At 66.4% G+C, this 56679-nt stretch carries 53 protein-coding genes (1 of these 53 only partly in view); 27 read left to right on the top strand and 26 right to left on the bottom strand.

Annotated features, from left to right (window positions below; genetic code table 11):
* The 9 genes in view from KHO41_RS15220 to KHO41_RS15180 are tightly spaced (at most 47 nt apart) and all read right to left on the bottom strand, a layout consistent with a single transcriptional unit that may run on beyond the window.
* Nucleotides 1–114, bottom strand: the 5' portion of a protein-coding gene (locus tag KHO41_RS15220; protein ID WP_211954112.1) for a DODA-type extradiol aromatic ring-opening family dioxygenase. The gene continues 885 nt to the left of window position 1, outside the view; only the first 114 of its 999 coding nucleotides appear in the window; its start codon is at nt 112–114; its stop codon lies off the left edge, out of view.
* A gap of 14 nt (nt 115–128) precedes the next feature.
* A complete protein-coding gene (locus KHO41_RS15215; RefSeq protein ID WP_244873855.1) occupies nt 129–1355 on the bottom strand; it encodes a CaiB/BaiF CoA transferase family protein in 1227 nt (408 codons plus the stop codon).
* A gap of 18 nt (nt 1356–1373) precedes the next feature.
* On the bottom strand, nt 1374–1808 hold the full coding sequence (locus KHO41_RS15210) for a Zn-ribbon domain-containing OB-fold protein (protein WP_376989619.1): 435 nt from the start codon (nt 1806–1808) through the stop codon (nt 1374–1376).
* Between the two features lie 5 nt (nt 1809–1813).
* Nucleotides 1814–2977: a thiolase domain-containing protein gene (locus KHO41_RS15205; RefSeq protein ID WP_211954109.1), complete on the bottom strand. Its 1164-nt coding sequence runs from the start codon at nt 2975–2977 to the stop codon at nt 1814–1816.
* A 46-nt stretch (nt 2978–3023) separates the two neighbouring features.
* Nucleotides 3024–4010 carry a Bug family tripartite tricarboxylate transporter substrate binding protein gene (locus KHO41_RS15200; protein ID WP_211954108.1) on the bottom strand — a complete coding sequence of 329 codons (987 nt, stop codon included), beginning with the start codon at nt 4008–4010 and terminating at the stop codon, nt 3024–3026.
* Nucleotides 4011–4057: 47 nt separating this feature from the next.
* Entirely contained in the window at nt 4058–5185 is a 1128-nt protein-coding gene (locus KHO41_RS15195) for an acyl-CoA dehydrogenase family protein (protein WP_211954107.1), read from the bottom strand.
* A gap of 15 nt (nt 5186–5200) precedes the next feature.
* Nucleotides 5201–6388, bottom strand: coding sequence for an acyl-CoA dehydrogenase family protein (locus KHO41_RS15190; RefSeq protein ID WP_211954106.1), 1188 nt, complete (start codon nt 6386–6388; stop codon nt 5201–5203).
* Between the two features lie 14 nt (nt 6389–6402).
* Nucleotides 6403–8586 (bottom strand): acetate--CoA ligase family protein, encoded by a 2184-nt coding sequence (locus KHO41_RS15185; protein WP_211954105.1) that lies wholly within the window; start codon nt 8584–8586, stop codon nt 6403–6405.
* Entirely contained in the window at nt 8573–8935 is a 363-nt protein-coding gene (locus KHO41_RS15180) for a hypothetical protein (protein WP_211954104.1), read from the bottom strand. Before KHO41_RS15180 ends, KHO41_RS15185 begins: the two co-directional genes overlap by 14 nt.
* Nucleotides 8936–8990: 55 nt before the next feature.
* On the opposite strand from KHO41_RS15180, the gene KHO41_RS15175 reads away from it, so the two are divergent.
* The 9 genes from KHO41_RS15175 to KHO41_RS15135 all read left to right on the top strand — a co-directional run bounded on the left by KHO41_RS15175 (nt 8991) and on the right by KHO41_RS15135 (nt 17908).
* Nucleotides 8991–9716: a GntR family transcriptional regulator gene (locus KHO41_RS15175; protein WP_244873854.1), complete on the top strand. Its 726-nt coding sequence runs from the start codon at nt 8991–8993 to the stop codon at nt 9714–9716.
* Nucleotides 9717–9751: 35 nt separating this feature from the next.
* Complete coding sequence (locus KHO41_RS15170; RefSeq protein ID WP_211954103.1) at nt 9752–10153, top strand: RidA family protein; 402 nt, start codon at nt 9752–9754, stop codon at nt 10151–10153.
* Between the two features lie 5 nt (nt 10154–10158).
* Nucleotides 10159–11163 carry an amidohydrolase family protein gene (locus KHO41_RS15165; protein ID WP_211954102.1) on the top strand — a complete coding sequence of 335 codons (1005 nt, stop codon included), beginning with the start codon at nt 10159–10161 and terminating at the stop codon, nt 11161–11163.
* Between the two features lies 1 nt (nt 11164).
* Nucleotides 11165–12403, top strand: coding sequence for a Rieske 2Fe-2S domain-containing protein (locus tag KHO41_RS15160; protein WP_211954101.1), 1239 nt, complete (start codon nt 11165–11167; stop codon nt 12401–12403).
* 45 nt (nt 12404–12448) lie between these two features.
* Nucleotides 12449–13444 carry a tripartite tricarboxylate transporter substrate-binding protein gene (locus KHO41_RS15155; RefSeq protein ID WP_211954100.1) on the top strand — a complete coding sequence of 332 codons (996 nt, stop codon included), beginning with the start codon at nt 12449–12451 and terminating at the stop codon, nt 13442–13444.
* Between the two features lie 94 nt (nt 13445–13538).
* A complete protein-coding gene (locus tag KHO41_RS15150) occupies nt 13539–14507 on the top strand; it encodes a PDR/VanB family oxidoreductase (RefSeq protein WP_211954099.1) in 969 nt (322 codons plus the stop codon).
* A 41-nt stretch (nt 14508–14548) separates the two neighbouring features.
* The gene (locus tag KHO41_RS15145; RefSeq protein WP_211954098.1) at nt 14549–15346 is read left to right on the top strand and encodes a crotonase/enoyl-CoA hydratase family protein; all 798 of its coding nucleotides are present in this window, start codon (nt 14549–14551) and stop codon (nt 15344–15346) included.
* Between the two features lie 13 nt (nt 15347–15359).
* On the top strand, nt 15360–16700 hold the full coding sequence (locus tag KHO41_RS15140; RefSeq protein WP_211954097.1) for a 3-hydroxyacyl-CoA dehydrogenase: 1341 nt from the start codon (nt 15360–15362) through the stop codon (nt 16698–16700).
* A 134-nt stretch (nt 16701–16834) separates the two neighbouring features.
* Nucleotides 16835–17908, top strand: coding sequence for a porin (locus tag KHO41_RS15135; RefSeq protein WP_211954096.1), 1074 nt, complete (start codon nt 16835–16837; stop codon nt 17906–17908).
* A gap of 9 nt (nt 17909–17917) precedes the next feature.
* Here KHO41_RS15135 and KHO41_RS15130 read toward each other — a convergent pair whose 3' ends face one another.
* The 3 genes from KHO41_RS15130 to kbl form a co-directional block, all read right to left on the bottom strand.
* Nucleotides 17918–18682 (bottom strand): GntR family transcriptional regulator, encoded by a 765-nt coding sequence (locus tag KHO41_RS15130; protein WP_211954095.1) that lies wholly within the window; start codon nt 18680–18682, stop codon nt 17918–17920.
* Nucleotides 18683–18785: 103 nt separating this feature from the next.
* Entirely contained in the window at nt 18786–19733 is a 948-nt protein-coding gene (locus KHO41_RS15125) for an L-threonine 3-dehydrogenase (protein ID WP_211954094.1), read from the bottom strand.
* Nucleotides 19730–20932, bottom strand: a complete 1203-nt coding sequence (kbl, locus tag KHO41_RS15120) for a glycine C-acetyltransferase (RefSeq protein ID WP_211954093.1) — start codon at nt 20930–20932, stop codon at nt 19730–19732. The genes KHO41_RS15125 and kbl overlap by 4 nt, the downstream gene beginning before the upstream one ends.
* A gap of 88 nt (nt 20933–21020) precedes the next feature.
* Between kbl and KHO41_RS15115 the strand changes: the two genes are divergently transcribed.
* Together KHO41_RS15115 and KHO41_RS15110 are read left to right on the top strand one after the other, a co-directional pair.
* Nucleotides 21021–21617, top strand: a complete 597-nt coding sequence (locus KHO41_RS15115; protein ID WP_211954092.1) for a helix-turn-helix domain-containing protein — start codon at nt 21021–21023, stop codon at nt 21615–21617.
* Between the two features lie 213 nt (nt 21618–21830).
* Entirely contained in the window at nt 21831–22046 is a 216-nt protein-coding gene (locus KHO41_RS15110) for a hypothetical protein (protein ID WP_211954091.1), read from the top strand.
* A gap of 79 nt (nt 22047–22125) precedes the next feature.
* Here the strand turns inward: KHO41_RS15110 and KHO41_RS15105 are convergent, their stop codons facing one another.
* The gene (locus KHO41_RS15105) at nt 22126–22317 is read right to left on the bottom strand and encodes a hypothetical protein (RefSeq protein WP_211954090.1); all 192 of its coding nucleotides are present in this window, start codon (nt 22315–22317) and stop codon (nt 22126–22128) included.
* Nucleotides 22318–23046: 729 nt separating this feature from the next.
* On the opposite strand from KHO41_RS15105, the gene KHO41_RS15100 reads away from it, so the two are divergent.
* Both KHO41_RS15100 and KHO41_RS15095 read left to right on the top strand, forming a co-directional pair.
* Entirely contained in the window at nt 23047–24513 is a 1467-nt protein-coding gene (locus KHO41_RS15100) for an MFS transporter (RefSeq protein ID WP_211954200.1), read from the top strand.
* A 138-nt stretch (nt 24514–24651) separates the two neighbouring features.
* The gene (locus KHO41_RS15095; protein WP_211954089.1) at nt 24652–25572 is read left to right on the top strand and encodes a LysR family transcriptional regulator; all 921 of its coding nucleotides are present in this window, start codon (nt 24652–24654) and stop codon (nt 25570–25572) included.
* An 88-nt stretch (nt 25573–25660) separates the two neighbouring features.
* Here KHO41_RS15095 and KHO41_RS15090 read toward each other — a convergent pair whose 3' ends face one another.
* Nucleotides 25661–26095 carry a DoxX family protein gene (locus KHO41_RS15090; RefSeq protein WP_211954088.1) on the bottom strand — a complete coding sequence of 145 codons (435 nt, stop codon included), beginning with the start codon at nt 26093–26095 and terminating at the stop codon, nt 25661–25663.
* 435 nt (nt 26096–26530) lie between these two features.
* On the opposite strand from KHO41_RS15090, the gene KHO41_RS15085 reads away from it, so the two are divergent.
* The 5 genes from KHO41_RS15085 to KHO41_RS15065 all read left to right on the top strand — a co-directional run bounded on the left by KHO41_RS15085 (nt 26531) and on the right by KHO41_RS15065 (nt 31542).
* On the top strand, nt 26531–27217 hold the full coding sequence (locus KHO41_RS15085) for a hydrolase (RefSeq protein WP_211954087.1): 687 nt from the start codon (nt 26531–26533) through the stop codon (nt 27215–27217).
* Nucleotides 27218–27321: 104 nt separating this feature from the next.
* Complete coding sequence (locus tag KHO41_RS15080; RefSeq protein WP_211954086.1) at nt 27322–29190, top strand: amidohydrolase; 1869 nt, start codon at nt 27322–27324, stop codon at nt 29188–29190.
* A 58-nt stretch (nt 29191–29248) separates the two neighbouring features.
* Nucleotides 29249–29542: a XapX domain-containing protein gene (locus tag KHO41_RS15075; protein WP_211954199.1), complete on the top strand. Its 294-nt coding sequence runs from the start codon at nt 29249–29251 to the stop codon at nt 29540–29542.
* Nucleotides 29543–29624: 82 nt separating this feature from the next.
* On the top strand, nt 29625–30347 hold the full coding sequence (locus KHO41_RS15070) for a YoaK family protein (RefSeq protein ID WP_211954085.1): 723 nt from the start codon (nt 29625–29627) through the stop codon (nt 30345–30347).
* Between the two features lie 7 nt (nt 30348–30354).
* Nucleotides 30355–31542: a polysaccharide pyruvyl transferase family protein gene (locus KHO41_RS15065; protein WP_244873852.1), complete on the top strand. Its 1188-nt coding sequence runs from the start codon at nt 30355–30357 to the stop codon at nt 31540–31542.
* Nucleotides 31543–31545: 3 nt separating this feature from the next.
* Here the strand turns inward: KHO41_RS15065 and KHO41_RS15060 are convergent, their stop codons facing one another.
* The 9 genes from KHO41_RS15060 to KHO41_RS15020 form a co-directional block, all read right to left on the bottom strand.
* On the bottom strand, nt 31546–32457 hold the full coding sequence (locus KHO41_RS15060) for an adenylate/guanylate cyclase domain-containing protein (RefSeq protein WP_211954083.1): 912 nt from the start codon (nt 32455–32457) through the stop codon (nt 31546–31548).
* Between the two features lie 96 nt (nt 32458–32553).
* Nucleotides 32554–33216 carry a nucleotidyltransferase family protein gene (locus KHO41_RS15055; RefSeq protein ID WP_211954082.1) on the bottom strand — a complete coding sequence of 221 codons (663 nt, stop codon included), beginning with the start codon at nt 33214–33216 and terminating at the stop codon, nt 32554–32556.
* On the bottom strand, nt 33213–34268 hold the full coding sequence (locus KHO41_RS15050; RefSeq protein ID WP_211954081.1) for an XdhC family protein: 1056 nt from the start codon (nt 34266–34268) through the stop codon (nt 33213–33215). The genes KHO41_RS15055 and KHO41_RS15050 overlap by 4 nt, the downstream gene beginning before the upstream one ends.
* Complete coding sequence (locus KHO41_RS15045) at nt 34265–35467, bottom strand: vWA domain-containing protein (RefSeq protein ID WP_211954080.1); 1203 nt, start codon at nt 35465–35467, stop codon at nt 34265–34267. The genes KHO41_RS15050 and KHO41_RS15045 overlap by 4 nt, the downstream gene beginning before the upstream one ends.
* Entirely contained in the window at nt 35461–36354 is an 894-nt protein-coding gene (locus KHO41_RS15040) for an AAA family ATPase (protein WP_211954079.1), read from the bottom strand. Before KHO41_RS15040 ends, KHO41_RS15045 begins: the two co-directional genes overlap by 7 nt.
* A gap of 22 nt (nt 36355–36376) precedes the next feature.
* Nucleotides 36377–37009, bottom strand: a complete 633-nt coding sequence (locus KHO41_RS15035; RefSeq protein ID WP_211954078.1) for an SRPBCC family protein — start codon at nt 37007–37009, stop codon at nt 36377–36379.
* A 32-nt stretch (nt 37010–37041) separates the two neighbouring features.
* Nucleotides 37042–39456: an aerobic carbon-monoxide dehydrogenase large subunit gene (locus tag KHO41_RS15030; RefSeq protein WP_211954077.1), complete on the bottom strand. Its 2415-nt coding sequence runs from the start codon at nt 39454–39456 to the stop codon at nt 37042–37044.
* A gap of 40 nt (nt 39457–39496) precedes the next feature.
* A complete protein-coding gene (locus KHO41_RS15025) occupies nt 39497–40018 on the bottom strand; it encodes a (2Fe-2S)-binding protein (RefSeq protein ID WP_211954076.1) in 522 nt (173 codons plus the stop codon).
* A 31-nt stretch (nt 40019–40049) separates the two neighbouring features.
* Entirely contained in the window at nt 40050–40913 is an 864-nt protein-coding gene (locus KHO41_RS15020; RefSeq protein ID WP_211954075.1) for an FAD binding domain-containing protein, read from the bottom strand.
* A 320-nt stretch (nt 40914–41233) separates the two neighbouring features.
* On the opposite strand from KHO41_RS15020, the gene KHO41_RS15015 reads away from it, so the two are divergent.
* Nucleotides 41234–42022, top strand: coding sequence for a LytTR family DNA-binding domain-containing protein (locus KHO41_RS15015; RefSeq protein WP_244873851.1), 789 nt, complete (start codon nt 41234–41236; stop codon nt 42020–42022).
* 79 nt (nt 42023–42101) lie between these two features.
* On the opposite strand, the gene KHO41_RS15010 is transcribed toward KHO41_RS15015, so the two are convergent.
* Nucleotides 42102–42812, bottom strand: coding sequence for an SDR family NAD(P)-dependent oxidoreductase (locus tag KHO41_RS15010; RefSeq protein WP_211954074.1), 711 nt, complete (start codon nt 42810–42812; stop codon nt 42102–42104).
* 181 nt (nt 42813–42993) lie between these two features.
* Here KHO41_RS15010 and KHO41_RS15005 point away from each other — a divergent pair, with 181 nt between their 5' ends.
* Nucleotides 42994–43866 (top strand): EamA family transporter, encoded by an 873-nt coding sequence (locus KHO41_RS15005; RefSeq protein WP_211954073.1) that lies wholly within the window; start codon nt 42994–42996, stop codon nt 43864–43866.
* 151 nt (nt 43867–44017) lie between these two features.
* The gene (locus tag KHO41_RS15000; protein ID WP_211954072.1) at nt 44018–44995 is read left to right on the top strand and encodes a Bug family tripartite tricarboxylate transporter substrate binding protein; all 978 of its coding nucleotides are present in this window, start codon (nt 44018–44020) and stop codon (nt 44993–44995) included.
* Nucleotides 44996–45010: 15 nt separating this feature from the next.
* Here the strand turns inward: KHO41_RS15000 and KHO41_RS14995 are convergent, their stop codons facing one another.
* Entirely contained in the window at nt 45011–45616 is a 606-nt protein-coding gene (locus KHO41_RS14995) for a GNAT family N-acetyltransferase (RefSeq protein WP_376989621.1), read from the bottom strand.
* Between the two features lie 90 nt (nt 45617–45706).
* Here KHO41_RS14995 and KHO41_RS14990 point away from each other — a divergent pair, with 90 nt between their 5' ends.
* The 6 genes from KHO41_RS14990 (at nt 45707) to KHO41_RS14965 (ending at nt 54887) form a co-directional block, all read left to right on the top strand.
* Nucleotides 45707–46174: a winged helix-turn-helix transcriptional regulator gene (locus KHO41_RS14990; RefSeq protein WP_244873850.1), complete on the top strand. Its 468-nt coding sequence runs from the start codon at nt 45707–45709 to the stop codon at nt 46172–46174.
* A gap of 304 nt (nt 46175–46478) precedes the next feature.
* Complete coding sequence (locus KHO41_RS14985; protein WP_211954070.1) at nt 46479–47798, top strand: MFS transporter; 1320 nt, start codon at nt 46479–46481, stop codon at nt 47796–47798.
* A gap of 67 nt (nt 47799–47865) precedes the next feature.
* Entirely contained in the window at nt 47866–50427 is a 2562-nt protein-coding gene (gene nirB, locus KHO41_RS14980; RefSeq protein ID WP_211954069.1) for a nitrite reductase large subunit NirB, read from the top strand.
* 36 nt (nt 50428–50463) lie between these two features.
* Nucleotides 50464–50847, top strand: coding sequence for a nitrite reductase small subunit NirD (gene nirD / locus KHO41_RS14975; protein ID WP_011300975.1), 384 nt, complete (start codon nt 50464–50466; stop codon nt 50845–50847).
* 34 nt (nt 50848–50881) lie between these two features.
* On the top strand, nt 50882–52123 hold the full coding sequence (locus KHO41_RS14970) for an NAD(P)/FAD-dependent oxidoreductase (RefSeq protein ID WP_211954068.1): 1242 nt from the start codon (nt 50882–50884) through the stop codon (nt 52121–52123).
* Nucleotides 52124–52166: 43 nt separating this feature from the next.
* Complete coding sequence (locus KHO41_RS14965; RefSeq protein WP_211954067.1) at nt 52167–54887, top strand: nitrate reductase; 2721 nt, start codon at nt 52167–52169, stop codon at nt 54885–54887.
* Nucleotides 54888–54898: 11 nt separating this feature from the next.
* On the opposite strand, the gene KHO41_RS14960 is transcribed toward KHO41_RS14965, so the two are convergent.
* Nucleotides 54899–56440, bottom strand: a complete 1542-nt coding sequence (locus tag KHO41_RS14960; protein WP_211954066.1) for a diguanylate cyclase domain-containing protein — start codon at nt 56438–56440, stop codon at nt 54899–54901.
* Between the last annotated feature and the right edge of the window lie 239 nt (nt 56441–56679).

The raw sequence follows: 56679 nt of genomic DNA, 5'->3' as shown, positions 1-56679 counted from the left end.
GAAATAATGCGGGTTCTTCGGGTCAACCTGGCGGAAGCCGTGTTGCCAGTCTTCACGCTGGCAAACCAGCATGATGCTGTGGGAAGAGCCGAAAGCGGCGACGAGTCTTGCCATGGGAGTGTCCTCGATTAAACGATGTAGGCGGCGCGCAGTGCTTCAACCTGCCCGGCGCTGTAGCCAAGCTCGCGCAGGATGTCGTCGGTGTTGGCGCCCTGCTCGGGCGCCGGCTGCGGAGGCAGGTCACGCGGATAGCGCGACAGGCGCATCGGCTGGCCCACCAGCGCGACATCGCCAAGCTCGGCGTGCTGCATCGGCCAGGCCACGCCAAGGTGCCTGACCTGCGCGTCGGCGAATACCTGGTCGACACGATGGATCGGGCCGCACGGCACGCCGGCTTTCAGCAGCCGCTCGGTCCACTCGGCGGTGGTGCGCGTGCGCAGCGCGGCTTCGATGGCGGCATTGACCTTGTCACGACTGCGCACGCGCTCGGGATCGGAACCCATGCCGGGCTCGTCAACGAGGTGTGGCACGTCCAGTGCTTCGCACAGGCGCTTCCACATGGTCTGGCCAATCGCGGCGATGTTCAGGTAGCCATCGCTCGTCGCAAACACGCCCGTAGGCACGGTCAGCGGATGTTCGTTGCCAGTCTGCTCCGGGATCTTCTTGTCCACCAGCCACTGCGCGGCCTGGAAGTCAAGCATCGCGATCTGCGCTTCGAGCAGCGAGGTCTGCACCCACTGCCCTTCGCCCGAAGCCTCGCGCTCCAGCAACGCGGTGAGAATGCCCATCGCGCAGAAGTGGCCTGCGCACAGGTCCGCCAGCGGAATGCCTACACGCATCGGACCCTCGCCGGGCTTGCCGGTCACACTCATCAGCCCGCCCATGCCCTGCGCGATGGAATCGAAGCCGGGCCAGCCCGCGTAGGGACCATCCTGGCCGAAGCCGGAAATGCTCGCGTAGACCAGCCGCGGGTTGATCGCGCGCAGCGCATCGGGGCCGATGCCGAGCCGGTGCTTCACGTCAGGGCGGTAGTTCTCGATAAAGACATCGGCGCGGCTGACCAGTTCGTGCAGGATCTTCACGCCCTCCGGCGTCTTCATATTGAGCGTGAGGCTTTCCTTGTTGCGATGCAGGTTCTCGTAGTCGGCGCGGTTATGGTCGCGTCCGCCGATCATGTCGTCGCCACCGGGCGCGCCCGGCGGGATCTCGAGCTTGATCACGCGTGCGCCCATGTCGGCGAACAGCCTTACCGCAGTGGGGCCGGCACGCACGCGCGAGGCATCGAGGATCGTGAAACGGGACAGCGGGCCTTTACGTGCGCCGTTGCCGTGTTCGTCGTGTCTGGTGTCAGCCATGGTCATTGCCTCACGTCGTCATGCCGGAGTGAACATCGGTACGGCATAGCCGCCGTCGCTCGGCTTGAACACCACCTTGACGCGCTGGCCGATCTCGACCTCGCGCGGGTCGCAGTCCACGAGATTGCTCATCATCGTTACGCCTTCGTCGAGCCGGATGTAGGCGAGCGTCCAGGCCGCCTCGCCCTTGCCCATGGTGCTGAACGAATAGATCGTGCCTAAGCCGCTCGCGTCGCGCCATTCGGTGCGGTCGGACTGGCAGTGCGGGCAGATGTCGCGCGGGTAGTAGTGCGGCGCATGGCAGTCCAGGCAGACCTTCAGCAGCAGGCGGCCGGCGTCGGCGGCATCCCAGAACGGCTGGCTTTCCGGCAGCGTGCGCGGCGCGGGGATCTTGCGCGGGCCGGCGGGCGGCGCCTTGGCCGCGGCGTTGGCAGGCGTGGCAGGTGTGCTCATGTTGGTCATTCCCTCTCAAGAATCAGCGTGGCCGCGGTATGGCGGGAAGCAAGCGCGCCGCCGATGCCGCTGGCAAGGGCCAGGTCGCAATTGCTGACCTGCACCGCGGGATGCGCCTCGCCGCGCAGCTGGCGCACGGCCTCGATCACCTTGGTGACGCCGCCGCGGTTGGCCGGATGGTTGTTGCACAGGCCGCCGCCATCGGTATTGAACGGCAGGCGTCCCACGCCGGAGATCAGTCCGCCGTCAGCGACGAACTTGCCGCCCTCTCCCTTCTTGCAGAAGCCCAGGTCTTCCAGCTGCATCAGCACGGTGATCGTGAAGCTGTCGTACAGCGATGCATATTTGATGTCGGCTGGGGTGACGCCCGCTTCCGCGAACGCAGCCGGGCCCGACCATGCTGCGGCCGACCATGTGAGGTCGATATTGCCGCCCATCGCATGCTTGGGCGCTTCGCCGGTGCCGCGCACTTTCACGAGCGGGCGCTTGAGCTGCCGTGCGATCTCGGGGCGCGCGACGATCAGCGCGCCGCCGCCGTCGCTCATCACGCAGCAGTCCAGCCGGTGCAGCGGGTCGGCCACCATCGGCGAGTTGACGACGTCTTCGACGGTCACGACATTGCGCAGCATCGCGTTCGGGTTGTGCTGGGCATGATGGGACGCAGCCACCTTGATCCACGCGAGCTGTTCGCTGGTGGTGCCGAACTCGTACATATGGCGCTTCGCGACCATGCCGTAGAGGTTCTGCGTAGCCGGGCCGAACGGCAGTTCGAAGGCGACGTCGGGCGCGTCCGGGTCCGGCGCCCGCAGCGCGAGAGCAGCACCGGCCGCGCGCGGCCGTCCGGCCAGCGTGATCAGCGCGACATTGCAGCGCCCTGCGGCAATGGCCTCGGCCGCATGCGCAACGTGCAGGATCGGCGCGGAGCCGCCGCATTCGGTGGAATCCACATGGCGCGGCTTCAGGCCGAGGTATTCGACGATCGTGGTGCTTCCCAGGCCGGGCGCATCGCCGGCGCAGAAGTAACCGTCAATATCGGCAGCGGTGAGGCCGGCGTCGGCCAGCGCACCGCGCGCCACATCGGCATGCAGGCGCGCGACCGACAGGTCATCGGCTTTGCGCGTGGGATGCTCATAGGCCCCCACGATGTAGGCGGATCCGTTCAGGGTCATGATGAATTCCGAAACTAGAAAGAAATGCCGGGCGTCGACGCAGGCGTCACTGGTCAGGCGTGAAGCCGCTGGACTTGATCACCGGTCCCCAGTAGGCGAGTTCCTTGCGCTGCAGACGATCCAGTTCGGCGGCCGGCCGGAAGTCCGGATTCAGCGTCGCCCGCTGCTGCAGCGTGGCGCGCACGTCAGGCATGGCGAGCACCTTGCCCAGCGCCGCCTGCATGCGATCTAGCTCTGCCTTTGGCGTGCGCGCGGGTGCCCAGATGCCGGCCCATGCCTCGCCGCTGTCGACGGCAACGCCTTGCTCTGTTGCGGTCGGCACGCCCGGCAACAGCGGCGAGCGTGCCGCGCCGAACACCGCGAGAATGCGGACCTTGCCGCTCTTGGCGTGAGGCAGGATGTCGCCGGCGGTCATCACGGCGGCAGCAAGCTGGCCGCCGAGCAGATCGGTGACGAGCGGGCCATTGCCCTTGTAGGGCACGACACTCATCGGTACGCCGATGGCCTTGCCGAACTGCAGGCCGGTGAAGTGCGTCTGCCCGCCCAGGCCGGCGGTGCCGAACATGGCCTTGCCGGGATGCGCCTTCACCCATTCCACGAAGCCCTTCACATCGGTGACGCCAGTCTGAGTGCTCACGACCAGCGCCAGCGGATACGAGATCACCACTGCAACCGGTGTCAGGTCGGTCAGCAGGTCGTACTTGAGCGTGGCCGGCGGATACAGCAGCGTCGGGAAGATCGCGGTCGCATTCGGCGCGACCATATAGGTCAGGCCGTCGGGAGCGCTGTGCTTGAGCATGCCGGTCGCCACACGGCCGCCTGCACCGGGCCGGTTATCGACGATCACGGTCTGGCCGAGTTCGCCTTGCAGCTTCTCGGCCAGCACGCGCGCGACGGTATCGGTCGAGCCGCCGGGCGGGAATCCGACCAGGAATTTGATCGGCTGCTTCTCCTGCGCCTGTGCGCCGCAAGCGAACGCCAGCCCCAGCGCTAGCACGCCGCAGGCGGATCTGAAGGTACGGATGAGGGCCATGTCTGTTGTCTCCTGTGTATTTCTTGTGTGATCCGGTCAGGCGCTGGTCACGCCTGCCGGGCAAAACAAGCCAGGTGATGCCCGGCGTCGCCAAACAATTGGTTGATGACCATCAGGCGCTTGGCGTAATGGCCGACACGGCATTCGTCGGTCATGCCCATCGCGCCGTGCATCTGGATGGCCCACTGGCCGACCTGGCGCCCTGCCTGCCCGACCATCACCTTCGCCGCCGACACCAGCCGGTGACGCTGCACCGGGTCGCCGTCGGCCACCGCCATGGCGGCCACGCAGGCCATTGACTTGCACTGTTCCAGCGCGATCAGCATGTCCGCCACGCGGTGCTGCAACACCTGGAATTTCGCGAGCGGCGTGCCGAACTGCTTGCGCGTCTTCAGTTGCTCGGCGGTCAGGTCGAGCAGTGCCTCCAGCGCGCCGACGGCTTCCGCGCACAGCGCGGCGTTGGCACGGTCGGCAGCGGCGACGATCACTGGCAGCGCAGCGCCGGGCTGCCCGACTACCGCGTTTTCGTCCACCCTGACTTCGCGCAACGTGAGGTGCGCCGCGCTGCGGCCATCGAGCGTGCCGAACTCGCGCACGGCCAGTCCGGGTGCATCGGCCGGAACGAGAAACAGCGTCACGCCCTGTTCATCCGCGACATCGCCGGCGGTGCGTGCCGCAACCAGGAAGACATCGGCCTGCGCGCCATCGAGCACCAGCGTCTTGATACCGTCGATGACCCAGCCTTGGCCGTCGCGGCGCGCCTGCGTGCCAACGCGCGACAGGTCATAGCGGGCATCGGCCTCGTTGATGGCCAGCGCCAGACGCGATTGCCCCGCGGCCAGCGCCGGCAGCCATTGCTGCCGTTGCGCGGTCGTGCCAGCTTTGTCGAGCAACTGCCCCGCGAGCACCACGCTTGACAGCCACGCACCGCCGCCGAGCGCCCGGCCCAGTTCCTGAGCCACGAGCATCATTTCGGTCGGGCCCTGCTCGCTGCCGCCCACGTCTGCAGCCAGCGGCAGGCCGAGCAGGCCGAGGTCGGCCATGGCGGCCCAGCGCGTGGCGGCCTCGCCATCGGTCTCGGTATCGCCGCGCCGGTGCGCGGGGTATTCGCCGTCGCAGAAGCGGCGCACCGCGTCGCGCAGCGCGATATGTTCGTCGTTAAGGGAAAAGTCCATGGTCTCGGTACGTTGTCAGGCGGCGAGGAAGGCCTTGCTGATCAGGTTGCGCTGCACTTCATTGACGCCGCCGTAGATCGACAGCTTGCGCGCGTCGAGGTAGTTCGCGGCGAGCGCCGACAGTTCGGGCGGGCTGGCAGGGTCGTCCAGTTCGCCGCACAGCGCCGCCTCCTCGAACGGCACCGCATGCGGGCCCGCGATTTCCACCAGCAGCTCATAGATGGCCTGGCGGAGTTCGGTGCCGCGCACCTTGAGCATCGACGCTTCCACCGCCGGCACGCGGCTCTGCTGGTTGGCACTCAGCAGGCGCAGCGCGGTGAACTCGAGCGCCAGCAGTTCGATTTCGAATTGCGCAAGCCGTGACTGCAGCACCGGATCGCCGTCCAGCCCCTCGCTGGCGGCCAGTTCGCGGGCCCGCTGCAATTGCTGCTTGCAAGAACCGATGCCCGCGATGCCGGTGCGTTCGTGACCAAGCAGGTACTTGCCGTAGGACCAGCCCTTGTGCAGTTCGCCGACGAGGTTCTCCACCGGCACGCGCACATTGTCGAGATAGCACTCGTTCAGGTCGGTGCCGCCTTCGAGCATGCGGATGGGCCGCACCTGCACGCCGGGCGTGTTCATGTCGATCAGCAGGAACGAGATGCCCTCCTGCGGCTTGGCCGCGTTCGGGTCGGTACGCACCAGCGCAAACATCATCGAGCACCAGTGCGCATACGAGGTCCACACCTTGTGGCCATTGACGACGAAGTGCTTACCGTCCGGCTCCAGCACCGCGGTGGTCCGCACCGCCGCGAGGTCCGATCCGGCGCCGGGCTCCGAGAAGCCCTGCGCCCACCACGTATTGCTCTGGCGGATATCGGGCAGGTACTTCGCCTTCTGCTCGGGCGTGCCGAATGCGATCAGCACCGGGCCCAGCATCTGGATACCGCTCGCGATGATGCGCGGCGCGCCGCCGAGCATGGTTTCCTCGTCGAAGATATAGCGCTGCACGTGGTTCCAGCCCGGGCCGCCGTGCTCGACGGGCCAGCCCGGCGTGAGCCAGCCGCGCGCTTCGAGGATGCGGAACCACGTCACGTAGTCAGCGTGTTCCAGGCGCAGGCCCAGTTCGACCTTGCGCCGGATATCGGCGGGCAGGTTCGCCTTGACGAACGCGCGCACCTCCTGGCGGAACGCCTCGTCGGCGGGGGAAAAAGTCAGCTTCATGATGTATGCGTAGTTCAGGCCGGGTTTCTGACTTCCTTGGCGCACACGACCAACGCGTCGAGTGCGAGCACGCGGTCGGGATAGGCCACCAGCGGATTGACGTCGATCTCGGTAATCGCGAGGTTGGCGCGCATCTGCGCGCCGATCAGCGTCACGGCCCGCGCGATGGCTGCCACGTCGACCGCCGCGGCGCCGCGGATGCCGCGCAGCAACGATGCGGCTTTCAGCCGGCCCAGCTCCTCCACGACATCGGCTTCGGCAAGATCCGCCGGAATCAGCCGCACATCCTTGAGCGCCTCGATCCACACGCCGCCGAGTCCCACGAGAACCACGGGGCCCCAACCGGCATCGCGCCGCGCGCCGACCACGAGCTCCAGCCCGCGCGGTCCCATGGCTTCGACCAGCACGCCATCCAGCGTCAGGTCCGGACGATGGGTGGCGATGCTCTGCTGCAGGCGATCCCAGCCGGCACGCAGTGCGGCTTCATCGGCGAGGCCTACGATCACGCCACCGACGTCGCTCTTGTGCGGCAACTCGCTCGCCTGCGCCTTGATGACGACGGGGTAGCCGATGCGCGCGGCGATCGCGGCCGCATCATCGGCACTGGTCGCCAGCGCGCCTTCGGGCACAGTCAGGCCCGCCGCAGCCAGCCACGCCTTGCCCTGGTATTCCGCGAACACCCCTGAAGGCGGAACGGTGCCGGGCAGCGGCACCGCCGCCGGAATGGACTGGGTCGCTCGGCCGGCGCGCTGCAGCGCCTCGCCATACGCGGAGACCCGTGCAAGCGCGCGCAGTGCGCGGTCCGGCGAGCGGAAGAACGGCACGCCGCTGGCCCGGATCGCATCGACAAAGAACGGCTCGATGGGACCGCTGTCACCGGTCACGACCAGCACGGCCGGCTTGCCGGCACGGGCCAGCGCCGGGACGATGTGCTCGGCCTTGTCGCGCTGGGCCACTTCGGGGCCCGCCGGAATGCTGAGAACGATGCTTCCCACGGCCGGATCGGACAGCATGGTCAGCAGAACCTCGCCGACCAGCCCCGGCTGCCTTACACCGATGGTGGTGTAGTCGAGCGGATTCTCGGCCACCGCATAGTCCGGCAGCATCGCCTTGAGATTTGCCGTCGTCTGCGCACCGAGTGGCGGCAGCTCAAGCCCGAGCCCGTCGCAGAAGTCCAGCGCGACGTTCTTCATCGCGCCGGAACCGGTCATAAAAGCCGGGCCGCCAGCTGGCGGCACCGGGAAACGCAGCAGGATGGCTGCAGCGTCGACAAGCTCGTCGGGGGTATCGACCAGCACCACGGCCTCGCGCGCCAGCGCCACGGCGGCGGTCGCGTGGTCGCCGGCCAGTGCGCCGGTATGGGACTGGGCCGCTTCGCGGGCGCGCTCGCTGCGGCCCGGCATCAGCATCACGATCGGTTTGCCGGCCTCGCGCGCCTTGCGCGCCAGCGCCAGGAACGTGCGCGGGCGGCGCACTTGTTCGGCGTACACGGCCAGCACGCGGGTCTGCGGGTCGTCGATGTAGTGCGCAACGAAATCCTCTGCGCCCAGCGATGCCTCATTTCCGGTGGAGACGACCGCGGTCAGCGGCAGGTCGCGGCCGACGAAGGCATCGCGCATATTGGCGGCCATTGCACCGCTCTGCGCGACCACGCCGATACCGGGGCGGCCGCCGCACGGATAGGGCTGCACCGCTTCGAAGGTCACGGGCACGTTGCCCTCGAAATTCGTGAAGCCCATGCAGTTCGGTCCGAGCAGCGCCATGCCGGCGTCGCGCGCAGCGGCGGCGAGCTGGTCTTGCCGTTCGCGGCCGGCCTCGCCGGTCTCTGCATAGCCGGATGCGAACAAGACCGCCGCATGGGTGCCCTTCGCGGCCAGGCTGCGTACGGCATCGAGCACGCCCGCCTCCGGAATCGCCAGCACGGCCAGATCGATGCCAGCGGGCAACTCGTCCACCGTCTTCACGCAGGCGCGGCCATTGATTTCGGTGCTGCTGCGGCTGACGAGGTGAATGGCACCGGCGTAGCCGAAGCGCTCCAGGTTCGCCAGCACGAAACCGCCAAACGAGCGCGGGTCCGCCGAAGCGCCGACGATCGCCACGGAAGCCGGGCGTAGGACGCAGGTCACGTCAGCCACCGCAGCTTCGGCCGCCGGTTCGGGCTGTCCGGCCTGCGCGCCGGGAAAGTCAGAGGTCTTCATGGGTTGGGTCTCTTCCAGGAAAGGGCGTTTGTCTCGTGTTGAACGAATTCTGGCATACCAGAACAGCAGTTTCAATACACCAGAAAACGCATTCTTCGCGAAATTGGTAGGGAGTTTCCCTTAGCCAGACGACGATTTCGGCTGGGCTAACAGCCAGATGCGCGGCTAACAGATCACTGCAACGAGGCACCCCCAAGCCCGGCAGCCTGAACCACGGAATGGAGGAAAGCCCCATCCACAAAGGAATTCCGGGAAATTTCCCTGGCAAATCCGACATTCCCTGTCTTTCAGAATAGAAGACGAACGGGCAGGAACCGCGAGCCTGTTCATCTCGATCTTTCTCGACCATCTTTGCATACCAGTATTTTTTTGTTGTATATTTTCGATCAACAACGAGATGCTTGATGCCGTCAAACCGTATGCAACCAGCCAATCCCATCCTGATTCCGCCACGTCACAGCCGGGCCGAGGACATCCGCGCCACGCTCGAGGCTGAAATCGAGGCTGGCGTGCTGTTCCCCGGCGCGCCGCTCGACGAGCGCGAACTGGCAGAGCGCTTTGGCGTATCGCGCACACCGGTGCGGGAAGCTTTGCAGCAACTGGCGGCGCACGAGCTGGTCAGCATCGCGCCGCGCCAAGGCGCAGCGGTCGCGCGCCTTTCGGTGAGCAAGGTGCGGGCGATGCTCGAATACGTCGGGGAGCTGGAATCGCTGGCTGCACGGCTGGCGGCACGCCGCGGCGACGAAGCGCTGCACGCCGCGCTGGATGCGGGCCTGTCGCTGGGACGACGCGTCGCGGCGACACCGGGCGCGGTGGGCTACACCGCCGCGAACGCGGCGTTCCATGAAGCCATCTACCAGGGCTGCCGCAATGAAATCCTCGCCGGGCATATCCGCGCGGCGCGGCGCTGCCTGCAGCGCTACCGCATGCGCGACTTCGCCACCGGCCAGCAGGTCGCGAAGTCGCTGGAAGAACACCAGCGCATTGCCGACGCCATCCGCGCCGGCGACGAACAGCAGGCCGCCGCGGCCATGACGCTGCATGTGCCCGCAGGCACCACGGGCTTCGCCGAATTTCTCGCGACCGTGCCGGCCCATTTCTTCGACGGCGGCCATGCCGCCGCCTCCTGACCCTGAACCCCGGAACCCGTTACTTCAGGCATCCCATGACCAGACCTCTTCGTTCGATCGACGTGCCCGGCCTTGCGCACAACGCCCCCATTCCCACCGGCGCACGCGTAGGCAATGTCATCTGCACCTCCGCCATCTCGGGCAAAGACGCGGCCACCGGCGAACTGCCGGCCGCTGCCGACGCGCAGGCCGCGCACGCGTTCCGCAATCTCGCGAGCGTGCTTGCGGCCGGCGGCGGCAGCGTGGCGGACGTGGTCAAGCTGACCATCTACGTGAAGGACAACAGCGTGCGCGAAGCCATCAACGCCGAATGGCTGCAGTGCTTCCCGAACCCCGAAGACCGCCCCGCGCGGCACATCGTCGTGCATGACCTGCAGCACGGCATGCTCCTGCAACTCGAATGCCTGGCCGTCCTGGCCGGCGCCAACCAAGGCTGAACACCATGATCATCGATTCTCACGCCCACGTCGTCATGCCGCCGGAGAGCTTCCGCTACATGGCGGAACTGATCGGCGGCCGCGCCAACCCGTCCACCACGCCGAAGATTCCGGACGCTTCTGTGCGCAAGGCCGCGGAAGAGCTGGTGCGCAGCATGGATGCCGTCGGCACCGATGTGCAGTTCATCTCGCCGCGCCCTTACCTGCAGATGCATTCGGTCAAGCCGGGCCGCGTGACCGAGCTGTGGTCGCGCCACTGCAACGACATCATCGCGCGCTTCGTCGCCATGTTCCCGGACCGCTTCCGCGGCGTGGCCGGGCTGCCGCAACACATGCTGGAATCGCCGGCCGAGCGCGCGGTGCCCGAGCTGGAACGTTGCGTGAATGAACTGGGCTTTGTCGGCTGCCTGATCAATCCCGACCCGACCGAAAGCGAAGGCCCAACGCCGCCGGGGCTTGGCGATCCGTTCTGGTATCCGCTGTACGAGGCCATGACGCGCCTCGACGTGCCGGGCCTGATCCACTCCGCCGGCAGCTGCAGCGCGCGCGAGTCGTACACGCTCAAGTTCATCAACGAGGAAAGCATCGCCGTGATCTCGCTGCTGAACTCGAAGGTGTTCCAGGAATTCCCGAACCTGAAGATCGTCGTCGCGCACGGCGGCGGCGCGATTCCCTACCAGATGGGCCGCTTCCGCTCGTGGTCGGTGCGCAAGGGCGAGACCGTGACGTTCGACGAGCAGCTGCGCAAGCTCTACTTCGACACCTGCAACTACTCGACCGAAGCGATCGACCTGCTGCTCAAGGTGGCCGGCACCGACAACGTGCTGTTCGGCACCGAGAAGCCCGGCACCGGCAGCTCGCGCGACCCGCTGACCGACCGCGACTACGACGACATGAAGCCGGTCATCGAAGGCATCTCGTGGCTGACGGACGAGCAGCGCAAGAACATCTTCGAATGCAACTGCCGGCGCCTGTACTCGCGCGCCTTCCGCACCGACGAGGAGTGCTGAGATGCCGCTGACCCGCGAAGACAATGACCTGCTCACGCGCGTCGAGAACGGCGCGCCGATGGGCGAGATGATCCGCCAGCATTACTGGCTTCCGGCCGTGCCGTCAGCGAAGCTCGTGGCTGACGGTGCGCCCGTGCGCGTTCGCTTGCTCGGCAGCAACTACGTCGCGTTCCGCCGCACTGACGGCGCTGTGGGTGTTCTCGACGAACTGTGCCCGCACCGCAAGACCTCGCTGCTGATGGCGCGCAACGAGGACAACGGCCTGCGCTGCATCTTCCACGGCTGGAAGCTCGGCACCGCCGGCGAAGTCCTGGAGGCGCCGAACCATGTCGGCGACCAGACCCAGTTCTGCAAGCACGTGCGCGTGAACCGCTACGGCGTGCAGGAACGCGGCGGCATCGTATGGGTGTGGCTCGGCAAGGGCGAACAGGCGCCGAAGTTCCCCGACCTGCCGTTCACGTCGCTGCCCGAAGACCAGCGCTCGGTCACGAGCCAGGAAGTGCCGACCAACTGGGTGCAGGGCGTGGAAGCGTCGATGGATTCGTCGCACGTCGGCGTGCTGCATGAATCGACCACGCAGATCACCGCGGGCTCCGGCAACCAGCGCATGCACATGACGCAGGCACTGGCACCGCGCCTGGAATTCGAGGACCGTCCTTACGGCTACCGCTACGCCGCGCTGCGCCCGCTGCCCGACGACAAGCTCTATGCGCGCGTGAACAACTTCGTGATGCCGTGGTACGGCATCATCTGCGCGCCCGATGACAAGGGCCCGAGCACGGTGTTTTTCTCTACGCCGGTGGACGACGTCACCCACCGCGCGTGGTTCGTGCATTTCAACCCGCACCGCCCGCTCGGCATGACGATCATGTCGGCCACGCCGGATGTGTGGAACTTCCCGCCGCTGCCGCCGGGCACGCCCGCCGACAACTGGGGCCAGAACCGCGACCTGATGCGCCGCGGCCATGCCACCGGCTTTCCCCAGCACCTGGGCACCGAGGACTTTGCCATGTTCATCGGCCAGGGCCCGATCGCCGACCGCACCACCGAGCAGCTCTGCTCGGCCGACGGCGCGGTGCTGCGTGTGCGGCAGGCACTGCTGAAGTCGGTGCGCGAGTTCCAGTCCGGCAAGACCCCGACGCTCGCCGACAACCCCGATCTCGACTACAGCCAGATCTTTTCGGTCGGCGGCGTGCTGCCCGCCGGCGAGGACTGGCGTGCGCTGACGAAGGTGGCATAAGGCTGCGTAAGCCAGCACAAGACTGACAAGAAAACGGAGACAACCATGACCAGCCCCCACTTCCGCTCGCGCCGCAGCCTGTTGCTGGCGGCGTGCGCGGGCCTCGCCGCCCCCGCGGTATCGTTCGCCCAGCTGCGTGGCAAGCCGCCGATCCGGATCCTGGTGGGACTGCCGCCCGGCGGCGGCACTGATGCCATCGCGCGCTATTTTTCGGATTCGCTGCCCGCGCTGCTGGGCCAGCCCGTGATCGTGGAGAACCATGTCGGCGCCGGCGGCCGGCTCGCGGCCGATGTGCTGAAGTCCGCCGAACCCGATGGCCTCACCTACATGATCGCGCCCAACGCCACGCCAACGTTCCAGACGCTGGTATTCGGCAAGCAGCTCAAGTGGGATCTGTGGCGCGATTTCGCGCCGGTGGCCGCACTGGTGTCCTACCCGACTGGCATGGCCGCGGGCGCGGCGACCGGCGTGTCCACCGCAAACTCGTTCGTGCAGTGGGCGCGTGCCCATTCGCAGGAGGCCAGCTTCGGCACGCCGGGTCTGGGCGGCCAGAACCATTTCCTCGGGCTGCAGTTCGCCAAGGCGGCCGGCATTTCGCTGTCGGTCACGCCTTACAAAGGCACGCCGCCGATGATCACCGACCTGCTCGGCGGCCATATCCCGTCGGCCGTCACGCTGCTGCAGGACCTGCTGCGCCACCACCGCGCGGGCAAGGTGCGCCTGCTCGGCATCTTCAGCGACAAGCGTTCGCCGCTTGCGCCGGACATCCCGACCATGGCCGAGCAAGGCATTCCCGTGCGCTCCGGCGATGCGTGGACCGCCATGTGGGCACCGGTACGCACGCCGCCGGCCGAGATCGCGCGTGTGCAGGCAGCGCTGAAGACCATCCTGTCCGCGCCGCAGGCCAGGCAGTCGCTGATGAGCCAGCTCTCGGTGGTGCCCGACTACCTCGACGGCGAACAGATGGCGCGCCGCCAGCGCGCCGAACTGGAAACGTGGGGACCGATCATCCGGGCCTCGGGTTTCCGCGCGGAACTGTAGAAGCCGGGACCACAAGACCCCTCGCGGCCATGCCTGCTGTGCAGCCCCTGCAGGCTGCGTGGGCCTGACCGTCCCTGCTTCGACCGGAGACATCATGAGCATTACCGATACCCTGCAAGTCCGGGTCAAATCCATCAGTTGGGAAGCCGACGGCATCCTGGCTTTCGAGCTGCGGCCGGAGCCGCCGCTACGTGTCCTGCCCGCGTTCACTGCCGGCGCGCATATCGACTTGCACCTGCCCAACGGCCTGATCCGCAGCTATTCGCTGCTGAACGCGCAGTACGAGCCGCACCGCTACGTGATCGGCGTCAACCGCGATGCGCAGAGCCGCGGTGGCTCGCGCTACCTGCACGAGACGCTGCGCCCCGGCGATGTGCTGACCATCAGCCCGCCGCGCAACAACTTCCCGCTCGACGATTCCGCGTCGCTCGCGGTGCTGGTGGCCGGCGGCATCGGCATCACGCCGATCCTCGGCATGATCCATCGGCTGCGCGAGCTGGGCCGCCCGTGGTGCCTGCACTATGCCGCACGCACACGAAAGCAGGCGGCATTTGTCGAGACGCTGGAGGCCATGGGCATGGAGCCCGGTGGCGAAGTCCGGCTGACCTTCGACCGCGAGGCCGGCGCCGAACGCCTGGACGTCGCGGCCATCGCCGCGAGCCTGCCTGAAGGCGCGCACATCTACTGCTGCGGGCCAGTGCCGATGCTGGAGGCCTTTGAACAGGCCACCGCATCGCTGCCGCCCGAGCGCGTGCATCGCGAGTATTTCGCCGCGCGCGAAGCCGCCGCCACCGATGGCGGCTTCACCGTGGAACTCGCGCGCACCGGCCGCAGCATCGAGATCGAGCCCGGCAGGACCATCCTGGAATGCCTGATCGCCGAAGGCGTCGAGCCCATGTACTCGTGCCAGGAAGGCGTGTGCGGCACGTGCGAGGTCCGCGTGCTCGATGGCGAGCCCGATCACCGCGACCTCGTGCTGAACGCTGAAGAACGCGCCACCAACAACCGGATGATGGTGTGCTGCTCCGGGGCGAAGACCCGCAAGCTGGTGCTGGACCTGTAGCCGTCGCACCGTCGAACCACGCAATGAACAAGGAGCATGAGATGAGCACCGAACTGGTGACGTATGAACTCGACGGCAATGTCGCGCTGATCGGCCTGAACCGGCCCGACAAGCGCAATGCCATCAACGAAGACGTGGTCTGGGCCCTGCACGACGCCGTCGTGCGTGCGGGCGAAGAAGCCGATGTCGGCGTTCTGTTCGGCCATGGCAGCAACTTCTGCGCAGGGCTCGACCTGAAGGAGGCGCTGGCGCGCGCTTCGGGCGAGCAGCCGCGTCCGCGCAAGCGTACGCGCCACTCGTGGCACACCGTGTTTGACGGCATCGCACGCGGGCCCATTCCGTTCGTCGCCGCGTTGCATGGCGCGGTCGTGGGCGGTGGACTGGAACTGGCGACCGCTGCGCACATTCGCGTCGCCGACGAATCTGCGCTGTTCGGCCTGCCGGAAGGACAGCGCGGCATCTTTGTCGGCGGCGGCGGCACTGTGCGCATCCAGCGCGTGGTCGGCTACACCGTGATGGCCGACATGATGCTGACCGGACGCCTGCTGAACGCACAGGAAGGCGAGCGCGAACACATCGTGCGCTACGTGGTGCCGCAGGGCCAGGCGCTCGCCAAGGCGCGCGAACTGGCCGCGCTGATCGCGCGCAATACCGCCGATACCAACTGGCGCATCACGAATGTGCTGCCGCGCATCAACGACCTGTCTCACGACGACGGCCTGTTCGTCGAGTACCTGACCTCGAACATCCCGCGCCCGCCCGAAGCGGCCGAGCGCCTGCGCGACTTCGTCGAAGGCCGTGCCAAACCCCTCGCCGTTCCGGGCGAGAAGTCCGAATAAGCCGAGCAACGCCATGACCACGACCTCAACCGACACCGAAGCCCAGGCTACGGCAGACTACGTCCGCTTCGCCCAGGCGGAAGCGGCCCATATTCCGGACTTCCCGCAGGACCTGCCGCTGCGTCCCGTCAACCAAGTTGCCGTGATTGGCGCCGGCACCATGGGCGGCGGCATTGCGATGGCACTGGCCAATATCGGCATCCCGGTCACGCTGATCGACAGCAGCGAGAAAGGCCTGGAAACCGGCTTGCGCCGTGTGCGGGACAACTACGCCGGCAGCGTCTCGCGCGGCAAGCTCGAACCGGCAGCCATGGAAACGAGGCTGTCGCGGATCAAGGGTTCCGTTGCACTCGCTGATGCCGCGTCTGCCGACATGGTGATCGAAGCAGTGTTCGAGGACATGGCGCTCAAGCAGCAGGTGTTCCGCGATCTCGATGGGCTGTGCAAACCCGGTGCGATCCTCGCCACCAACACTTCTGGTCTCGACGTAGACGCCATCGCGGCCGTCACGCATCGCCCGCAGGACGTGGTCGGGGCCCACTTCTTCAGCCCGGCCCATGTGATGCGCCTGCTCGAAGTCGTGCGCGCGCGGGACACCGCGCCGGATGTCATCGCCACCCTGATGGACCTCGGCCGCCGCATGGGCAAGACCGCCGTGCTCGCGCGCGTCTACCCCGGCTTCATCGGCAACGCGCTGTTCCGCAACTACACGCGAGAGGCGCATTTCCTGGTCGAAGAAGGCGCGCTGCCGCACGAGGTGGACCAGGCGCTGACCGACTTCGGCTATGCGATGGGCATCTTCGCCGTACACGACATGGCCGGCAACGACGTGGGCTACCAGACGCGCAAGGCGCAGATCGCCACCCGGCCGCAGGACCGGCGCTGGAACGACCTGATCCTCAAGCTGACCGAACTGGGGCGGCTGGGACAGAAAAGCGGCAAGGGCTGGTACCGCTATGAACCAGGCAGCCGCCAACCGCTGCGCGATCCGGAGGTGGAAACGTTCATCGAACAGGAATCGGCGCGGCTCGGCATCGCACGGCGCCCGATCAGCGCCGACGAGATCATCAAACGCTGCGTCTACGGCATGGTCAACGAGGGCGCGAAGCTGCTGGAGGCCGGCGTGGCGCTCCGGCCCAGTGATATCGACACCGTCTACCTGACTGGCTACGGCTTCCCCGCGCGCCATGGCGGGCCGATGTACTACGCCGACCGGATCGGGCTGCGCGAGGTGTATGCGGACATCCAGCGCTTCCACGCCGAGCACGGTTACTGGTGGGAACCGGCGCCGCTTCTCGAGCGGCTGGCGCGTGACGGCAAGACGTTCGCGGACTACCAGCGCGGCAAGGCATAGGTTCGTGGTGACGTCTTTGCATTTTTGACACGCACTAACGTATACCACTATTTTTCATATACATACCAGTAAGCGATAGTTCTGCCACTTCCCGGCCTGCGGGAATGACAGTCAAAAACATGGAGGAGAAAGTCATGAAACGAAACCTGGTCGGCCTTGCCTGCGTGCTTGCCAGCGCAACCGCCGCCGCGCAGACATCGGGCATCACGCTGTACGGCGTGGCCGATGCCAATATCGAGTACACCAACAACAACGCGGGCGCCGGCCCCGACGGGCATTCGCGCGTCGGCGTCAGCTCGGGCGGCCTGTCCCCGAGCCGCTGGGGCCTGCGCGGCACGGAAGACCTTGGTGGTGGAAAGCAGGCGATCTTTGCGCTGGAGAGCGGCTTCAGCCTGGACACTGGCGTATCGACGCAAGGCGGTCGCCTGTTCGGCCGTCAGGCATGGGTGGGTCTGCGCAGCGGCACGCAGCAGGTATCGCTGGGCCGGCAATACACCTCGCTGTTCCTGATGATGGCCAACTACTCGCCGACGGCGTATGCCACCACCTATGAACCCGTGGTGGGCATTGCGGGCTCGAACCTGCGCGAGGACAACATGGTGAAATACCATGTCGACCTGGGTCCGCTGACGGCGGAAGCGCACTGGAGTTTCGGCGAGCAGCCGGGTTCGATGCAGGCCTCGACCGGCTATGGCGGCGGCTTCGATTACCGCATCGGCAACTTCGGCGTGGCCGGCGCCTATGACAGCATCAACAGCGCCCTGACCGCCGGCGACTACACGCGCACCCAGAAGGCAGCGCTGGGCCTGCGCTACCAGATTACGCCGGCCCTGCTCGCACAGGCCGCGTACCGGTACAACAACAATGGCACGCGGGCGGCCAACACCTCTGCACGCGACGATCTGTGGTGGCTTTCGCTGAACTACCAGGCGACCGCCGCCTTGCAGCTTACGGGCGCGTTCTACTACGACAACGTCAAGTCGCAGTACACGGCCACCAGCAAGATCAATCCGAGCAACCCGTGGCAGGTCACGCTGATCGCGGATTACTCGCTGTCAAAGCGCACCGACCTCTATGTCAGCACGGCGTACACCAAGAATGCGTCGCTGAACTTTGAAAGCCTGAACGGCGCCGCTGCCGCCTACCAGATCGCGCCGAACGAGAAGAACCAGTTCGGCGTGGCGATGGGCATGCGGCACAAGTTCTGATTGTTGGAATCAGGCCGCTTTCGAAGCGGCCGGCTTGCGGCCACGCCGAGCGCCGCCGCGGGGTGCGGCGCTGCGCGTGGCGGCAGCCTCCCCGCCGCCCTCGCCTTCGAGATAGCTCGCGGGCAGGGTGGAAAGGAATTCGGAGAACCCGGTGGTGCCGACGGGCGCGTGCTCCAGCATGGCCGCATGCGCCGCGGTTTCATCGCCGCTGAGGATGGCGTCGGCCAGCCGCTGGTGGTCTTCCAGCACGCGCTGCCGGCGTGCCGGGGTCTGGAAAATGCGCGGACGATAGCGCTGCATCAGCCGGCGGATGCTCTGGATCTGCTCGACGAGGTATTCGTTGTGGCTGCCGGCATAGACCGTGTCATGGAAATCTGCGTTGGCCTTCGCAAAGCCCTTGCCGTCGTCCTCGGCGTGCGCCTGCTCGCATTCGGCACGGGCAGCCTTCAGGCGCACGCGCTGCTCGTCATCCATGCGGCGCGCGGACAGCTTCGCCGCGACGGCCTCCAGTTCGCCGAGCAGTTCCAGCGTTTCACGCAACTGCGTGATCGACAGCCGCGACACGAACACGCCGACGCGCGGCACGATGCGGACCATGTTCTGCACGGACAACTGCTGCAGTGCCTCGCGCACCGGGGTGCGGGACACGCCGAAGCGCTCGGCCAGCATGCGTTCGTCCAGCGGCGTGCCGGGTGGCATGTCGCCGGCTTCGATTTCGCGCTGGATCGTGGCCTTGATCTCGCCGGCCATGCTTTTCTTTTCAGGCTGTGTCATGTGTTCTGGGTTCACGGTCTTTACCGCCCAGTATACCGAAACGGGATACTGGCATGCATCCCGTCGCCGAAAACACACAGCCTTACCGGGCGGTACTAAGCCGTCACTTCTGGCGCAGGTTCTCCAGCATATCGCGCACCATTTCCTTCAGCCCGTATTGCGGCGCCCAGCCCCAGTCACTGCGCGCCACCGAATCGTCGATCGAGTCCGGCCACCCTTGCGCGATCGCCTGGCGGTAGTCGGGGTCGTAGCGCACCTCGAACCCGGGCACCTCTTCCCGGATGGCCGCCGCGATTTCCGCCGGCGTGAAGCTGACGCCCGCGATGTTGTAGCTGCCGCGCTCAGTCAGGCTGTCCGCCGGCGCCTCCATCAGTTCGATGGTGGCGCGGATGGCATCGGGCATGTACATCATCGGCAGCCGCTCGTCTTCGCGCAGGAAGCAGGTATAGGGCTCCCCCTTCACGGCCGAGTGGAAGATGTCCACGGCATAGTCGGTCGTGCCGCCACCGGGCGGCGTCTTGTGCGAGATCAGGCCCGGATAGCGCAGGCTGCGCACATCGACGCCGTGGTTGTCGTGGTACCAGCGGCACCAGCCCTCGCCCGCCTGCTTGGAGATGCCGTAGACGGTCGTCGGCTCCATCACGGTCTTTTGCGGCGTGTGCTCGCGCGGTGTGGTGGGGCCGAAAGCGGCGATCGAGCTCGGCCAGAACACGCGCTCGATGCCGAACTGCCGCGCGTGCTCGAGCACGTTCAGCAGGCTGGTCATGTTGAGGTTCCACGCCCACTGCGGCGCCTTCTCGCCGGTGGCCGACAAGGCCGCGGCCAGCAGGTAGATCTGCGTGATGCCGTGGCGCTCGACGATGGTCGCGAGCCCGCCGCGGTCCGTGGCATTGAGCATCTCGTGGGTCAGGTGGACATGGCGTCCGGTCGGCACCACGTCCGACGTGATGACGTTGGTTCGGCCATAGCGCTCGGCCAGCGCCAGCGCCAGTTCGGAGCCGATCTGGCCGTTCGCGCCGACGATCAGGATTTTTGGTGCAGCGTCGCTCATCGGGTCAGCCCCAGTTCTGTCCCGGCCTGGCCGAAGGCATCGAGCGCCGCCTGCAGTGCAGCTTCATCGTGCAGCGCGCTCATCTGCACGCGGATGCGCGCCTGGCCCTTCGGCACCACGGGATAGAAGAAGCCGACCACGTACACGCCCAGTTCCAGCAGCCGCTGCGCCAACTGCTGCGCCTTCTCCGCGTCGTAGACCATGATCGGGATGATCGGGTGCTCGCCCGGCTTTACATCGAAGCCAAGCGCCGTCAGGCCCTTGCGGAAGAACGCCGTGTTGCGCTCGAGCCGGTCGCGCAGTTCCGTGCTGCCTTCGAGGATATCGAGCACGGCGATCGATGCACCCACAATCGCCGGGGCCACCGTATTCGAGAACAGGTACGGCCGCGAACGCTGCCGCAGCAGCGCGACCACTTCCTTGCGCGCGCTGGTGAAGCCGCCGGACGCTCCGCCGAGCGCCTTGCCCAGCGTGCCGGTGATGATGTCGATCTTGCCGAACAGCCCGCGAAACTCATGCGTGCCCCGTCCGCGCGCGCCGAGGAAGCCCGTGGCATGGCATTCGTCGATGCCGAGCAGCGCGCCATGCGCATCGCAGATCGTGCGCATTTCGTCCAGGCGGGCGATGGTGCCGTCCATCGAAAACACACCGTCGGTGAACACCAGCTTGTAGCGCGCACCGTCGGCATCGGCCTGCGCCAGCTGCGCGCGCAGGTCGTCCATGTCGTTGTGCTTGTAGCGGTAACGGCGCGCCTTGCTCAGACGGATGCCGTCGATGATGGACGCGTGGTTCAGCTCGTCGCTGATGATCGCGTCTTCCGCACCGAGCAAGGTTTCGAACAGGCCGCCGTTGGCGTCGAACGCCGAGCCGTAGAGGATGGTGTCTTCCGTGCCGAGGAAGCTGGACAGCCTTGCCTCCAGCGTCTTGTGCAGGTCTTGCGTGCCGCAGATGAAACGCACCGAACTCAGCCCGAAGCCATGCGTGCGCAGCGCTTCGTGCGCGGCTTCGATAACGCCGGGATGCGAAGACAGGCCAAGATAATTGTTGGCACACAGGTTGATGACCTCGCGGCCATCGGCGGTGCGCACGCGCGCGCCCTGCGGCGTGGCGATGATGCGCTCCTCCTTGTACAGCCCCGCCTCGCGGATGGCGTCAAGCTCTGCACGCACGGACGCGTAGAAGGCCTCGGCACTCGACATGGTTTGGCTCCCGATGCTAGGATCTGATCGATAAATTGAACACGTTCGTTATAAAGAACGTTTTGTGCAATATAACGAACCGCACTCCATGACGCAACCCCCGATCCAGAAGCCGCAGGCCGAGGGACCGCCCGCGGTCGGCGCCGCACTGCAAACGCTGCGCCAGCAACAGCAGCTTTCGCTCGACGACCTGTCGCGCCGCGCCGGCGTATCCAAGTCGATGCTGTCGCAGATCGAACGCAACCTGACCAATCCGACCGTCGCCGTGCTGTGGCGCCTGGCCAACGCGCTCGGCGTGAACCTCGCGGATCTGCTCTCCGCCGACGCGGGCGGTCGCCCCGGCGGCGGCATTGCACTGGTCCAGCCGCATGCGATTCCGTCGCTCAAGAGTCCGGATGGCCACTGCGAACTGAAGATCCTCGGTCCGATCGAACTGGCCGGACGTTTCGAGTGGTATGAACTGGCGATCCAGGGGGGCGGCGTGCTGGCGTCGGAACCGCACGAAGCTGGCACACAGGAGCACCTTTCGGTGCTGAGCGGCGCCATGTCGGTGCAAGCGGGGGCGGAAGAAAAGAAGCTGCGGCATGGGGAAACGGCACGCTATGCGGCGGACGTGCCACACGCGATCCGCAATAGCGGCAAGTCGACGGCGACCGCCCTCTTGGTTGTAGTGCACCCGGCGTAACTACGGCAAGCGCAGAACGCGCCTCAGGTGCGGAACCCGGCCGCTGTGACCGCGTCAAAGCCCTTAGTCCCCGGAAAACGCAGTGCCGCTGCAGCGTCGCGCCGGTTCGGTGCATGTCGCAGGCACGTGTCTTGCGTGATCCGGAGGCTTCGCGCGCGCGGCACCGTGCCGCGCCAGTCCCAGCAAACGACCCCTGCAGCCAAGGAGACGAACGTGCTGAGCCCGCATGAACTTGCCACGCTGCTGCTGATCAGCGGCGGCCCTGAATCACTCGATACCACTGACTCCCGGCAGATCGACCCTGCCGATCTTCACGCGCTGGTCGACAAGGAACTCGTCCATCTCGAGATCCTGCATGGCCGGAGGCAAAGTCCGCGTCTGACTAGGCATGGTCAATCGATGCTGCGGGCGATGGGGTGTGAGCGCTGAGGAGTTCCTTGCAGAATAGGGCGTTATCGGTCTTGACTGGCGTCGGCTGTTTTGCCGGCGTCGCCGGCGGGCTTTTGGTTTAAGGCGGGTTTTCGATCTTGGCAGGCGCGGCTGTTTCGCCGGCGTGGCCGGCGGGGGTTTTATGGTCGGGAATGGGGTGTCGTTCTTGGCTGGCGCCTCCGTTTCGCCGGCGTAGCCGGCGAGTCACTTTTTGTCCGAGCGACAAAAAGTAACCAAAAAGCGCGTCGTTGCCGCTGGCCATCAATTCCACGGTGGCAGTCGTTCAAACGGCTTTGGACGCCTGCTACGGTGGTCAGTGGTTCGACCCTGCTACGCTATGTGAGTCAGAACCTGTGCCTCGCGCGGCACGGCTTTTGGACGATCCCCAAGACGGACTCGGGTACAGCGTTTCAACCCGGTCAGCGGTGGGACGCCTTCGGCTGCGCTGCGCGCGCGTCGTCGTCTAGAGGCAAGCTCATCAGCGTCGCTGGCGCCCGAATTCCAATTTCCTGTCTCTACGCGCATGCAATGCGCCCAAGGCATCTTCACTGGAGCGCCGTTCGGGTCAGACCTTCGCGGTCTTACTCTAAGCCGCGCGTAGCGCAGCCGAAGGCGTCCCCGTGAAGGCGTTGTTAGCAGGGACCACTCCGTAATCCGGGTTCGCTCGTACGCGCTGTCCCATCCTAATCATCTACGCGGCAGGCAGTCCGGCGGTCCTCTGATGCAACAACGGCATTGAGACCTTGATTGACCATGTAAACGCGCTTTTGCCTCCTTTTGTCGCTCGGACAAAAGGAGGTCGCCGGCTACGCCGGCGAAACAGCGGCGCCTGCCAAGAGCGACAGACACAGCTCGAACAAGAAGCCCCCGCCGGCTACGCCGGCGAACCAGCAGCGCCTGCCAAGAACAACACCCCGAAATAAAAGGCGCAAACTCACCGCCTATACTGAACCACATCGACCCGCACGATCCCGCGTGCGGCCCCGCTTCGGATCCCGACATTTCGACGAGAAGCAGCGCCTTCCCTCCCCCGCACGACCGCCAGACCGACATCCCCGCAAGGCTCGACCGCCTGCCGTGGTCGCGCTGGCACTGGCGCGTGGTGCTCGCACTGGGCATTGCGTGGGTGCTCGACGGACTCGAGGTCACGTTGGTCGGCTCGGTCGGCGCCGTGCTCGAACGGCGCGACACGCTGGCGCTCAGTGCCACCGAAGTCGGCTGGACCGGTTCGCTCTATGTGGGCGGCGCCGTGCTCGGCGCACTGGTGTTCGGCCGCATGGCGGACCGGCTGGGCCGCAAGCGGCTGTTCCTGGCTACGCTGCTCGTGTACATGATGGCGACGCTGGCGACTGCATTCTCGACGGACTTTGCCATGTTCGCGGTATGCCGGTTCTTCACGGGCCTGGGCATCGGTGGCGAGTACGCGGCCATCAATTCCGCCATCGACGAACTGATACCCGCGCGCGTGCGCGGGCGTGTCAACCTGGCTATCAATGGAAGCTTCTGGCTGGGCGCGGCGCTCGGTGCGGGGCTGAGTCTGTTGCTGCTGGACGCGCGCGTGCTCGGTCCCGTGTGGGGCTGGCGCGCATGTTTTGCGCTGGGCGCGGTACTGGCCGTTGCAATCATGCTGGTGCGCCGTCATGTGCCCGAGAGCCCGCGCTGGCTGGCCACGCATGGAAGGCTCGATGAAGCCGAGCAGGTAATTGCCGATATCGAAGCGCAGGTGTACCCGGCGCGTCCGACCGCGGCGCGCGCACCGTCCGTCCGCGCGTTCCATGCGGCAGTTAGCCCATCCGTGCGCGATGTACTGCGGCTGCTGGTGCTGCGCTATCGCCAGCGCAGCCTGGTCACGCTCGCGCTCATGCTCGCGCAGGCCTTCTTCTACAACGCGATCTTCTTCACCTACGCGCTCGTCCTCACGCGTTTCTACGGCGTGCCGGACGGCCGCGTGGCGCTCTACCTGTTCCCGTTTGCGCTCGGCAACGCCACCGGCCCGCTGGTGCTGGGGCCGCTCTTCGACGCAGTCGGCCGGCGCCGGATGATCGCCATCACCTACGTGCTGTCAGGCATCGGGCTGGCGGCGACAGGTTGGGCATTCACGCAGGGCTGGCTCGACGCCACAGGGCAGGCGCTGTGCTGGTCGGCCGTGTTCTTCCTGGCCTCGGCCGCGGCCAGTTCGGCGTACCTCACGGCCAGTGAGATCTTCCCGCTCGAAATGCGCGCGCTGGCGATCTCGATCTTCTATGCGGTGGGAACGGGTACTGGCGGCTTTATCGCACCGGTCTTGCTCGGCGCGCTGATCGAGCACGGCAGCCGTGAAGCGGTCGCGGCAGGCTATGGCTTCGGGGCCGCGCTGGTCATCATTGCCGGACTGCTGGCGCTGCGCTATGGGATCGACGCCGAGCGGCGGCCGCTCGAGGAAATCGCGCCGCCATTGGCAAGCGGCCGGCACGAAGAAACCGGCTGACGGAAATCGGCAGATATTGCGTACTTCGCCTTTTAAAAGTAACGCCATACAGCTTTTGTTTAATTCACGCGGTAATATAGAAAAGGCGTCTATTCATAAAGACGAAATCCCAGAAACCGACCGACCCTATATTCAACAATGAGAATCACGCTCGATGCGCTGCAGGTAGTCGAGTCCATTGCGCGTCGTGGCACTTTCGCGCTTGCCGGCAAGGAACTGCACAAGGCGCCGTCGTCGCTGAGCTATGTCGTGCAGAAGCTCGAAAGCGACCTGGGCATCACGGTGTTCGATCGCAGCGCGCACCGCGTGCGCCTGACGCTGGCAGGCGAGGTCCTGCTGGACGAAGGCCGCCGTTTGCTGCGCGCCGCGTACGACCTCGAAGAACGCGCCAGGCGCGCCGAGGCCGGCTGGGAGGCAGAACTCAAGATTGCGACCGACGCGCTGGTTCCGTTTGACGCCATCCTGCCGTTCATCTCGGCATTCCAGGCGGAAAACAGCTATACGCGCCTGTTGTTCTCGCAGGAATTGCCGGGCAACAACTGGTTGGCGCTCGCCACCAACAGCGTTGACCTGTTGATTGGCGCGGTCGGGGATCCCCCTGCGGTACAGGGGCTGTTCACGGTGCCAGCCGGCACCGCGAGGCCGGTCTTCGTCGTCGCGCCGGAGCACCCGCTCGCGGCAGCGGAGGAGCCCATCGACTGCGCCGTGCTATGGCAACACCAGTTCGTGGAAGTCTGGCTGCCGCAGGACAGTGCGCCGGATCCGCTCCACACGCTGGTGGAAGGCCAGCGACACATCAGCGTGCCCACACTCGATGCGAAGGTGTCCGTGCTCTTGTCCGGCCTTGCATGCGGCTACCTGCCGGTCTGCGCCGCACAGCCGCATATCGACTCAGGGCGGCTCGTCGTGCGGCGGCTCGGCGAAGAGCGCCCGCCACAGACCTTGCATATTGCGTGGCGCAGCAAGGATCCCGGCCGCGCGATCGGCTGGTGGATCGAGCGCAAAGAGGCGCTCGCCAACGCACTGCGGCAGAGCCTGGGGCTTCAGGCGCCAGCCTGACTGGCGAAGGCCACCGGGGCCTCGCCTTCCAGCCGGGCGACAGGACCGGAACAAGACGGGCAGCGCGCGTCGGCGGCACCAGCGGCCACTAGGCCCTGTCCCGCAGGTCGTACCAGGCGACAAGCAGGAATCCCCCCACCAGGCCGAGGTGCTCGAAGAAGCCGTTCTCCATCATGAAACGAGCATCGCCAGAGACTTCCCAGAAGCGGTTCGCCAAGAACGTTGCCATCAACGTAAAAGCCGCCAGGCCAAGCGCGCCGAGCCAGCGGTAGAAGCCGGCCAGGATCATCGCCGAGGCGCCGAGTTCGAGCGCGATAGTCGCCGCCGCCAGCGGGCCGGCCGGAGCAAGACCGAAATGGTGCATCTCGGCCATGGCCGCCGGGAAGTCCAGCACCTTGTTCAACCCGCCCTGCAGGTAGGCCGCGCACAGGCCCAGCAGTGCCACCCAGCGCACCACCGGAGTTGCGAAGCGGGCCACGCGGGCTTCCGCTGCCGGCCGAGTCAGACTGCCATGCTCGATCATTGCTTGCTCTCTCGGAGATAGTGATGTGCCCCGCTGCAAGCCTTCTGCAAGGCCGGCGAAGCGAACTCATGTTAGTGCATGATCGTTTGAATAAAGAAGTTAACTCGCGTTTTTATTTTTTTCATCGACATCGTCCTACCTCTGCCGCTATTCGATAGCCAAGAATGCTATGGGGCGTGGATAACGGATTCGTCCCCAGGCTCATCCACTTATTCGAATAGTCTGTTCGAAATAATCCGTTATCCCGGGCCGGACCGCCTCGTTATACTTTCGCAGCGCGCCTGGCATTGCCGGCAAGTGCTCAGTGACATGCTTTCCCACGCAGTTGGCGCTGCGGCAATCGCCGCATGAAATGTTGTTCCACGCCGCCATGCCGTCGCGCGCCCGCACGCGACAGCGAAGGTATGGCAGTCTTTCCAGTCCAAGGAGAAAACCGTGAGCAATCCGAAGCTAGAAGTCCTGACGCCGCAGAACTGTCAGCTGATCTTCATCGACCATCAGCCGCAGATGGCATTCGGTGTCCAGTCGATCGACCGCCAGGTCCTGAAGAACAATGTGATCGGACTCGCCAAGGCCGCGAAGATCTTCAATATCCCGACCACGATCACCACCGTGGAATCCGAAAGCTTCTCGGGCTTCACGTATCCCGAATTGCTCGACGTGTTTCCGAACCAGAAGCTGCTGGAGCGTACGTCGATGAATTCGTGGGACGACCAGAAGGTGCGCGACGCGCTGGCCGCTGCGGGCCGCAAGAAAGTCGTGGTGTCCGGCCTGTGGACGGAAGTCTGCAACAACACGTTCGCGCTCAGCGCGATGCACGACGCCGACTACGAGATCTACATGGTGGCCGATGCGTCCGGCGGTACGTCGAAAGAGGCGCATGACTATGCCATGCAGCGCATGGTCCAGGCCGGCGTGGTGCCCGTGACCTGGCAGCAGGTGCTGCTTGAATGGCAGCGCGACTGGGCCCATCGCGATACCTATGACGCGGTCATGGCGCTGGTCAAGGAGCATTCGGGCGCCTATGGCATGGGCGTCGACTACGCGTACACGATGGTGCACAAGGCGAAGCAGCGTACGTCGACGCAGCACGAAGCCGTTCCGGCAGTACCCGCACGCTGACGCTCACTGACACATTGACGTGAGTGGATCGCGGGCGCAGCGGCGACCGCTGTGCCCGCCACAAGCCGTCACCTTGCCATGCAAACGCTTCCAGGAGTTTCGCCATGAATGCTTCGACCGCCCCGGATCTGATTCTCGTCAACGGCAAGTTCACCACGCTGGACCGGGCCAATCCGCAAGCCGAGGCAGTCGCCATTCGCGATGGCAGGTTTGCCGCCGTCGGCACGAAGCAGGACATCATGCAGACCGCCGCCAGCAGCACGGTCGTGATTGATCTTGGTGGCCGCCGTGCCATTCCGGGGCTGATCGACAGCCACATGCACATCATCCGTGGCGGCCTGAACTACAACATGGAACTGCGCTGGGACGGCGTGCGCTCGCTGGCCGATGCCATGCGCATGCTGCGCGACCAGGTCGCGCGCACGCCCGCCCCGCAGTGGGTGCGCGTGGTCGGCGGCTTCACCGAACACCAGTTCGCGGAGAAACGCCTGCCAACCATCGAGGAACTCAACGCGGCGGCGCCCGATACGCCCGTGTTCATCCTGCATCTGTATGACCGCGCGATCCTGAACGGCGCCGCATTGCGCGCGGTCGGCTACACGAAAGACACGCCAAACCCGCCCGGCGGCGAAATCATTCGTGACGCAAACGGCAACCCCACCGGCCTTCTGCTGGCCAAGCCCAATGCCACCATTCTCTACGCCACGCTGGCCAAGGGGCCAAAGCTGCCGCCCGAGTACCAGAAGAATTCGACACGGCACTTCATGCGCGAGGTGAACCGCCTGGGCGTGACGGGCGTGATCGATGCGGGTGGCGGCTTCCAGAACTACCCCGAGGACTACAGCATCATCGAAGCGTTGCACCAGGAAGGCCAGTTGACGGTGCGTCTCGCGTACAACCTTTTCACGCAGAAGCCGAAGGAAGAACTGAGCGACTTCCGCACGTGGGCAGGCAAGGTCAAGCCGGGCCAGGGTGACGACCTGTACCGGCACAACGGCGCCGGCGAGATGCTGGTCTACACCGCGGCCGACTTCGAGGACTTCCGCGTCGAACGGCCCGAGATGCCGCCCTCGATGGAAGGCGACCTCGAGCCCGTGATCCGGCTGCTCGTCGAGAACCGCTGGCCGTGGCGCCTGCATGCGACCTACGACGAGACGATTTCGCGTGCGCTCGATGTGTATGAGAAGGTCGCGCGAGACATGCCATTCGACGGCCTGCACTGGTTCTTCGACCACGCCGAGACCATCAGCGACCGCAATATCGACCGCATCGCGGCGCTTGGCGGCGGCATCGCGGTGCAACATCGCATGGCCTACCAGGGTGAGTATTTCGTCGAACGCTATGGCGCAAAATCAGCCGAACGCACCCCGCCTATCAGGAAGATGCTTGAGCGCGGCGTTAAGGTCGGCGCAGGCACTGACGCCACGCGCGTCGCGTCCTACAACCCGTGGGTGTCGCTGTACTGGCTCACGACCGGCAAGACGGTGGGCGGCATGTCGATGTATCCACAGGCCAACCTGCTCGACCGCGAGACCGCGCTGCGGCTGTGGACCGAAGCCAACACGTGGTTCTCGAACGAGGAAGGCAAGAAAGGCATGATGGCGGTCGGTCAGCTTGCGGACCTGGCGGTGCTGTCGAACGATTACTTCACGGTCCCCGGCGACGAGATCCAGGACATCACCTCGGTCATGACCGTGCTCGGTGGCAAGGTGGTCTACGGCGACGCGGAATTCGGCGGGCATGCGCCCGAACTGCCGCCGCCGATGCCGGACTGGTCGCCGGCCCGTCACGGCAGCCGCTACCAGCCGCGGCCACAGGCACAGTCCCGCGCGATGGCGAACACCGCTTGCGGTTGCGCCAGCGCCTGCGGCGTGCACGGCCACGCGCACGCGGACGCGTGGACGGCCAGCCTGCCCGTGTCCGATGAGCGCTCGTTCTGGGGCGCAATGGGCTGCTCGTGCTGGGCGTTCTGACGTCGCGCCCGCATCGGAACGCCGCGCCGGCGCGGCATCAACCAACCGGAGTCCAATGATGAAGGTCTATATCGTTTCTCTCGCCGCCGGGATCCTCGTCGGCATCATTTATGCGCTGCTGCAGGTACGGTCGCCCGCACCACCGGCCATCGCACTGATCGGGCTGCTCGGCATGCTGATCGGCGAACAGGTCGTGCCCACGGTGAAACGCGTCGTGGCGGGCGAGCCTGTGACCGCGGCGTGGTTCCGCAGCGAGTGCGTGCCCAAGATCACCGGCGCGCCGCCGAAGCCGGATGGCACGACCGAGCCACGGGTCACGCTGTCCGCGCGTGGCAAGGAAGGCGGGCAATGATCTGGCGACGCAAGAAAGGCCAATCCCGGTCGGCATGTGCCAGCACGTCTAACGCGCGGCTTGCGCTGCCGCCGGGACTGCAGTGAGCACCGCACCGCGCCCCGATCTTGCCGCGTCGGCACCGGGCCCCGCCACGGGTTGCATCCTCGCGTTTATCGCGGGCTATGTCGATGTCGTCGGGTTCGTCTCGCTGTTCGGCCTGTTCACAGCGCATGTGACAGGCAACTTCATCATGATCGGCGTCGATGTCACCGGCAACGAGGCAGGCCTGCTCGCCAAGCTGCTGGCGCTGCCCGCCTTTGTGCTGGCCGTCGCGGCGACCCGGGTCGCCGAAGTACGCATCGTCAAGTCCGGCCGCTCTCCGGTCGCACCGCTGCTGCTGACCGAAGCCGTGCTGCTCCTGTTGTTCATGGCCGCGAGCCTGCATGCCGCGCCCGTCACCGATCCGTCGGCGCCGGCCGCCCTCGTGGCCGGCATGCTTGCCGTCATGGCCATGGGCATTCAGAACGCGCTGTCACGCACATCACTGCTGGAGCTGGGACCAACGACCATCATGACGGGCAATACGACGCAGATCGTGATCGACCTTGTCGACCTTCCGTCCGCGTCGGGCGCGCAGCGCGAGACGATCCGGCGCCGGCTGCACAAGATGGGGCCCGCGCTGGCCGCGTTCGCGCTTGGCGCGATCCTCGGGGCGGTCGGCTATGCCACGCTTTCCGTGTGGTGCGTGCTGCTGCCGGCCGTGCTGCTCATCGCCATCGGCATTCCGGCCTGGCGCCGCGGCCAGCCGTCAGCGGCAAGCTGAGCGCGCTGTGAAAGCGCAGGAACATCGCCCCGCCATCCTCTTCGGCGCATTCGACCGCCATAACTTCGGCGATCTGCTGCTCGCGCACATCGCCACACACGCACTGAAAGGCCGTACGCTGCATTATGGCGGCCTGGCGGATCGCGACCTGTCGAGGGTAGGCGGCCACAAGGTACAAGCGCTGGCGCGCGTGGCTGCAAGCCTGGGCAACACGCCTGTCGACATCATCCATGTGGGCGGGGAGATCCTGACCTGCAGCGCATGGGAAGCCGCCGTGATGCTGCTGCCGGCGAACGAGGCTCCGGCGGTAGTCGCGCGGCTCGATGCGCAGCCGGCGCAGCGCGCTGCCTGGGCGAGCGCGCAACTCGGCCTGGGCGATCTCGCACCATACCTGTTGCCCAAAGGCCTGTTTGCCAATGTCGCCAGCGTGCGCTACCACGCCGTGGGCGGCATCGACCTCGACCGGCTCGAGCCAGCCATGCGTGCCGAAGTGGTCGCCAAGCTGCAGGCCGCCACGTCCGTCAGCGTACGCGACCTCCAGACCCGCACCATTCTGGAAACTGCTGGCGTCAGTTGCCATCTCGCGCCCGATCCTGCGGTGATGGTCGCCGATGTATTTGCGCCGCGCATTCGCGGGCACGCCCGGCAAGGCGAGGTGGCCCGCGTGATCTCCGCATGCCCGCGCGGATACCTGGCGGTGCAGTGCAGCGCCGACTTCGGCGATGACGAGACGCTGGCGGCACTCGCACGGCAGCTCGAACGGATGGCCAGGGAATGGGCTCTTGGCATCGTGCTGTTCCGCGCGGGCGCCGCACCGTGGCATGACGATCTGGCGGTCTACCGCCGGCTGGCAGCCCGCATGGGCAACGTGCCGGTGGTCGTGTTTTGCTCGCTGGACCTGTGGGATATCTGCGCGCTGGTCGCCCATAGCCGCGGCTACGCGGGCAGCAGCCTGCACGGCAGCATCGTCGCGAGCGCGTTTGCGCTGCCGCGCGTGGGCCTGCTGCGCCCCGGGCAATCGCTTGCGTCGAGCAAGCAGGCCGCGTTTGCCGGCACGTGGGGATCGGCCGGCGCGCCTGCGGCAGTGCCGCCGGCTGCGCTTGCGTCCGGCATGGCAGAAGCCATGGGCGCCGGACAGGCAGACCGCGACGCATTCGCCCGGGAACTGGTCAAGGCGTTTGGCGCAAGCGCCTAGCCGTCACACGCGCTCGACGCGCACGAAGAATTCCACGCCTTCGTCGACGCCTTCCATCGACTGCCCGAACGTGATCCAGCCGTGGCTGCGCAGCATGACGTCGTCGCGGCGCAGGATGAAGCCCTCTTCCCCGTCGATGGTGACGTGCGTACCGTTCGAACTCCGGTCGACCAGCACGTAGCGCCCGGCGCGCGACTCCACTGTGGCCTGGAATCGCGACGCGCGCCGGTCCGCCACCACGATCGTCATGGTGCTGTCACGGCCGATGGTGACCGGCGCGGACGCGAGGTTCATTTCCACGAGCGCGGAGCGGTAGCGCAACGTGAGAAACACCGAACAGGCCGTGCGTGGGCTTTCGGTGTCGATCAGCGTCAGGTCGGTCGCCTGTTGCCAGATCGCCTCGAACAGTTCGACCGGCTGCTCCCTGCCGCGTACCTGGATCGGGTACAGGTAGCGCGTCGTCCGGCGCAGCCAGTCGGGCAGGTCCCCGACGGATTCCGCGCTGGTGATGATCTGGCCGCGCGATGCGAGCTTGCACAGCCGCGCCGCTAGATTCACGGTATCGCCGAACACATCGCCCGAGACATCGGAGAGCACCGGGCCATGGTGGAAGCCGATATGGATCGACATCGGCACACCGGCCACCGGCGGCAGTTCGGCCACCGCGTGCTGCATATCGAGCGCGGCCTGCAGTGCGCGTTCCGCTGCCGGGAACACCACCATGATCTCGTCGCCGATGGTCTTGACGATACGCCCGCCGCAATCCTGCGAACAGGACCGCATGACGCCAAGGCATCGCGCGACCGCGGCCATCGCCGCCGCGTTGCCGGCCACCTCGTACAGCCGCGTGCTGCCGCTCAGATCGGCGAACACTACCGACCCTTGCGACGCTTCATTAAGCGGTTCTCGGTCCATATGTACGCCGGCCCGCCTCCGTTCCGGCTGGCCACGTCCTCATAGCTGTCACGCGATCGCGCAATGGTGGAATTCTGGCACCGCGACCGGCGATCCTCAACCTGAATGGCAAGGGGCAGGTGCTGAGGCGAACATGGCTGAGATCCGCGCGAAGTCGTCGGGGGTGTCAAGGTCGGTCGTAAAGCGCGCGTGCGCCGCTTCGTGAACAAACACCTCGTCCGGATGGTCCGCAATCAGGCGGCGGCAGCCGGGATTGACGTGGCCGCCGATCACCTGCGGCGCGTGCCAGGCGGCAAAGGCCACCGGGTTGCCGCGCTGGCCCGCATGCCGCGGCACCACGATGGAGCCGTGCGTCCGCGCGGCGAACGCGTGCACGACCTCAAGGTAGTCGGCCGACGTCAGCAGCACCTGGTCCGCCAGACAGACCAGCACCATGTCGCACGGAAGCGACAGTGACGCCACCCCGGCCGCAACGGAGGTCATCTGGCCGTCGCCGTAACGCGGATTGAACCGGAACCTGAGCGGCAAGCCGTGCAGCACAGCGTGCAAGGCTTCGCGATTGTGGCCGGTGACCACGACGATTTCCGCGGGGCCGGCGTCAATCAGCGCGGCTGCGGTACGCCGCACCACGGGCTCGCCACCGATTTCCATCAGCAGTTTGTGCGGCCCGCCCATCCGCGTGGACAGGCCTGCCGCGAGCAGCACGGCCGAGAACACCGGCGGCGCAGGCGGTGCCGCTGTGGCGTCGTCCGGGCTCATCTCAGCGCCTTCTCGCCGTGGGCATGGAGCACGGCCAGGTATTTTGCGGGCTCGCGCTCGAACTCGGCCTTGCAGCCGTCGCAGCAGAAATAGTGCCGCTCGCCGCCGTACTCGATCACGTGCCGCGCACCAGCCCGTTCGATCGCCATGCCGCAGACGGGGTTCCGGTAGATGCCGACGGCCTCGTCCGCGTCCTGGCGTGGCGCGCCTAGCGCTTCACAGGGCGGCACCGGCGGCACGGCATCTGCCGGGCTGCCGGCCGGCGTTTCCAGGCTCCGCCGCAATGCCACCAGTCCGGCGACCGCGCCCAGCGCAATTTCCTCGGGCGTGCGAGCGTGGATGGCGGGGCCGGCTGGCGCATGCAGTGCTTCCAGCCGGGCAGGCGGCACGCCGCAGGCCACCATCGCTTCGCGCAGCTTTTCCGCCTTGCGCGCGCTGGCAACCAGCAGCACCGCTGCGGCGGGGCTGGCCAGCGCGGCTTCCAGTGCCGGCTCGTCGCCGTCACCCTGCGTGGCGACCAGCACCAGCCGCGGCGCCAGGTCCGCGATGGCCGCCTGGTCGTAGCCCGTGATCACACGCGTCAGGCCAAGCTGCTGCAGCGGCGCACTCGCCGGTGCCGCCGCAGCCACGCGCAGTCCCACACGCTGGGCAAGCACGCACGCTTCCAGCGCCGTTGGCGTAGCCCCCATTACCAGTACCAGTGGCGCCGGCAGCGTGGGTTGCACGAACAGTTCCAGCGCGCCGTTGCTGGCGCATGGCATCGCATGGTCTTCCACATCGGGCGGCGGTTGCGGCGTCGGCGCGTTGCTGATGCGCACGAGGCGCGGGCTGCCGCTGCGGATCGATTCGAGCGCGGCCTGGATGACGATCTCGCGCGAACAGCCGCCGCCGATCCAGCCATGCAGCGTGCCGTCTGCCTCGATCAGCGCCTGGGCGCCAACCCAGGCGGAAGTCGGCGGCTGCGCGCGAATCACCGTGGCCACGGCGAACGGTTGCGCGGCGTGAATCAGCCATTGCTCGCGTTGCAGCAGGAAGTCGGTATCGGTATTCATTGCAGTACGCTCAGGATTTGCGGCAGCACCCGTTCGAGGCTCGCCAGGTCGCGCACGCCCGCAAACAGGTCCAGGTAGGGCAACGCCGCGGACATGCCGGCGCTGGTCGGCGCGTAGCCGGGGCGGCCGGCCAGCGGGTTCAGCCACACCAGGCACCGGCAGCGCCGACGCACGCGTGCCAGCGCCTGCCGCAGCACGACCGGGTCGCCGGCGTCATAGCCGTCGCTGACGATGACCGTGGCCGTGCGCGAATGCAGCAACGCGGCCGCGTGGCGCTGGTTGAAATCAGCCAGGCTGTCGCCGATGCGCGTGCCACCGGCCCAGCCTTCGGACAGCAACGCCAGCCGCTCCTGCGAACGCCACGGGTCGGGGTCGCGCAGCGCCTGCGCCACATGGACCAGCCGCGTGTGGAACACGAACGCATGCACATCGGCCACGCGCGCGCCGAGCACGCGCGCGAGCCGCAGGAAGAAGAACGCGTACGGACTCATCGAACGGCTGACGTCCAGCAGCAGCACCAGCCGTGGCTGCACGCGCCGCTTCTGCCGCCACGCCAGTTCCAAAGGCACGCCGCCCGACGATACGCTGCGCCGGATGGTGGCGCCCAGGTCGACCCTGCGCCCTTGTGCCGCGCTACGCTCACGGCGCACCCGGATCGCGCGCAAGCGCTGCGCGAATCGCCGCACGGCCTCGTCGAGTGCGGCCAGGTCGTCCGCACGATTGAGATGGCGCAGGTCCGCATACTCGGGCGACGCGTGCTGCGTGGCACCTTCGCCAGCCATGCCGCCGGGCGGGACCACGCGGTCATCATTGGCGCTGTCCGCCGGACCCAGTGGCGTGCCTCCGTCTTGAGGAGCCGAAGCGCCGGCATCGCGTTCCATGCGCCCGGCCCCACTCGCGTGCGACTGCACCATCGCCCGCCGGTTGGGCACGCGGAAATAGCTGTCGAACAGATCGTCGAAGCGCCGCCATTCCTCGGCACGCGTGCACAGCAGCGCGCGCAGGCTCCAGCACAGCAGCCGGCTGTTGAGCTGGCCCATGCGCAGCGCGACTTGCAGCGCGTCGGCAACATCCGCGCTGCCGACATGGAAACCGTTCTCGCGCAGCCAGCCGGCAAAGCCGGCATAACGAGCGAGCAACATCGCATCGAGGCCGGCTTCAGCAGGTGCCGCAGCGGCACTGGCGCCCGGGCTCAGCATGATGCCGCCAGCCTTTCCACGACAGGACGCGTCAGGCCGGCGCGATCCTCGCGTGTTTTCACGAGCGCCGACAGCGTGTCGAGGATCGCGTCCGCGCCCTGCGCGTCGAGCGCGCGCACGCCGAGCCGCAGCAAGGCGGCGATCCAGTCCAGCGTCTCCGCGACGCCGGGCTTCTTCTGCAAGTCGAGCTTGCGCACGGACTGCACGAATTCCACGACCTGCCGCGCAAGCCCGTCCGCGGCGTCAGGCACCTGTGTGCGGACGATACGCAGTTCCTTGTCGAAGTCCGGATAGTCGATGTAGTGGTACAGGCAGCGCCGCCGCAGCGCGTCGGAGATCTCGCGCGTACCGTTGGATGTCAGCACGACGTATGGCCGCTCGGCTGCACGGATCACGCCGAGTTCCGGAATCGACATCTGAAAATCGGACAGCAGTTCCAGCAGGTAGGCCTCGAACGCCTCATCGGTGCGGTCGATCTCGTCGATCAGCAGCACCGCCGCCGGCACGCAGGTGATGGCCTCCAGCAGCGGGCGCTGCAGCAGGTAGCGTTCGGAGAAGATGTCGTGCTCCTTCTCGGGCAACGGCCGCGCATCTTGCTCAAGCAGCTTGATCGCAAGGAGCTGGCGCTGGTAGTTCCATTCGTACATCGCGGCATGCGCGTCCAGCCCCTCATAACATTGCAGGCGGATCAAACGCGTGTCGAGCAACCGTGCAAGCGCCTTGCCGACCTCCGTCTTGCCCACGCCCGCCTCGCCTTCGAGCAGCAGCGGCCGGCGCATTTCGAGCGCCAGCAGCAGCGTCGCCGCCAGACTGCGTTCGGCGATATAGCCATGCTCGTCCAGCCGCCGCTGGAGATCGGCCACGTCTGGCATGCGGTCGGCGGACATGGCGCGGTCCCCGCCCGGTGCATCAGGCCGTATGGCGCGAGAACAGCCCGCGCAACCAGTCTCGCACGATGGCCCAGGCCAGGGCGAGGCCGTTCAGTTCGCTGGCCGGCGCTGGCGCTGCGGCAGGCTGCGGGGCCACGGGCGGCGCGTGCGGCGCGGCGTCCGCCGATTCGCCGTTGGCCACGCCTGCAGGCGCCTGGGGCGTCGCCTGCAGGCGTGCGGCGAAATTGGCGGCGAACTGCTTGAGGATCTGCTCCGCGACCGAATTCATCATGCGGCCGCCAAACGTGGCGGCCTTGCCGCTGACCGATGCCTCGCTGCGGCCGACGAGTTCGCTGGCGGTGCCGCTCGCGCGCACCGAGGCTTCAAGATCCATCGATGCGGCCGACGTGCCGCTCGAATCGGCGCCCTTTCCGGTCAGGCGCAGCGTGCGCGTATCCGCATCGAGGCTCAGCACCTCGATATCGCCCTTGAACGTCAGGTTGGCCGGCCCGATGCGCACGACGATGGAGCCTTTGTAGTGGGTCGCGTCGATCTTCTCGGTAATGCGCGCACCAGGCATGCAGCCGGCCACTGCCTCGACGTCCTGCAGCAAGCGCCAGGCGGTGTCCGGATCGGCGGGCATCGGGAACACCTTTTCGAGCGAGACTTTCATCGGAACTCCTTCGCGTCGGCAGGCACGGGAAATCAGCTCCTCGCCAGCCCCAGTTCCCGGCACTGCTGCCAGACCCGATAGGCGTTGTGCGGCATGTTCATATGCGTGACGCCCAGATGGCCGAAGGCATCCACCACCGCCGACGTGAAGCACGGGATCGACCCCACGTGCGGCGACTCGGCCACGCCCTTGGCGCCGATCGGGTGGTGCGGCGAGGGTGTCACGGTGTAGTCCGTCTCCCAGTGCGGCGTTTCCACCGCGGTTGGCACGAAGTAGTCGAGCAGCGTCGCGCCAAGCAGGTTGCCCGATTCGTCATACGGCATCTCCTGCCCCATTGCCACGGCAAAGCCCTCGGTCAGGCCGCCGTGGATCTGACCTTCGATGATCATCGGGTTGATGCGCGTGCCGCAGTCATCGAGCGCATAGAAGCGCCGCACACGCACCTCGCCGGTGTAGCGGTTCACGTCGAGCACGCACAGGTAGGCGCCAAACGGGAACGTGAAGTTCGGCGGATCGTAGTAATCCACGGCCTCCAGGCCCATCTCCATGCCTTCTGGCACGTTGTTGTACGCGGCCCATGCAACTTCCTTCACCGACTTCGACTGATCAGGGGAGCCCTTCAGCACGAAGCGGTCGAGATCGAATTCCACGTCATCGGGACTCGCCTCGAGCAGGTGCGCGGCAATGCGTCGCGCCTTCTCGCGAATCTTGCGCGCCGCGCGCGCGACGGCGGCGCCTGCCACCGGTGTCGAGCGCGAGCCGTAGGTACCGAGTCCGTACGGCGCGGTTGCCGTGTCGCCCTCCTCCACTTGAATCTTCGATGCCGGGATGCCGGCCTCCGACGCGATGATCTGCGCGTAGGTAGTCTGGTGCCCCTGGCCCTGCGTGATGGTGCCCATGCGCGCAATGGCGGAGCCGTCCGGATGCACACGGATTTCGCACGAATCGAACATGCCGACGCCAAGGATGTCGCACATCTTCGACGGCCCCGCGCCGACGATCTCGGTGAACGTGCTCACGCCGATGCCCATCAGCCATTCGGCGTTCGGATCGGCGCGGCGCGCGGCCTGTTCGGCCAGCAGCGCGGGATAGTCCACGGCGGCCAGTACCTTGCGCAGCGCGGTCTCGTAGTCGCCGGAATCGTATTCGAGGCCCAGCGGCGTCGTGTACGGGAACTGCTCCCGGCGGATGAAGTTGCGCAGGCGCAACTCCGTCTTGTCGATCCCGAGTTTCAGGGCGAGCACGTCCATCATGCGCTCGATCAGGTAGACCGCCTCGGTCACGCGGAACGAGCAACGGTAGGCGACGCCGCCGGGAAACTTGTTGGTATAGACGCCGTCGACGCTGACGAAGGCATTGGGAATCTGGTAGGAGCCGGTGCAGACGTGGAACATGCCGGCGGGCCACTTGGTCGGGTCGGCGCAGGCGTCAAAGGCGCCGTGGTCCGCGACCACGTTCACGCGCAGCGCCTTGACCACGCCATCGCGCGTCGCGGCAAGCTCGCCATGCATGTAGTAGTCGCGAGCGAACGCGGTCGCACTGAGGTTCTCCGAACGGGATTCGATCCACTTCACCGGGCGGCCCAGTACGATCGACGCAACGATCGACGTCACATATCCCGGATACACACCCACCTTGTTGCCGAAGCCGCCCCCGATATCGGGCGAGATGATGCGGATATTCGATTCAGGGATCGACGACAGCAGCCCCACGACCGTCCGTACCACGTGCGGCGCCTGCGAGGTGATATAGACCGTCAGGTCGCCACGCACCTTGTCGAATGACGCCACGCAGCCGCATGTCTCGAGCGGACACGGATGCACGCGCGGATAGACAATGTCCTGCGCGACGGTAACCTCCGCGGCGTCGAACGCGCGGTCGGCCTTGTCCTTGTCGCCCATCTGCCACGTGAAGATGTGGTTCGGATGCCGCCGCGCGCCGTGCGCGCCGACCTGCTTGTCGCGGATATCTTCACGAATGACAGGCGCGTCGGCATCCAGCGCGTGCAGAGGGTCCACCAGCGCGGGCAGCTCCTCGTATTCGACCTCGACCAGTTCCGCCGCATCGGCGGCGATATAGCGGTCGTCCGCCACGACAAAGGCGACTTCCTGGTTCTGGAACGACACCTTGCCATCGGCGAGCACAGCCTGCACATCGCCAGCCAGAGTCGGCATCCAGTGCAGCTTCAGCGGCTTGAGGTCTTCCGCAGTCAGCACCGCGTGCACGCCTGGCAGCGCGATGGCGCGCGAGGCATCGATGCGCGTGATGCGCGCATGCGCGAACGGGCTGCGTACCATCGCACCGAACAGCATGCCCGGCATGCGGATATCATCGACATAGCTGCCCTTGCCCTGGATGAAGCGCGGATCCTCGCGACGCTTGCGCGAGCACCCCATGCCTTCCAGCGCGGCCAGCCGTTCCATACCGGCGGCGTCCATATTGCCCATCGCTCGTCTCCCCTTGGCGGTATCGTGAAGCGCGCTGCGCTCACTGCGCCGTTGGTTCCAGCAGCGGATGCGAAGTCTCCACGGCCTCGCCGCGCAGCTTGCGGGCCGCGTACTGCACAGCCTTGACGATGTTCTGATAGCCGGTACATCGGCACAGGTTACCGGCCATCCAGTAGCGGATCTCCTCCTCGCTCGGGTCAGGGTTCTCCTGCAGCAGGCGCCACGCGCGCATCAGCATGCCCGGCGTGCAGAAGCCGCATTGCAGCGCATGCTCCTGCATGAAGGCTTCCTGCAGCGCATGCAGCTCGCCGCCAGCGGCCAGCCCTTCCACCGTCTTCACCTGCGAGCCTTGGGCCTGCACGGTGAGGATCGTGCACGACTTCACCGACATGCCGTCCATGTCGACCGTGCATGCACCGCAGTGCGACGTCTCGCAGCCGATATGCGGCCCCGTGTGCTGGCACTTCTCGCGCAGCGTGTGGATCAGCAGCTCGCGCGGCTCGACTACCACATCCGCCTGCGTGCCGTTCAGCGTGAATGACACCATGACCTTTGCGCCCATCTTGTCCTCCGCCAGTCGTCGACCTGCTCGCTCATGCCGCGCGCGACAGCGCGGTGTGCAATGCGCGGCGCACCATCTCGCCGGCCATCGCGCGCTTGTATGCCTCGTCGCCGCGCAGGTCGTCGCCGGGCTCGCACTGGTCCATCACCAGCCGCGCGGCCTCATTGATCGCGGCATCATCCAGGGCTTTGCCCTGCAGATGCTGCTCGGCAGCCGCGGCGCGGAACGCCGTCGGGGCAACATTGGTCATGGCGATGCGCACCATCGCCACGGTGCCGGCCTGCATACGCAGCATCACCGCCGCCGCGGCGGTCGCATAGTCGCCGGTCTTGCGCTTGAGCTTGGCGTAGCAATAGCCGGTGCCGGGCGCGGGCACCGGGATGCGGATCTCGCGCAGGATTTCGCCGGGCTCCAGCAGCGTCTGGAACGTACCGACAAAGTAGCCGTCAGCGGGCATCACACGCTCGCCCTGCGGCCCGGCCAGCACGAACGATGCATCGAGCGCGAGCATCAGCGCGGGATGGTCGTTGCCCGGATCGGCATGCGAGATATCGCCGCCAATGGTGCCGCGGTAGCGCACCTGCGGATCGGAGATCTGCCGCGCGCCCTCCACCAGCAGCGGGCATTTCTGCTGCAGCAGCGCCGACGCAATCAGATCGTGCTCGGTCGTCATGGCGCCGATGCGCAGCTCCGTCCCCGCTTCACTGATGCCCCTGAGTTCCGCGAGCAAACCCATGTCGATCAGGTGCGCGGGCGCGGCAAAGCGCAGCTTCATCATGGGCAGCAGGCTGTGGCCGCCAGCAAGCAGCCGCGCCTCGTCGCCGTACTGGCCGAGCAGCCTGAGCGCCTCCGGCAGGTCGGCCGGACGGTGGTAGTCAAACGGACGGGGGATCATCTGGCCTCCTTGTAAGGTCAGGCCAACCAGCGTGGTACTGCGCCAGCGTCGTGCACAGCATTTCATAACGCGCCGCAGCAATTCAAACCGCATTTCCCCAATGGCGGGATTGGCGCGCAGACGGCGGAAAACGGTGCGTGAACATCACCTGCGGCACCGCCACGCGCTGCGTAGCGCGCGGCGCTGGCCTGTATTAAGACCGCATCGCGCAGCCGTGGTTGCGGCGTTCGCCGGCGCACGGTGCGGGCCTTGCAGGGGGTGTGGAAAAGTCGTACAAAGGACGCACCCCCAAATTCGCCGTGCCGCCCAGGAGATATCCGGTGGACGTACTGGATTCCTTCGTCGTATCAGGCGAAAGCCGCCGCAACGAGACGTTTCAGCACAAGCTGGAGCAGTTCAATCCGGGCATGGTCTGGCTGGATGTCCATGGTCATGTGACCGCCTTCAATGATGTGGCACTGCAGATCCTGGGACCTGCTGCCGAGCAATCGCTAGGTGTGCGGCAAGCCGACCTGATCGGCATCGACGTCGTGCGTCTGCATCCCGAGAAGAGTCGCGACAAGCTGCGTTTTTTGCTCCAGACCGCGCAGGGCGGCACTTGTCCGGTGAAGTCGCCGCCACCAGTGGCGATGATGATCAACATTCCGGATCGGGTGTTGATGATCAAGGTGTCGAAGATGGTGGGCGCGCACGGGATTTGCGGGACCTGCATGATTTTCTATGACCTGACCGACATCACTACCGAGCCGGCGGGCACCACGCCAGCGCCGAGGCGGCTGTTCAAGATTCCGGTGTATCGGCAGAACCGGGTGATGCTGGTGGATTTGAAAGAGATCGTGCGGTTTCAGGGCGATGGGCACTACACGACCATCGTGACGCAGGACGCGCGGTATCTATCCAACCTGTCGCTGACGGACCTGGAGTTGCGGCTCGATGGGAGCCAGTATTTCCGGGTGCACCGAAGCCATATCGTCAATCTTCCTTATGCCGTTGAACTGGTGAAAGTCGATGAAGGGGTTCATCTCGTCATGGCCGATAGCGAGCGTACGGCGGTGCCCGTCAGCCGGGCCCGGGCGGGGCAACTGAAGGAAAGGTTGGGGGTGATTTGAAGGACTGTTATTTGGGGGACGTTCCCGGCGTGCGAGGCTGTTTCGCCGGCTGCGCCGGTGAAACAGCCGCATACGCCCCCTAACTCAGTCCATCCAGCACCCAATGCTGGCCATGCACGGCCCCGGCCGCATCGGACGCCAGCATCGCGATCATCCGCGCAGCCGCCCCCGTCGACACCCACACCGAAGGATCCGTGCCCGGCATGTCGCGCCGGTTGGCCGGCGTGTCGAGCACCCCCGGCGCAATGCTGTTGACGTTCACGCCGCCACCGCGCACCTCCCGTGACAGGCTTTCCACCAACCGCTGCAGCGCGCTCTTTGACGCGCAGTAAGCGCCCATCGAAGCCACGCCCGCCGCCGCGCTGCGCGCCGTGACGGCAACGACCTTGCCGCTGCCCCGTGCCAGCATGGCGGGAATGAACGGCCGCGTCACGGCGATGAATGACCACGCGTTCAGGTCCATCATCCGCAGCCATGACTCACGGCTGATGGCGTGCGTGGCCTCTCCCATCTCGAAGCCGCCGGCCACGTGGACCACGACATCCACGGCGCCGAACGTATCCAGAATTTCCGCCCCAACGCGGGCCATGCCGGCATCCGAGGTGACATCGGCCTCGCGCAGCAGCATGCCGCCGTCGGCATCGGGATGGGCGAAGACGCTTTGCAGGTGCTGGAGGTCGCGGTCGATCAGGGCCAGCCGGCAGCCCTCCCCGGCAAAACGGCTGGCCACGGCGCGGCCCAGGGCGCCGGCGGCGCCGGTGATCACGACATGACGAATGGCGGCTTCCATCTTCGGGCTCCTGTAGCGAAGGACTGCCTTCACCATAGTCGGACGGCACGCAAAGGGAAATGCGGATGTCGGCTGAACTGTACAGAGCGGAATCCTTGTGCCCGTCTATGGCGCAAGGCGCGTACATGCGCCAAGATGCGGCTGCATCACCCGCTGCTGCCTCCCCATTCAGGATTCCCAATTGCCTCTTACCCGCTTGCGGCAAAGCGCCACCCTTCTTGCCGTCGTGGCCCTGACCGGCTCGATGGCTTCCCTGTGCATCGGCACCTCGTTCGCCAAGTCGCTGTTCTCGGCCCTTGGCGCGCAGGGCACCACGGCGCTGCGCGTGAGCTTTTCGGCACTGATCCTGCTGGCGGTGTGGCGGCCGTGGCGGATACCCCTGTCCGGCGCCAATGCCCGGGCCATTGCGCTCTACGGTGCCGCGCTCGGCGCCACCAATCTGCTGTTCTATATGTCGCTGCGCACCATTCCGCTGGGGCTGGCGATTGCCATCGAGTTCACGGGACCGCTCACCGTGGCGGTCCTGTCGTCGCGGCGTGCCATCGATTTCCTGTGGATTGCGTTCGCGGTCGCCGGCCTGCTGTTGCTGCTGCCGCTGGGCGAAGCGTCCACGCATCTGGATCCGGTCGGCATGGGCTTCGCGCTCGCGGCGGGGGTCGGCTGGGCGCTCTACATCATCTTCGGCCAGCGCGCGGGCAACGCCCACGGCGGGCAGGCCACGTCGCTCGGGCTGACCATGGCGGCACTGGTGGTGCTGCCGTTCGGCCTGGCCCACGCCGGCACGGCCATGTTCAGTCCGCCGCTGCTGCTCGCGGGGCTGGCTGTAGGCGTGCTGTCCAGCGCGATTCCCTATTCGCTCGAAATGGTCGCGCTCAAGCGCCTGCCGCGGCGAACCTTCGGCATCCTGCTCAGCATGGAGCCCGCGATGGGCGCGCTGGCCGGGCTGGCATTCCTGCATGAGCAGCTCAGCATGATCCAGTGGCTCGCGATTGCCAGCATCATCGTGGCCTCGGTCGGTTGCACGGCTACCGCGCGGGGCAAGGCGACGGCCTGAATTCCCGCCGTGAATGCGGCGCAGCAAACCGGCCGCGATGGCGGCCAGTTCATGGTTTTCCCTCTGCTTGCCGCGCTTGACTGAACCTGGGCCGGGCTCCAGATTGGACCGCGCAGTACAACTCTGGCGTCCAACACAGGAGACAGGAAGCATGCGAACCATCAAGGTGGCACTGGCAGCATTCAGCCTCATGACCGGCCTCTGTTCGATTGCCGCGGCCCAGACGTGGCCCGGCAAGCCGATCACCATGGTCTTGCCGTTCCCCGCCGGCGGCTCGTCCGATGTCGTCGGCCGAGCGATGGCCGACGAAATGGGCAAGCGCCTGGGCCAGCCCGTGGTCGTGGAGAACCGGGCCGGCGCCAGCGGCATCGTGGGCGCGAGCTATGTCGCCAAGGCGCCTGCCGACGGCTACACCATGATGTTCACCACCACGCTGCCCATCATGACCAACCAGTTCGTGTACGCGAAGCTGCCCTATGATCCGCGCAAGGACTTCGCGCTGATCTCCCAGGTCGCGACCGGCCAGCTCGTAATGGCGGTCCACCCGTCGGTACAGGCGAAAAGCGTGAAGGAATTCGTCGCGTGGGCCCAGCAGAACAAGGGCAAGGTCAACTATGGCTCATGGGGCGTCGGCTCGGCCGCGCACCTGATGGGCGCCTTCCTCAGCAACAGCCGCGGCATGGAAATGAGCCATATCGCCTACAAGGGCGAGGCGCCGATGCTGCAGGACCTGATCGGCGGACAGGTGCAGATGGCGATCGGCTCGTATATGTCGATCAAGCCGTATCTGGAGTCCGGCAAGCTGCGCGCGCTGGCGGTGACCGGCGACAAGCGGATCGGCACCATCGCGGACGTCCCGACATTCGAGCAGGCCGGGCTCAGCGAACCCGAGTTCCGGCCGGTCGGCTGGCTGGTGCTGGTGGCGCCGGCAGCCACGCCGGCACCGGTGCTCGCACGGCTGGAGAAAGAAGCCATCGCCGCCGCGAACACCACGGCCGTCAAGGCGCGGCTGCAGGTGGCGGGGCTGGAGGCCATGGGCACCACGTCGGCCCGCTTCCGCGACGATTATCAGTCCGCCATGCCGGTGCTGGAACGCGTGGTGAAGGCGTCCGGCGCGCGCGTCGAATAGTCTTGCCCGCCCTGCTCAGCGGGCACCGAACCAGTCGGCGGGCAGTCGTGCGGCGGCGTCCGCACCGGCTGACCCGAACGCAAGCGTGGCCTCGTGCAGGAAGCTGTCTTCGGGATTGCGGCGGCAGCTGAAGCCCAGGCCGCGAAGGATGGCGAGCATGCGGCGGTTCTCGCTGAGCACGTCGCCGCGCAGGCGGCGCACGCCGGCCGCTTGCGCAAGTTGCTGCAGTTTGGTGATGAGTCGGCGGCCAAGACCCTGGCCTTGCCAGTCATCGGCCACCACCACGGCAAATTCGGCGGTATCCCGGTCGGTCACGACGAACTGGCCATTGGCAACCACTGCCGCACGGCCATCCGCGGTCGGCACGGTCACGACCAGCGCAGCGCCGTCAGTACCCGGCCTGACCAGACCTTCGATGATGGAATCCGCCACGCGGCCGCCCGTCAGGAAGCGAAAATAGCGGCTGTCGCGCGACAGGCCTTCGACCAGCTGCCGTACCGCGGCTTCATCATCTGCGGCCGCCCGCCGCAACGTCGCTTGGGCGCCGCGCCGCAAGGTCCATCGTTCATAGCCCGCCTGCTGTGATGCGCTCACCACCAGCCCGTATCCCATTCCGACCATGACCGCCACCTGACTTCAACATTTGTAGCCAGAGTATAGGCGAACCCCTGACTTTTGCAAATGAAGTCAGCATGCTATGCTCAGTGCATCATGAAAGCCACGTCCACCGTCCTTAGTGACTGCTCGATCGCCTCCACCCTCTCGCTGATCGGCGAGAAGTGGACGATCCTGATCCTGCGCGACATCTTCCACGGCGTGACGCGCTTTGATGACTTCCTGCGCCGGCTGGAATGCTCGCCGGCTGTGCTGTCCGCCCGGCTGAAGACACTGACCGAGGCCGGTTTGCTGCGCCGGGTCGGCTACAAGGAGCCCGGCGAGCGCGAACGCTTCGAGTACCGTCCAACGCGCGCGGCCGTCGAACTGCTGCCCGTGCTGGTCGGGCTGATGCAATGGGGCGACCGTCACCTGGCTGCCGACGGCATCGGCCCCGTGGAGATCCGCTCGCGCCAGAATGGCCAGCGGGTCAGCGTGGCGCTGGTCGATGAAGACGGCCAGGCCGTATCGCCATCCGACATGGCCATCCTGCCGGTGACGGCGCCAGGCGCGCCGCAAGACTGATCCCTCCCCGGCACCGTGGCGATACATTGCATCGCACCATGACTGTGCCGAGTCGCCCGATGCGCCCCATCAACGCGCACGCGCCCCCACCAAAACGGCTCGGTCTGCCGCGAAATATCCCCCTCACCGCCACATCGCCCCTGGCACAGCGCTTGCGTAAATGACGTGGGCGGATCAACGGCGATCCACCCACCCCATAAACGCGGCGGCTATGCCATGTAGCCGCTGTCAGGACAACGGCGTCCCCTGATCTGGTCAATGACCGGATTGCGGGACGCCTTTTGTTTTCTCGGAGCAAGCGACGATGAACGGCAAAGCCACCCGCATCCAGTTGTTGAGTCTGCGAAGCCCGCAGATGCGTGCCTTCCACCTGACGTGGATGGCGTTCTTCGTGTGCTTCTTCGCGTGGTTCGCCTGTGCACCGCTGATGCCGGTGATCAAGGGCGAATTCGGCCTCACGCCGGCGCAGATCGCCAATATCAATATCGCCGCGGTGGCGGTGACCATTCTCGTGCGGCTGGTGATCGGCCCGATGTGCGACCGCTTCGGCCCGCGCAAGACCTACACCGGCTTGCTCGCGCTGGGCGCGCTGCCCGTGATCGGCGTGGCGTTCGCGCAAAGCTATGAAACCTTCCTCGCGTTCCGCCTGCTGATCGGCGCGGTCGGTGCGAGCTTCGTCATCACGCAGTACCACACCTCGGTGATGTTCGCGCCCAACGTCGTTGGCACCGCCAACGCGGCAGCGGCCGGCTGGGGCAATGCCGGCGGCGGTGCCGCGCAGGCGCTGATGCCGCTGCTGCTGGGCGCGGTGCTGATGCTCGGCGTGGACCATGCAATGGGCTGGCGCGTGGCGCTGCTGGTGCCGGGCGTGCTGATGCTGATCATGGCCGTCGTCTACTGGTGCTTCACGCAGGACTGCCCCGAAGGCAATTACTCCGACATGCGCGCCCGCGGCCAAGCCATCACCGGCAAGGATGGCGGCAAGGGCGGCGGCTGGGCCAGCTTCCGCGCCGCCAGCGTCAACTACCGCGTGTGGCTGCTGTTCATCACCTACGGTGCTTGCTTCGGCGTTGAGATCTTCATCCACAACATTGCCGCTACCTTCTATGTGGATCGCTTCGGCCTGAGCCTGAAGGCCGCTGGCCTCGCAGCGGGCAGCTTCGGCCTGCTGGCACTGTTTGCCCGTGCCCTGGGCGGCTGGCTGTCGGACAAGGCGGCGCGCCGGCGCGGCCTCGATGCACGCTCGACGCTGCTGTTTGTACTGATCCTCGGCGAAGGCCTGGGCCTGCTGTGGTTCGCACAGGCCGGCAACGTCGTCATGGCTGTGACCGCCATGCTGCTGTTCGGCCTGTTCACCCACATGGCCTGCGGCGCCACGTATGCGCTGGTGCCCTTTATCGACCGCAAGGCGCTCGGTGGCGTGGCCGGCATCATCGGCGCCGGCGGCAACGTGGGCGCGGTGGCCGCGGGCTTCCTGCTCAAGGGCCTGGGCGACCTGCAGCAGACGCTGACCGTGCTCGGTGTGCTCGCTGCACTGGCCGCACTGTGCGCGATCGCCATCCGCTTCAGCGCCGAGCACAAGGCGCAGGAACAGGCGCTGTACGACAGCGCGCTGGCCAACTGATTCCCCGCATCTCCACCACAACAGCATCCCGAGCAGCACAGACTGACTACCGGACAAGGAACGCATCATGAAACTGATCATCGTCGGCCACGGTATGGTGGGTCACAAATTCCTCGAATGCCTGGCGGAAGCCGGCGCGCAGAACCTGGAAGTGACCGTGCTGTGCGAAGAACCGCGCCCCGCCTACGATCGCGTGCACCTGTCCGAGTTCTTCGCCGGCAAGTCGGCCGAAGACCTCTCGCTGGTACCGGCGGGCTTCTTCGAGCAGAACAACAACATGCTGCTGCGCCTGAATGCCCGTGCGGTGTCGATCGACCGCGCCGCGCGCACGGTCACCGTATCGACCGGCGAGACGCTGGCTTATGACAAGCTGATCCTCGCCACCGGCTCCTACCCCTTCGTGCCGCCGGTGCCGGGCAAGGAGCGCAAGGACTGCTTCGTCTACCGCACCATCGAAGACCTGGAAGCGATGCGGGAGTGCGGCGCGCGCTCGAAGCGCGGCGTGGTCATCGGCGGCGGGCTGCTGGGCCTGGAGTGCGCCAAGGCCCTGCGCGACATGGACCTGGAAACGCATGTGGTCGAATTCGCGCCGCGGCTGATGGCCGTGCAGGTCGACGAAGGCGGCGGCCGCATGCTGCGCCAGAAGATCGAAGGCCTGGGCGTGACCGCCCACACCGGCAAGAACACCGTTGAAATCATCGACGGCGAGGACGGCACCCATCGCATGGTGTTTGCCGATGGCACGCACCTGGACACCGACATGATCGTGTTCTCCGCGGGCATCCGTCCGCGCGATGAACTGGCCCGGTCCGCCGGCCTTGCCGTCGGCGAACGCGGCGGCGTCACGGTGGACAACAACTGCCGCACCTCGGATCCGGACGTCTACGCCATCGGCGAGTGCGCGCTGTGGCAAGGCAAGATCTACGGCCTGGTAGCCCCGGGCTACGACATGGCCCGCGTCGCCGCACGCCACCTGCGCGGTGAAGCTGCAGAATTCGCCGGCGCCGACATGAGCACCAAGCTCAAGCTGATGGGCGTGGACGTGGCCAGCATCGGTGATCCGCACGGCACCGTCCCGGGCGCCCGCCTCTACCAGTTCAGCGACGACACCAAGCAGGTCTACAAGAAGCTCGTGGTGTCCGACTGCGGCAAGTACCTGCTCGGCGGCGTGCTGATCGGCGACGCCAGCGAGTACGGCACGCTGCTGCAGATGATGCTGAACAAGATCGAGCTGCCGGAGTCGCCGGAATTCCTGATCCTGCCCGACAGCAGCGGCAAGGCCAAGCCGGCGCTGGGCGCCGACGCCCTGCCCGACACCGCGCAGATCTGCTCGTGCAACAACGTGTCGAAGGGCGAGATCTGCGCCGCCGTGTGCGACGGCGCCACCAGCATCGGCGCGATGAAGAGCTGCACCAAGGCTGGCACGGCCTGCGGCGGCTGCGTGCCGCTGGTCACGCAGATCATGAAGGCCGAGATGAAGAAGCAAGGCATGGCCGTCAACAACCATCTCTGCGAACACTTCCCGTACTCGCGCCAGGAGCTCTACCACCTGGTGCGCGTAGGCAAGTTCAAGACCTTCGATGCGCTGCTGGAAGCGCATGGCAAGGGCCTGGGCTGCGACATCTGCAAGCCTACCGTCGGCAGCATCCTGGCCTCGTGCTGGAATGAATTCGTGCTGAAGGAAGAGCACGCCGCGCTGCAGGACTCCAACGACTACTACCTCGCCAACATCCAGAAGGACGGCACCTATTCTGTCGTGCCGCGCATGCCGGGCGGCGAAGTCACACCGGAAGGCCTGATCGCCGTGGGCCAGGTGGCGAAGAAGTATGGCCTGTACACCAAGATCACCGGCGGGCAGCGCGTGGACTTGTTTGGTGCGCGCGCCGAAGAACTGCCCTATATCTGGGAAGAACTGATCGCCGCCGGCTTCGAATCGGGCCATGCCTATGGCAAGGCGCTGCGCACGGTGAAGTCCTGCGTCGGTTCCACCTGGTGCCGCTATGGCGTGGACGATTCGGTCGGCCTCGCCATCGAACTCGAGAACCGCTACAAGGGCCTGCGCGCGCCGCACAAGATCAAGTTCGGCGTATCGGGCTGCACGCGTGAATGCGCCGAAGCACAGGGCAAGGACGTCGGCGTGATCGCCACCGAAAAGGGCTGGAACCTCTACGTGTGCGGCAACGGCGGCATGAAGCCCCGCCACGCCGAACTGCTGGCCGGGGACCTGGACCGCGAGACGCTGATCCGCTACATCGACCGTTTCCTGATGTTCTACGTGCGCACGGCCGACCGCCTGCAGCGCACCAGCGTGTGGCGCGACAACCTGGAAGGCGGCCTGGACTACCTGAAGGACGTCGTGCTCGACGACAAGCTCGGCATCGCCGGCGACCTCGAAGCGGAAATGCAGCACGTGGTCGACACCTACGAAGACGAGTGGAAGAAGGCAGTCACCGACCCGGAAACCCGCAAGCGCTTCCGCCACTTCGTCAACAGCGAGCGCCGCGACGACAACCTCGTCTTCATCGAAGAGCGCGGGCAGATCCGCCCGGCCACGCCGGAGGAACGGAACTTGCAACGTTCCCGCCTGAGCCACATTCCCGTGGTGGCCGTGCCCGCAAAAGCAGCCTGAATGCAGGCGAACGCAACGAAAGCGAAGGAGAACGTGATGAGCCATACCCACCATCCCGAAACCTGGACCGCGATCTGCACCTTGCGCGAGATCGTGCCCAATACTGGTGTCTGCGCCCTGGTCGATGATCAGCAGGTGGCCGTGTTCCGTATCGGCCGCGGCGAAGACGTCTACGCCATCGACAATTTCGATCCGAACTCCCAGGCGGCGGTGCTTTCGCGCGGCCTGGTGGGCAACATCGGCGAACGCCTGGTGGTGGCATCGCCGATCTACAAGCAGCACTTCGACCTGAGCACCGGAGAATGCCTGGAGGCGCCGGAACACTCGGTCAACGCCTACCCGGCGCGCGTCTACGACGGCAAGGTGTGGATCGCCGCCAATGTGACGCTGCGCGAAGCCGAAGAAGAACTCGCCGCCTGACACTGCAACCATGTTCCCGATGGAGACCGCGCGCATGACGCCATCCGCCCCCCCGCAGCCCCGCCCCCGGCTGGTCGTCGTCGGCAACGGCATGGCCGGCATGCGCACGGTCGAGGAACTGCTCAAGCTGGCACCGGACCTGTACGACATCACCGTGTTCGGCGCGGAGCCGCACGGCAACTACAACCGCATCCTGCTGTCGCCGGTGCTGGCCGGCGAGAAGACCGTCGACGACATCATGCTCAATACGCGCGAGTGGTATGCGCAGAACGGCATCGAACTGCTGGCGGGCGACCCCGTGGTGGCGATCGATCGCCCGCGCCGCACGGTGCGTGCGCAGTCCGGGCGCGAGGTGCGCTATGACCGCCTGCTGCTTGCCACCGGCTCGAAGCCTTTCATCCTGCCGGTTCCGGGCCACCAGCTCGACGGCGTGATCGCGTTTCGCGATATCCAGGATGTGGAAATCATGCTCGATGCCGCACGCAACCACCGCCACGCGGTGGTGATCGGCGGGGGCCTGCTCGGGCTGGAGGCGGCCAACGGCCTGCTGCGCCAGGGCATGGACGTCACCGTCGTGCATCTGTGCGACAGCCTGATGGAACGCCAGCTCGACAAGCCCGCGGCCACGCTGCTCAAGGGCGCACTCGAGCGCAAGGGCCTGCGCTTCATGCTGGGCGCGCAGACGGCGGAGATCCTCGGCGACACGCGCGTGACCGGCGTGCGCTTCAAGGACGGCAGCGAGATCCCCGCCGACCTGGTGGTGATGACCGCCGGCGTGCGCCCGAACATCGAGCTGGCGGCCGGTGCGGGCCTGCGCTGCGAACGCGCCATCGTGGTCGACGACACGCTGCAGACCTATGATCCGCGCATCTATGCCGTCGGCGAATGCGTGCAGCACCGCCAGGCCACCTTCGGACTGGTGGCGCCGATCTGGGATCAGGCGCGCGTGTGTGCCGCGCACCTGGCCGGTGCGGGCCATCGCCGCTATATCCAGCAGGCCACCGCAACTAAACTCAAGGTAACGGGTGTGGACCTCTATTCCGCCGGCGACTTCATCGGCGGCGAAGGCAGCGAGGACCTTGTGCTGCGCGACGCACGGCGCGGCGTCTACAAGCGGCTGGTGCTGCAGAACGGGCGCCTCATCGGTGCCGTGCTCTATGGCGACGTGCAGGACGGGCCGTGGTACTTCGACCTGATCCAGCAATGCGCACCGGTCGCGGCGCTGCGCCAGCGCCTGCTGTTCGGCAAAGCCCAATGCGAGGCGCTCGCGGCCTGAACGCCATCATCCGACGACAACGACATCGCCCCACGGAGAACGCGTGAATCTGTCCGACATTCCGGTGGTATCCGCCACCCCGACCACCACCACCGCCACCACCTGCCCCTACTGCGGCGTCGGCTGCGGCGTGCGCGCCACGGTGCGCGCCGACGGGCAGGTCGAGATTGCCGGCGACGCGGAGCATCCTTCCAATCACGGCCGGCTGTGCGTGAAAGGCTCGGCCCTCGGCGAGACGGTGGATCTGCAAGGCCGCCTGCTGCACCCCAAGGTACGCCGCCAGGACGGCACGCTGGAACAGGTGTCGTGGGACCAGGCGCTCGACACCGTGGCGCAGGGCTTTTCGCGCATCGTCCGCGAACACGGCCCCGACGCGGTCGCGCTCTATGTCTCGGGCCAATTGCTGACCGAGGACTATTACGTCGCCAACAAGCTGATGAAGGGCTTCATCGGCACGGCCAATATCGACACCAACTCGCGCCTGTGCATGTCGTCGGCCGTGGCCGGGCACAAGCGCGCCTTCGGTGAAGACCTGGTGCCGGGCAACTACGAAGACCTGGAACTGGCCGATCTGGTCGTGCTGGTCGGCTCGAACACCGCGTGGTGCCATCCGATCCTGTTCCAGCGCCTGTCGAAGGCCAAGGAAGCGCGGCCGGAGATGAAGATCGTCGCCATCGACCCGCGCCGCACCGCCACGTGCGAACTGGCCGACCTGCACCTGCCCGTGCGTGCGGGCACCGATGTCTGGCTCTTCAATGGACTGCTCAGCTATCTGGCGCGTGAAGGCAAGGCCGACACGGCGTTCGTGGCGGCCAGCACGGCGGGGCTCGATGACGCGCTGCAAGCGACCGTAGACTGCAGCGACCCGAAGGCCGTGGCGCGCGCGTGCAAGCTCGATGTCGAAGACGTGCTGGCGTTCTATCGCCTGTTCGCCGATACCGAAAAGGTCGTGACCGCGTTCTCGCAGGGCGTCAACCAGTCGTCGGCCGGCACCGACAAGGTCAACAGCATCATCAACTGCCATCTTCTGACCGGACGCATCGGCCGCGCGGGCATGGGCCCGTTCTCGCTGACGGGGCAACCGAATGCCATGGGCGGCCGCGAAGTCGGCGGCCTGGCGAATATGCTGGCCGCGCATATGGAGCTGGCCAACCCGCTGCATCGCGAGATCGTGCAGGACCTGTGGCAATCGCCGGTCATGGCGGATCAAGCGGGCCTCAAGGCCGTGGACCTGTTCAACGCGATCGAGCAAGGGCGGGTCAAGGCAGTGTGGGTGATCGCCACCAACCCTGTGGTCAGCCTGCCCGATGCCGACCAGGTGCGCCGCGCGCTGGCGAAGTGCGAACTGGTGGTCAGTTCCGACATCATCGAACGCACCGACACCAATGACGCCGCCCACGTACTGCTTCCCGCGCTCGGCTGGGGCGAGAAGGACGGCACGGTCACCAACTCGGAGCGCCGCATCTCGCGCCAGCGTGCTTTCCTGCCCGCACCGGGCGAGGCGCGCGCCGACTGGCGGGTGCTGTGCGACGTGGCCCAACGCATGGGCTTTGGCGGCTTCGACTACGCCGGCCCGCACGAGATTTTCGACGAACATGCACGGCTGAGCGCGTGGCGCAATGACGAGGCACCGCGCGCATTCGACATCGGCGGCATGGCCGGCATGGACAAGGACAGCTATGACACCTTCGAACCCTTGCAATGGCCCGTGGTGGCCGGTTCGGCGGCCGGAACGCGCCGGCTGTTCGAAGACGGCCGCTACGCCCATGCCGATGGACTCGCGCGCTTTGTCGCGACGCGGACGCGCGCGCCGGCACATGCGCCGGATGACGACTACCCGCTGATTCTCAACACCGGCCGCGTGCGTGACCAGTGGCACACCATGACGCGCACCGGCAAATCCGCCAAACTCGCTGATCATCTGCCCGAGCCGTTTGTCGACATGCACCCGCAGGATGCGCTGCTGTGCGGCGTGGGCGAAGGCAAGCTCGCGCGCGTGGCCACGCGCTGGGGCGCCATGGTGGCGCGCGTGCGGCATGGCGGCGGCATTCCGCGCGGCAGCGTATTCGTGCCGATCCACTGGAACGGGCAGTTCAGCTCGGACGCGCGCGTCGGCGCGCTGGTCAACCCCGTAGTCGACCCCGTGTCGGGCGAGCCGGAATTCAAGCACACGCCGGTGAGCGTCGAACCGTTCGGCGTCAACTGGCACGGCTTCGTGCTGAGCCGCCGGGAATTGCCGGCCGACACGCTGACCTACTGGACGCGCGTGCAGGGCAAACGCTTCCAGCGCTATGAATTCGCGGGACGTGAAGCGATTGCCGATCGTGCCGCCTGGGCCCGCAGCCTGCTTGGCGTGACGGACCCCGAAGCGGACTGGCTCGAGTATGAAGACCGCAGCGCCGGCACCTATCACGCGGGCTATGTCGTCAACGACAGGCTGGAAGCGTGTGTGTACGTGGCCACCCGCCCCGATCTGCCGCCCCGGTCCTGGCTCGCCGAGCTGTTCGGGCGCGATCGGCTGGAAGACGCTGACCGCATCGGCCTGCTCATGGGCCAGCCCATCGAGAAAGGCGCCGACGCCGGGCCAACGGTTTGCTCGTGCTTCGGCGTAGGCCGCAACACCATCTGCGATGCGGTGCGCAAACATGGCCTGACGACGCCGGCCGAGATCACCGCTTGCGTCAAGGCTGGGGGGAACTGCGGTTCCTGCGTGCCGGAATTGAAGAAGCTGCTGGTGGAGATTCGGGTCGCGGAAGTGGCTTAGCGCAGCTCTGCTCAGCCTTGGCCATGCCAGGCATCCGCCTGTGCCTGCCCGTCGAGCACAAAGCGGTTCCGCCCTGCCCGCTTGGCCTGGTACATCGCGCTGTCGGCCCGGTGCAGCAGCGGCTCTAGCCGCGGCGCATCGGGCGCCGCGCAGACAGCGCCGACACTGATCGTCACGATCGACTGTACCGGCGTTCCATTGTGCGGGATGCCGAGTTCGCACACCGCCTCGACCATGGCCCGCGCCATGGTGCGAGTCTCTTCCTGTGTGGAAGCGGGCAGCACGACTGCAAATTCCTCCCCGCCCAGGCGCGCGCAGAACTGCGTGCCTGCCAGCATCCGCGTCAGCGCGGCAGCGACCTGGCGCAGGCATTCGTCGCCGCGCGGGTGGCCATAGAGATCGTTGTACTGCTTGAACAGATCCACATCGAGGATCAGCAGTCCCATCTCTTCGCGCCGCTCGAACGCCCGGCTCACCGCGAGCATTGCCTCGCGCTGGAAGTAGCGGCGGTTCGGGATGCCGGTCAGCGCGTCGATATCGAGATCCGCCTGCACGCGTGACAGTTGCTCTTCGGTCTGCCCGAGCCGGGCCGTCAGCGCCAGTTCGCGCGACTGGTAGCGGCTGATGTCGAGCAGGAACACCAGCGTGCCGATGCGCTTGCCGTCCATGCGCGTTACGGCTTCCGCTGTCAGTTCGAAGTGCGCGCCGGGTGGAATGAACGGGCGCACGGTCTGATTGTCGGCACTCTGCGGGCGCAGGAACACCTCCTCCCAGCCGGCCGGCACCGGCTGCCCACGGCGCAACGCTGGAACCAGCCTCGCCGCGGCGGGGTTGTATTCGACGATTTTGTCGTCAGCACCGAGGACCACGCATCCCTCTCTCAGCGCATCGAATACGCGCAGGCGCGCGTAGTGGCCAATGTCGTCGAGATGCGTGCGCAATCCGCAGAACCAGACCAGCACCGCCATCAGCGAGAACGTGGCCGGCGTCAGGTCGCCGCCTAGCGGCCCGGTCCAGCGCAGCAGATAGGCGATATGCGTCAGCAGCGGAAAGGCCAGGCTGCCCGCCAGCACCGCCCGCCCGCGCCGCGACAAGGCGTCGTTGGGCACCTCCGCCGTGACGAGGAAGTAGAAGCCCAGCGCGAGCAGCAGATAGCTCCAGGCCGCCACGACGCCATAGCCGGGACCATGCTCGAAGACGGCACCGGGCGCCACGCCCGGCGGCATCAGCGTAATCTGCGTCCAGACCAGGTGATGGTGGGTATTGGTGAACACCAGCACCACGGTCAGCACGGCCATCAGTATCGGGATCGACAACAACGACCATGGCACCACGTAACGTGGCCGGCTCAGGTGAATCATCGCCACCAGCCAGCCGATCGGCACGGCCACGATCCCGAAGTACTGGATCTTGGCCCACAGTATCCGCCCGGGCAGATCGGCGGAACTGATCTCGAGCAGCCGCCCGCCGCTCCAGATCACCACGCCGCCGGCCAGCACCAGGAACGCCTGGATGGTCGGATCATCGCGCCGCGGCCAGGCCATGACGGCCATGCCGATACTGCATACGACAGCGATGGTCAGGCAGAGGACTAGTCTTACTGTGTCATAAAAACAACGATGTTTATATGCATGTCAGAGATAATATGGAATCCATACTGATGAGCGGACCGCAATGGAAGATCTGGCAAAGTTCGATCGCTACATCGAGCACCTGTGCGCAGCGTTGGAGCATAAGGATCGAAACGCCGGATTGCAGGACTATTGTCGCGGGCTGATGCTGCCGATCCATC

Origin of the sequence: Cupriavidus numazuensis (assembly GCF_905397435.1) — a bacterium.
GTDB classification, from domain to species: Bacteria; Pseudomonadota; Gammaproteobacteria; order Burkholderiales; family Burkholderiaceae; genus Cupriavidus; species Cupriavidus numazuensis.
This window is presented reverse-complemented; position numbering and strand designations above follow the sequence as displayed.

What these genes read in the sequence shown, in the direction of transcription:
- KHO41_RS15215 (WP_244873855.1), bottom strand. Translation starts at nt 1,355, where the DNA reads ATGGCTGACACCAGACACGACGAACACGGCAACGGCGCACGTAAAGGC.
- KHO41_RS15210 (WP_376989619.1), bottom strand. Translation starts at nt 1,808, where the DNA reads ATGAGCACACCTGCCACGCCTGCCAACGCCGCGGCCAAGGCGCCGCCC.
- KHO41_RS15205 (WP_211954109.1), bottom strand. Translation starts at nt 2,977, where the DNA reads ATGACCCTGAACGGATCCGCCTACATCGTGGGGGCCTATGAGCATCCC.
- KHO41_RS15200 (WP_211954108.1), bottom strand. Translation starts at nt 4,010, where the DNA reads ATGGCCCTCATCCGTACCTTCAGATCCGCCTGCGGCGTGCTAGCGCTG.
- KHO41_RS15195 (WP_211954107.1), bottom strand. Translation starts at nt 5,185, where the DNA reads ATGGACTTTTCCCTTAACGACGAACATATCGCGCTGCGCGACGCGGTG.
- KHO41_RS15190 (WP_211954106.1), bottom strand. Translation starts at nt 6,388, where the DNA reads ATGAAGCTGACTTTTTCCCCCGCCGACGAGGCGTTCCGCCAGGAGGTG.
- KHO41_RS15185 (WP_211954105.1), bottom strand. Translation starts at nt 8,586, where the DNA reads ATGAAGACCTCTGACTTTCCCGGCGCGCAGGCCGGACAGCCCGAACCG.
- KHO41_RS15180 (WP_211954104.1), bottom strand. Translation starts at nt 8,935, where the DNA reads ATGGTCGAGAAAGATCGAGATGAACAGGCTCGCGGTTCCTGCCCGTTC.
- KHO41_RS15175 (WP_244873854.1), top strand. Translation starts at nt 8,991, where the DNA reads ATGCCGTCAAACCGTATGCAACCAGCCAATCCCATCCTGATTCCGCCA.
- KHO41_RS15170 (WP_211954103.1), top strand. Translation starts at nt 9,752, where the DNA reads ATGACCAGACCTCTTCGTTCGATCGACGTGCCCGGCCTTGCGCACAAC.
- KHO41_RS15165 (WP_211954102.1), top strand. Translation starts at nt 10,159, where the DNA reads ATGATCATCGATTCTCACGCCCACGTCGTCATGCCGCCGGAGAGCTTC.
- KHO41_RS15160 (WP_211954101.1), top strand. Translation starts at nt 11,165, where the DNA reads ATGCCGCTGACCCGCGAAGACAATGACCTGCTCACGCGCGTCGAGAAC.
- KHO41_RS15155 (WP_211954100.1), top strand. Translation starts at nt 12,449, where the DNA reads ATGACCAGCCCCCACTTCCGCTCGCGCCGCAGCCTGTTGCTGGCGGCG.
- KHO41_RS15150 (WP_211954099.1), top strand. Translation starts at nt 13,539, where the DNA reads ATGAGCATTACCGATACCCTGCAAGTCCGGGTCAAATCCATCAGTTGG.
- KHO41_RS15145 (WP_211954098.1), top strand. Translation starts at nt 14,549, where the DNA reads ATGAGCACCGAACTGGTGACGTATGAACTCGACGGCAATGTCGCGCTG.
- KHO41_RS15140 (WP_211954097.1), top strand. Translation starts at nt 15,360, where the DNA reads ATGACCACGACCTCAACCGACACCGAAGCCCAGGCTACGGCAGACTAC.
- KHO41_RS15135 (WP_211954096.1), top strand. Translation starts at nt 16,835, where the DNA reads ATGAAACGAAACCTGGTCGGCCTTGCCTGCGTGCTTGCCAGCGCAACC.
- KHO41_RS15130 (WP_211954095.1), bottom strand. Translation starts at nt 18,682, where the DNA reads ATGACACAGCCTGAAAAGAAAAGCATGGCCGGCGAGATCAAGGCCACG.
- KHO41_RS15125 (WP_211954094.1), bottom strand. Translation starts at nt 19,733, where the DNA reads ATGAGCGACGCTGCACCAAAAATCCTGATCGTCGGCGCGAACGGCCAG.
- kbl (WP_211954093.1), bottom strand. Translation starts at nt 20,932, where the DNA reads ATGTCGAGTGCCGAGGCCTTCTACGCGTCCGTGCGTGCAGAGCTTGAC.
- KHO41_RS15115 (WP_211954092.1), top strand. Translation starts at nt 21,021, where the DNA reads ATGACGCAACCCCCGATCCAGAAGCCGCAGGCCGAGGGACCGCCCGCG.
- KHO41_RS15095 (WP_211954089.1), top strand. Translation starts at nt 24,652, where the DNA reads ATGAGAATCACGCTCGATGCGCTGCAGGTAGTCGAGTCCATTGCGCGT.
- KHO41_RS15090 (WP_211954088.1), bottom strand. Translation starts at nt 26,095, where the DNA reads ATGATCGAGCATGGCAGTCTGACTCGGCCGGCAGCGGAAGCCCGCGTG.
- KHO41_RS15080 (WP_211954086.1), top strand. Translation starts at nt 27,322, where the DNA reads ATGAATGCTTCGACCGCCCCGGATCTGATTCTCGTCAACGGCAAGTTC.
- KHO41_RS15075 (WP_211954199.1), top strand. Translation starts at nt 29,249, where the DNA reads ATGAAGGTCTATATCGTTTCTCTCGCCGCCGGGATCCTCGTCGGCATC.
- KHO41_RS15060 (WP_211954083.1), bottom strand. Translation starts at nt 32,457, where the DNA reads ATGGACCGAGAACCGCTTAATGAAGCGTCGCAAGGGTCGGTAGTGTTC.
- KHO41_RS15055 (WP_211954082.1), bottom strand. Translation starts at nt 33,216, where the DNA reads ATGAGCCCGGACGACGCCACAGCGGCACCGCCTGCGCCGCCGGTGTTC.
- KHO41_RS15050 (WP_211954081.1), bottom strand. Translation starts at nt 34,268, where the DNA reads ATGAATACCGATACCGACTTCCTGCTGCAACGCGAGCAATGGCTGATT.
- KHO41_RS15045 (WP_211954080.1), bottom strand. Translation starts at nt 35,467, where the DNA reads ATGCTGAGCCCGGGCGCCAGTGCCGCTGCGGCACCTGCTGAAGCCGGC.
- KHO41_RS15040 (WP_211954079.1), bottom strand. Translation starts at nt 36,354, where the DNA reads ATGTCCGCCGACCGCATGCCAGACGTGGCCGATCTCCAGCGGCGGCTG.
- KHO41_RS15035 (WP_211954078.1), bottom strand. Translation starts at nt 37,009, where the DNA reads ATGAAAGTCTCGCTCGAAAAGGTGTTCCCGATGCCCGCCGATCCGGAC.
- KHO41_RS15030 (WP_211954077.1), bottom strand. Translation starts at nt 39,456, where the DNA reads ATGGGCAATATGGACGCCGCCGGTATGGAACGGCTGGCCGCGCTGGAA.
- KHO41_RS15025 (WP_211954076.1), bottom strand. Translation starts at nt 40,018, where the DNA reads ATGGGCGCAAAGGTCATGGTGTCATTCACGCTGAACGGCACGCAGGCG.
- KHO41_RS15020 (WP_211954075.1), bottom strand. Translation starts at nt 40,913, where the DNA reads ATGATCCCCCGTCCGTTTGACTACCACCGTCCGGCCGACCTGCCGGAG.
- KHO41_RS15010 (WP_211954074.1), bottom strand. Translation starts at nt 42,812, where the DNA reads ATGGAAGCCGCCATTCGTCATGTCGTGATCACCGGCGCCGCCGGCGCC.
- KHO41_RS15000 (WP_211954072.1), top strand. Translation starts at nt 44,018, where the DNA reads ATGCGAACCATCAAGGTGGCACTGGCAGCATTCAGCCTCATGACCGGC.
- KHO41_RS14995 (WP_376989621.1), bottom strand. Translation starts at nt 45,616, where the DNA reads ATGGTCGGAATGGGATACGGGCTGGTGGTGAGCGCATCACAGCAGGCG.
- KHO41_RS14990 (WP_244873850.1), top strand. Translation starts at nt 45,707, where the DNA reads ATGAAAGCCACGTCCACCGTCCTTAGTGACTGCTCGATCGCCTCCACC.
- KHO41_RS14985 (WP_211954070.1), top strand. Translation starts at nt 46,479, where the DNA reads ATGAACGGCAAAGCCACCCGCATCCAGTTGTTGAGTCTGCGAAGCCCG.
- nirB (WP_211954069.1), top strand. Translation starts at nt 47,866, where the DNA reads ATGAAACTGATCATCGTCGGCCACGGTATGGTGGGTCACAAATTCCTC.
- nirD (WP_011300975.1), top strand. Translation starts at nt 50,464, where the DNA reads ATGAGCCATACCCACCATCCCGAAACCTGGACCGCGATCTGCACCTTG.
- KHO41_RS14970 (WP_211954068.1), top strand. Translation starts at nt 50,882, where the DNA reads ATGACGCCATCCGCCCCCCCGCAGCCCCGCCCCCGGCTGGTCGTCGTC.
- KHO41_RS14960 (WP_211954066.1), bottom strand. Translation starts at nt 56,440, where the DNA reads ATGGCCGTCATGGCCTGGCCGCGGCGCGATGATCCGACCATCCAGGCG.